The following is a 57,671-nucleotide window of genomic DNA, read 5'->3' on the forward strand; positions in this document are numbered from 1 at the left end:
CAGGCAGCTGAATGTCGGTGGCGTGAACGTGCTCGCCAACCTCACGGCCCTCAACGTTGATGGTCAGCGCCTCCGGCAGAGCGGTCGCATCGGCCTCGACCAGAACGGTGAACTCTTCCAGATCCAAGATGGCGCCCGGGGCAACTTCGCCTTCGACGTGGATGTTGACGTCGACGTGAACCTTCTCGCCCTTGCGCACGGTGAGCAGGTCAACGTGCTCGATGATCTGGGCGATCGGATCGCGCTGGATGTCCTTGGCCAGGGCCAGGTGCTCGTCCCCGTCAATGTCCAGGGTCAGCAGCGCGTTGGAGGTACGCAGCGCCAGCGTCGTGGCCTTCTGCGGAAGCAGCACGTGCAGCGGCTCTGCCCCGTGACCGTAAATAACGGCGGGGATCTGGGCGTTGCGGCGGGCCCGGCGCGCGGCGCCCTTGCCGAATTCGCTGCGGACTTCAGCTGCAAGCTTCTGGTCGGACATAATGTTCTCCTTGTGCTGGGTGGTTTTGAGGCGGGTGCCTAGAGACCGACCCGCCGCACCGATACCAGTGCAGAGAACGAAGCTGCTAGCCACCGTCGATAACGGAGAACCGGTTCCGGCTCTCCCTCGCCTAGGCAATGCCAGAAGTTTATCAGGGTCGAGGCGCTGGCCCGAATCCTGCACCCGCTTACTCCAGCGCGCTGCTGTCTTCAGCCAGGCTGGTGGCGGCATGGGTGATCGCGTCGGTCATAATGCCCAGCGCCTCCAGATCGACGTTGCCAATGTCATCGCCCGATTTGTGGTAGTTCGGGTCTCGTGGCTGCCCTGGTGCGCCACCGAAAAGGATGCTCTCCCGGGCGGTTTTTCTCTCGTCGCTGCCGGTGAAGAGGCCGCCCACAGCAATATCTTCCTCGATGAACGCCACTTGATCGGAATAGAAGTTCCATTCCGTTGGCACCCAGGGCTGGGCACGGGAGTCGAAGTAGTCGGTGAAGAACTGCATGATCTCCTCCGACCCGTCGGGCACCTCCCACTCGGAGTCGTCGTCGGATTTCTGTGGGTCGTAGACCGCGATGACGTAGTTGGGCGAGGCTACCATGTCGATGTTCAGATAGGCGGCGATGTGGTCGAGTTCGCCGCTGTCGTGCTCTGCCAGATCTTCGACATAATGCTTGGAGCCGAACGCCTCCGGAAACTCTTCCGCCCCCCACCACGCGAAGCGCACCTTATTATTTGGTTCACCCCGTTCACTGAGTTCTTGCGCGGCCTCCAGCAGGGCCGCCGCACCGGAGGCGTTGTCATTGATCGCCGGACTGTTCCGCACCCCGTCGAGGTGGGCGCCCAGCATTATCACGTTGTCGTCACTGCCGCCGGCCGTCTCGGCAATGATGTTGAAAGACTCGTAGCTTTCGCCACGTGTTTCGAACGTAAAGTACTGGCGCGTGCTTTGATAACCCGCACTCTCGAGTTCCCGTTCTACGTACTGAGCCGCTGCCTCATATCCGTCGGTGCCAATAGCTCGATCGCCGTGATCATCGGCGAGTGCTTGAAACTCTTTTAGGTGCTCGTACGCTGTGGAAGCCTGCGCCTGCGGCCCGGGTCGCTCCGCCCGCACAGAAGTTAGGACAAGCGCGGCCAGGAGAGCAACCAGCCCGAGCGCCGCGACGAGGACAAGGGATCTCCGGCGCCTGGGCCAGTGGAGTTTCATGTCGTCCTCATGAGTGCAACATCACCACAGCATTCTAGCTGCCGGCTCCGGGGGCCGGGCAATGTCCGACGGCAGGTTTAGAGTCGGCAGAATGAGCGGGGATGAAGGGGCCCCAGAGTGAACCGGGGCCCGAAAAGCAATCGGCTACCTAATTAATGGTCGGTGCAGCCCAAAGCATTCCCCCCGGGGGCCAGGAGGTCCCGAATCAGCGGGAAGCCGTTCCTGAAGCAGCCGTGGGGGACGACGATCCGTCGTCCACGATTTGCCGGAAGTTCTTGGCGCCCGCGGCGACCGGTCTCTCCAATGGGCCTTGTCCCATCCACCGTCTCCAGATCAGGGCGAAGGCGAGGGCGACCGTCAAATGCACGATGAACCACAGGAAGGGTGCCTCGTAGTGCAGCTCAGGGCTCAGCGCGAGCAGGTGTGCGGAGTAAAGGGTCAGGGTCATCGAGCCCATTGCGGCAAGCGGCGTCAGCAAGCGTGCGGCCGCCCCTTCGATCAGGAGGAACACACCGACCGCCAACAGACCGAGCCCCAGACTGCTGGCGATGGCCAGGGGCATGTTCGAGTGCGGCGTCGCGATCGCCAGCCACCACGCGGAGGTGTCCGGAATGATCCCGGGCCCGAAGATAAGGCCGTTGTCCAACTCTTCCCCCGTCATCCCGCTGGTGGCCACCAATTGCTCGAAGCCTCCCATGGCGTAGAGCAGGATGGCGGAGGCCGCGTTGGACAAGATCGCCAGGCCTGCACCGATACCGGCGATATATCCCTGCACCCTGGGCCTTCGCAGGTCCAGCCGTCCGATGCCAAGGCCGGTCAGGATGTAACACATGTAGGCCAGCGCCGGATATGAGCCGGTCAGCAGTAAATCCGAGACCACGCCGGCGGGTTCGAAGAAGAAATGCCCGACGGCGGGGTTGAACGTCGACGATGTCGGGAGGAATGGATCCAGCTTCTGCAGGAGGATCGGCGAGACGATGCCGAAGACGGCCGCGCTGATGAACAAGGTTCTGGGCCGCAGATGCAAGAAAGGAATGGCGAGCAAGAAGAACATCGAATAGTAGATCAAGATGCCGTTGGCAGGAGGATCCTCCTGCTGCAAGAAGGGCGCGATCGCCAGGGCTATGGCTCCGATCAGGACGGCCCGAACGGCCAGTCCCAGTCGGTCCCCGGCCATCCTCGGCCCCGTGTGCGGTCTGTTCCCCCCGGAGGACAGGGCCAAACCCACTCCGGCAAGGAGGGCGAACAGCGCAGCGGAGTCACCGGCGAACAAGATCCACGCCAAAGTGGGCTCGCCGGTGTCCTGGTTCGCGTCCGGCAAGATGTGAATGGCGATCATCCCGATGAGGGCGAGGCCACGGGCCGCGTCGATGCCGACCAATCGGCTCCGCTTCTGCATCGATTTAGCGTCTGCGGGGCCGGGGTCGCGTCCCTGCCTGTCCGGAATACGGCTCATGTTCGTCCTTCTCTTTCGCTGTCTAAACGATCTCTCGTGCGGGGTTGCCGCCGTACCGCGCGCCCTCCGGCACTTGGCTACCCTTCATCAGGAGGGAATCGGCCTCCAAAACCGAGCCGTCGCCCATGACGACGTCGTAGAGCAGGTAGGACCCGACGCCCAAGGTGACTCCCCGGCCGAGGGCGATCGCGTCGAGTTTGAAGACGCCGTCCTCCATGGAGTGGCACTGGACGACGCTGGAGTTATTGAGAGTCGCGTCGTCACCGATGGTCACCAGCGTCTTCTCCGGGATGACGCAGCCGTCGTCAAAGACACGCTTACCCATCCGCACGCCCTGCAGGCGCCAGAACAGGGGCTTGAACGGGGTGCCGTCAAAGAAATACAGCGGATACGTGATGAACTTCCAGAACCGTTCGTGCCGCCAGAATCTGACGTCGTAGATGGAGCAAACGGTCGGGACCATGGCTTTGAATCCCTGGGCGGCACGCTCGAGCACGATGAAGAAGGCGATCATGAAGGCGCCGAAGCTGACGGTGCCCAGGTACAGCCCGAGTCCCGGAACGCCCGGGAAGAGTATGAGGGCGAGTGAAAAGGCCAGCATGCCGGCGAGGATGAGGACCCACCGGCTCGCCAGGTACAGCCCAAGGGAGACGGCATTGTGCCGGTTCTTGGACGGCAGCCGGCGGATCATTTCTTCCCGCCGGTCCGTTTTGAGGTCGCGATTGACCGACCGGGGAATCTCGAACGCCGGTGATCCGAGCAGGCCGACGTTTTCCCGAACCTCGCCATGGATGGGAATCATGACTTTACTGCCGAAGAGAACGTTGTCGCCGACACGGGCGCGGGACGGATACGGAATGTCGTTGCCGAAGAAGTTCTTCGCCCCGATTTTCACCTCGGAGACGCTGAAGGACGTACCTGAGTAGTTGGCGTTACTGATCGACACGCCGTCGGAGATCATCGTTCCGGATCCGACGGTAGTCAGGTAAGGGTTGTCATGGTCGAGTTCCGTCCCGAAATTCGATCCTGTCTGCTCAACATTTGGCTGCTTGTAACCCAGCAGACGAAGGTAGTGCACAGCCAGGGAGCTGTCCCCGGTGATGTGCATGAACTGGAAGACGTTGGTCAGCCGGAAGATGAGCCGGTGGGCGGCGTAGCGCAGCCCGTACATCGGATAAACCTGCCCCGGTTTAATCAGGAGGTTGAGCAGCCGGGGAACCGTGAACATTGCGGCCAGACCGAGGAACATGCCACCAAACAGCACGACGAATGAAGCGAATACCAGATCCGCGTAGAAGCCCGGGTTCGTGTGGTCCATATGGCCGGTTTCCCCGTAGGCCGGCAGGAGCAGCGCAATGGCCAGTAGAAGCAACGGGCCGAACAGGACAGTGTTGTTGAGCAGGAGGAGCACGCTGAAGGTGACCCGCCGCCGCCGGCTGCACGGCAGCGGCTCGACGAACCGGTAGTTCACGTCGGTCGGCACCGCAGGGGACCCGTGCCAGCTTTCGCCGGCGGGTACGGATTGCAGCCGCTGCAAGGACGACGAGTGACCCAATTGAGCTCCGTCGCCCATCGTGGAGTTGATGTCCAGCACGCACCTCTCGCTCACCAGGACGTCCTGGCCAAGCGTGACCCGGCCGGTCTGGATCCACCCGTCGTGGGCCCGGTAGCACAGGTAAAACGCATCCCTGTTGATCACCGTCCCGCTGCCGATCGTCAAGAGGTCGGTGCATACCGGAGTGATGGGGGTGAGGATGGTGACGTTGGAGCCGATCTTGGCTCCCAGCAACCGCAGGTAGAAGGGAAGGATGGGGGTCCCGACGAAGAAGGCCAACGGGTTGAGTCTGACCAGCGCCCGGACAAACCAGAACTTGACGTAGGCCAGGGACCAGATGCGGATGTTCTGCTCTTCCCATCGTCCGAGGAGCAGCCATTTCAGCAGGATCGGCACGATGCTGAGGGCCAAAAAGAAGCTGAATCCGACGACGACCGATCGCCCCCAGGTCTCCAGGACGCCCTCCCCTGCAATGACCCAGGTGAAGCCGGCCGTGATCGCCGTGAGGAAGGTGTAGGAGTAGCCGATGGCGAGTGCGGCTTGCAGGGCACCGCAGAGCACGACGTCGAAAGTGCCGGCCCGCCCTCGTTTGGGCCTGGGGTGCGGTTCCTGTGCTGCCCAAGCGTGGGGGGCTGTCGGGGAAGTAAGAGCAGCGGCGAGCTCTCGGATCGTCGGATGCTCGTAGATGACCTGCAGATCAACCGGCGGCAGGTCGGTGTTCGTGCGCAGCGCGGCGGAGAATCGCGCAACTATCAGGGAGTTGGCCCCGAGATTCTCGAACATGTGAGCCTCGACGGAGACGCGCTCCAATCCCAACACGGCAGCAAGCTGCTCGGCGAGAGCCGCCTCGGCGTCCGTCGCCGGTTCGCAGTACTCGCCCTCGGCTGAAGCGCTCACCCGGTTGCTGGGTGTCGGCAGGTTTTTCCGGTCGGCCTTGTCGCTGGGCAGCATCGGCATGGTCTCAAGCTGCTCATAGAAGGCCGGGATCATGTAGCCCGGCAGCCGGTCGCGGAGCTCCTCCCTGATCTCCTCGGGCGCGAGTTCGGAGACCCCTTGGCGCAACGTATAGAACGCGGCAAGCTCTGTCATCCCCGGTGCCGACTCATGGGTCTCGACGACTGCCTGCGCGATCCCGGGGATTTGCAGAAGCACCGATTCAATTTCTGACAGCTCGATCCGGTACCCGCGGATTTTGACCTGGGTATCGATTCGGCCGTAGTACTCGATCAACCCGTCGTCGTTGATCCGCCCAAGGTCGCCGCTGCGGTAGATGCGTCCCGATGGGTTATTCGAAATGCCCATCAAGTCGGGGATAAAGACCGCATTAGTCTTCTCGGGATGATTCACATAACCCACCGCCAGCCCGATCCCGGCGATGCCGATCTCGCCTGTCTCTCCCCGTGGCAGGGCACGCGGCTCGTCGGGATCCAGGATCATGATCGTGTAGGTCGGCAGCGGCTGGCCGAGGGTGATCGGCTTGTCGGGATGCAGAACGTCCCACGTGGCGGTCACGGTCGCTTCGGTGGGCCCGTAGACATTGAGGAATCTCCGGCCGGGCCGGTACCAACGCTCGGCCAGATCGCGCGGGCACGCCTCACCCGAGACCAGCAGAAAACGCAGGTCAGGGAGTTCGTGCTCCAGTGTGGCCAACAGGGTGGGTACACAACACATCGCGGTAATACGGTTGTCGAGCAGAAACCGTTCCAGGTCAACCCCGAGCAGGCTCTTCGAACTCGGCTTGGGCACCAACGTCGCCCCGACCATCCACGGCACCCACATCTCCTCGACAGAAAAGTCGAAGGCGATCGTCAGTCCCTGATAGACGCGGTCGTTGCCCTGATATCCGTAGACCTCGGCGGCGACCCTGACGAAGTTGCAAATGCTGGAGTGTTCGATGGCCACCCCTTTGGGACGGCCCGTGGAGCCCGACGTGTAGATGACGTAGGCCAGGTTCTCGACAGGGGCGGGCTTCTCGCTGTCTGCGAGCCGGGAGCCGGACATGGCTGCAATGTCCGCGGCGGCCGTGTCCAAACTCAGGGCGCGCGGGCAGTCCTCCGGCAACAGACTGGCCAGGTGGCTCAAAGTCAGCACGCGGCTGGCCCCGGAGTCCTCCATGATGTAACCCATCCGGTCCGGCGGAAATCCCGCGTCCAGCGGCACATACGCCGCCCGGATCTTCAGCACCGCCAGTATTGAGACATAGGCCCACACGGCGTGGTCGAACAACAGCGCAATGCGATCGCCGGCCTGGGCTCCGTCGTCGAGCAAGTGCCGGGCCAGCTGATTGGCCCGCGCGTCGAGCTCATCGTAGGTCAACCTCGAGTCCGCGGAGTCGACCGCCAACTGATCTGCCCGGCCATCGCGGCGCAACGAGTCGCATCGGCTCTCGAAGAGCTCCTCCAGGCGCTCGCCCGGAGACCACCGCACCTCTTGGCGATGCGGGGACTGCAGCAGCGGGTCCATCGTGGTCGTCATCGGCTCGTGAACTACGTCGGTCGCGGTTGCCGGACCGCCCGAGCCCACCTCGTACGGTGCTGCGCTGAGCTCCGTCTCGCTGAATTCGACTCTTCGCCCTGCGGGTTCTGCCTGCTCGCCGGCCCGACCGACAAACACCGGGCCTTCAGGCTCGGCGCGGACAAAATCCCCAGTGCGGTAGGCCCGGGGCCAGCCGAGGACGTCCAGGGGAGCATATTTCTCGACATCTCCGCCTGGATCGAGGCAGCGGCCTAAGCCAACCCCGCCGATGACCAGTTCTCCTTCTTCGCCCCAGGCGACAGGCTGGTCGTTCCCGTCCACTACGGCCAGTTGCCAGCCGGGCAGCGGCCGGCCAATGCCCGCCGGAGTCGACCCACGGGCCGGAGCACAGGCGACGGTGGCCTCGATGGGACGGTACGTGTTCCATACTTCCCTGCCGGGGGCGGTCAGCCGCGCCGCAAGATGCGGTGGGCATTCCTCGCCGAAGATCAGCAACCGGACGTCTTGCAGCGATTCCGCCTGCCAAAGTGCAGCCAGGGCAGGCGCCGTTGAAACCACGGTGATGCCCCGTTGTACCAGCCAAGGGCCCAGGTTTTCGCCTGAGCGGATGACCTCGGGAGGTGCCGGCACCAAGCAGGCGCCGTGCCGCCACGCCAGCCACATTTCGTGACACAGGCCGGACCTGCCGAAGAGACCGGCCAGCACACGATCGCGGGGCCCGAGCGGGTCATCGGCGCAGAAGACCGACGCTTCAGCGTCCACAAAGGCGGCCGCCGACCGGTGCGACACTGCGATTGACTTGTATTGGCCGGTCGAGCCTGAGCTGACGATGATCCATGCATCGTCATCCGCGGTGGGCGGGCGAGCCTCCCCGTGGGCGGGCGCTCCGATGACGGGACGGACCCGAAGCCCGGGTCCGACTACCGCGCATACTTCGGCCGCTTCCCATACCAACGCGGCCCGGTCACCGAGCTCGTCGGGATCGACAGGGACGCATGCCGCTCCGCGAACGAGCACGGCCAGCACTGCGATGTAGAGGTCGACCGTACCAAGGGCCATCAGGATGCCGACCCGGTCTCCGGCACCGATCCCGCGTTCGCGCAGGTTCAGGGCCAGGGACTCGATCCGCTCCAGCAGCGCCAGGTAATTCAAGGAGGTTGTCCCGTCATCCAACGCCAGCGCGTCCGGGTACTCGTCCACGGAGCGAAAGAGGATGTCCAGCAACGTGCGAGGAATCGGTGCAGGCCCCCCTGAGTACACGCCGGGGGCGGGAGTGATTGTGCTGCCGGTCCGTTCGCTGGCTCCTGCCAGGGTGGAATCCGTTGGCGCCGCCAGTGCGACTAATTCTTTGGGCGCCCCTTTATGAGCGCCGGCCGGCGTCCGCGCGTGGGACTGCCTGACCAGCATGGTCGTGTCCTCTGATTTAAGGTACGAGTTCTCGGCTGACGCCATTGGTACCTCCCGTTTCTGCACTGCATCTGGGTGTATGGGTCACTGGGGTCAGTCCCTGCTCGCGTGGCGCAGAAAGCTGATGTCCTCGTGCCGGCTCGGCACATTGCCTAAGCTGCACCTTCCTCCCCAGTCAGACGTCATGCGGAAGATCCCGGCCGGGTAGCGGCGAGCGCCTGAACCTCGAACTGCGGAAGCGTGTCCGGCGAACGGTCGCCCGCCGCTTCCTTGTCCTGCGGCGTGAGACCAAAGGCGTCCTGCAGAGCGCGGACAGCATCGGCAAGCTCATCGGCCCGTGCCACGGCCGCGATGCACAGCTCGGAAATCGAGATCATCTCCGGACTGATCCCGGCGTCCGAAAGTGCTCTGAAGAAAGTGCTGAGGGTAGTGGGCGAAGAGCGCATCCCGAGTCCGGTGAGCAAGACCTTGCCCACTTCTCCCTTGTGGTACAGGGCTTCAAATCCGATGCGGCTCCGGGCCGCGTCCAGGGCCGCTATGGCTGCCGACGCCTCCGTAGATGGGAGGGTGAAGGTGATGTCGGCGATTCCGGTCCCCGCGTCCCGCGAATTCTGGGCGATCATTTCGATGTTCAGCCCCGATGCGGCGAGCTCCTGAAGGAGTCGCGCGGCAGTCCTCGAGCAGGCCGGGATTCCGGCGATGGTGACTTGTGCGGCGGAGTTGATGCTTGCCACGCCCGAAACCAGAGTCTTTTCGCCTGCGTGCGCATCCGAACGGGGTTGATCGAGACTGGGCAGGATCATGGTGCCCCGCTTTTGCACGAACGAAGAACGGACATGGATCGGAATACCGAAGCGGCGAGCGTATTCGATGCATCGGAGGTGGAGAACTTTTGCCCCCGCGGCTGCGAACTCGAGCATTTCCTCGCTGGCGAGTACATCGATCTTGCGCGCGTTGGGAACGATCCGCGGATCTGCCGTATAAATACCGTCGACATCCGTATAGATCTCGCAGACGCCTGCGCCGAGTGCTGCGGCGAGTGCGACGGCGGTCAAGTCCGAACCACCCCTCCCCAGAGTGGTGACCGTCTTCCCTTTAAGGCTTTTGCCCTGAAACCCTGCCACGACGGCGACCTGACCGTTCTTCAAGCAGGCACGGACTTGGCGCGGATCGACATCGATAATGTGAGCTTTGCCGTGGCAGTCGTCGGTGATGAGGCCCGCCTCGCTGCCTGTGAAGGTCCGGACATCGACGCCCAGATCGGCCAAGGCGATCGCCAGCAAGGCCGCCGAAACGAGTTCGCCGGTCGTCAGCAGGGTGTCGAGTTCGCGGGCAGGGGGATGCGGCGAAACACTGGCCGCGAGATCCAACAACTCGTCGGTGGTGTCGCCCATGGCGGAAACCACCGCAACGACTTGATATCCAGACGCCTGTGTCTCAGCCACTCGGTGAGCGGCGCGACGAATGCCGTCGGCATTCGCCACCGACGAGCCACCGAACTTCTGCACGATGATGTTCGTTGAGCGTCCAGCCGTGCCCGCCGCCTCCGCTCGTTCGCCCCACGGCAGTGGCTCGCCGAGCCTCGAGGCGCTGCGCGGCAGCTCGAATGAGTCCTGTGCCATGCGGACAGCAGCCTCATCCATGGCCTCATCTATGCGCTTAAAGTTTTTCACCCTGACCCCCAAACTTGCTGGGCTGCCGCTGCACCTCGGGTGCGGTCGCTGCCCCGCCAACACTCCGGATTGCCCTGCTGCGCCCGTCCAGAGCTAACCGCCTATTTGCCAATGTGTGCTCGGCTCGGCGTGCTCACTGCGCGCAGCAGCGCCGAACTGGACGCCCGCGGCCTGAGGACGTCCCCACCGCGGCTGCCCGGCGTTTCGTCAAGCCATTCACCGGCAACCGATCGGACAGCCTCTGCAAGCAGGTCAAGCCCGCGGGTCATGTTTTCCGCGCTGATAGTCAATGCAGGCATGGCTTTGAGTACTTCTCCCTCCGGCCCGGAGGTTTCTACCAGCAAGCCACGGGCGTAGGATTCGGCGGCAACTTTTCGTGCCATTGTCCGGTCCGGGAAATACACGCCGGCCAAGAGCCCCCGACCGCGGACAAGGGCGCCTTCAATGCCGGCCGCCATCGTTGCCAGAGCTGCATGCAGCTGTGCGGACCGTGCCGCGATGTCTCGTTCGAATCCCCGACCGTTCCAGAAGTGTTCCAGGGCCGCGGTCCCGGTCACGAAGGCCGGGTTATGGCCGCGGAAGGTACCGTTGTGCTCCCCCGGCTTCCAGATGTCCAGTTCGGGTTTTAACAACATGACGGCAAGCGGCAGTCCGAAACCGGACAGTGATTTCGACAGGCAGACAATATCGGGTTGGACACCTGCTTCCTCAAAGCTGAAGAACGTGCCCGTACGTCCACACCCGGCCTGGACATCATCGACGATAAGAAGCATGCCGTGCTGGTGACAGATATCGGAGAGTCGCCGCAGCCAACTTCCACTGGCCGCTCTGAGCCCTCCCTCGCCCTGAACCGTCTCCACTATGACCGCGGCGGGTTTGTCCAGTCCGGACCCGCTGTCCTCCAACGCATGCTGCAGCCACAGGAAATCTTCCGCCGGCTGGTCGAAGTAGCCGTCATAAGGGAAGCTGGAGGCGTTATTGAGCGGAACTCCTGCGCCTTGGCGTTTTAGTGAATTGCCCGTTACCGCCAGTGCGCCAAGGGTCATCCCGTGAAACGCATTGGTGAAGCTCAGCACTTGGTGCCGGCCGGTAACCTTGCGCGCCAGCTTCAGCGCCGCTTCGACGCTGTTCGTCCCGGTGGGGCCGGTGAACATGACCTTATAGTCGAGACCGCGAGGGATCAGGATTAGTTCCAGGAACGTCTCCAGGAATCGCCGCTTCGCCGTCGTCTTCATATCGAGTGAATGGATGACCGACCCGGAGCGCAAGTAAGCAATCAGCGGCTCCAGGAGAAGCGGATTATTGTGCCCGTAATTGAGTGCTCCTGCGCCCGAAAAGAAATCCAGATACTCCCTGCCGTCCTCGCTATGCAGCGTGTCCCCGGCGGCGTAGTCGAAAACGGTATCCCAGGTCCGGCAGTAACTGCGGACCTCCGACTCGAGAGATGTAAAGATATCCATCATGCACCTGCCTTAGCTGTCGCTGGCTGCCGCCCCGGGCACGTTTCCTCCGGGCGGGGGGAGCGTCCGAGTCCCGGGCTGCAGGCCTGGACAACTCCGGTGCCCCGTCCTGCTGCGCCGGACCGTGCAGGACCGCCGCATGTGTGAACATGCGTGTGGCAGGCCCTCGAGACCTTGTCGAGTTCTGCGATCATGTCGATTCCCCAATCTGTTCAACCGGGTCCCCAATCCGTTCCACCAGACGGATTCTGCGATCGACCAGCGCGCGCAGTGCTCCTAAGGGGATGCGCGATGCTGCCCGTGTCCCAGGCGAGGCCCGTGCCCCAAATTCGGTTGCCGGGATGGATGTCACAGCCCGCCGACGCATGCCCGCGGACTGTCCCGGAACCGATAGTCGTCGAGAGCCTCACGCCCCCTTGGTTTCTACCGAAGCTTTCGACAGTTTCAGCCTAGGAAGCGGCTACGATGTATGCCCAAGTAGCCGACACTCGACTTGGACCGACAATTCGGCTGTTTCCTGCCGCGGCATGACCGATGGTCTACTTGCTGCTTCGCGGCGGGTACTTGGATCTGCACGTCAGCTACTTGCTGTTGGCCCTCACTGATCCAGTACTTCGGCGTACCGGATCAGCTGCTGGCGGTTCTCGACCCCGAGTTTTCGGTATATCCGGTACAGATGGCCCTCAGCGGTCCGGGGAGAGAGCGTCAGGGACTCCGCGATCTGCTTGTTGCTGGCGCCCCGGCGCACCAAGTGGACAATTTGTTGCTCCCGAGCGGTCAGTGCCGGTGCACTCCCCCGGGCACGTTCGGTTGCAGGAGTCGTGACACCGTCGAGTCGGCGCAGGGTTACCCGCAATTGGTGCAGTGCACCGTTGTGCTGGCGTTGAAGCCCCTGCCGCTGGTAGATGTCCGATGCCCAGGACGTTGCCGTGGCCGCGAGCAGATCTTTGCCCGCACGCGTTGCCATCTCGGCTGCTGTCATCAAACCCCCCGGATCCGATGAGGCCCTGCTGGACGCGACAGCCGCCAAAGCCTGGGTTTCGGGCCCATCCAACGGGGCGCACAGTTCCGCGAGACGTGCCGCCCCGCTATCGTCCCCGAGCAGGAGCTGATGCTCCAGGATCTCTTTCTCTGCGCTGACCCATCCCGCGGCACGGGCCGTTGCCGCGAAGGCTTCAAGTTCGTCCAGTAGAAGAACCGGATTTGCGCGTGCTGTTCCCGGCGGGCCCGCACGGCTTGATGCAGCTGCCGCAGCGTAGGCAGAGGCTACAAGCAGGCGCGGGCGGCTCCCGGTGCCCGCTTCTTTCTGCAAGCCAACCCGGAAGTCTTTGGCTTGCCCGCCGTTGCCCAACAGAGCCGCTCCGGCTGCTGCGGCTCCGAGCACGGATGGAAGCAGCATCCCTTGATCCTCGTGGCGCAGCGGGCCGATACCTTCCGCCAACGACTGGACCGCGGGCTTCATCCGGCCCCTTCGAAAGAGAAGCAGTCCTCGCAGAGCGGATTCGTTACCTGAAAACCAACGGTGCCGGCACGGCGCGGTCCTGCTGTATTCATCCAGGGCGCGTTCTGCCTCCTGGTAGCGGCCGACGATCAACAAGGACTCCACGTTCCGGGAAAAGACAAAGGGATAGAAGGACCGTAGCGAGGGAGTTGCCGCGACCAGCTTCAGGGCCTCTGTCCCGGCTTCCGCCGCCTGCCTGAAACGGCCGGTTTCCGCCAGGCAAAGCGCCTTGACGGTACCGGCAAGCAGTCGGGTAACTCCAGCATCCTCAGATCCAGGGGCAGGGGCGTTCTCCAGCCGATCGAGGGCCGTTCCGAAGTTTCCTTCCAACATGTCGCCATAAGCCTGCAGCAACCAAGCACCGGTTGCTGCATCCAGGCACGCCGCTGCGACCGGAGCGTCGCCCGGGACCGTCGAGGGTTGCGCCGCCGCTGCTTCCATCCAACCGGAGGAAATCTTTTCAAGCTGGGCCCGGTACCCGGCTTCCGGCTCCACCACGGACGCCCGGAGCAGCGCGGCGGCCGCGATTGTCCGACGGTCCACGTTCTCATGGATCAGGTCCAGTGCCGCTTTGGCCTCCGACCTGTCGCCCAGCCCCCAATGGGCGCGGGCTCGTTCCACCAGAGCTGCAGGCTGGCCGTTTGCGCCGGCATCGGCAAGCCTCAAAGCCAACGGATGGTCACACTCGTCATTGGCGGCACACGCGGCACGTAGTGATTCTTTGGGTGACGGCGGCCGGCCGGCGTCAACTTGCCAGCGCACCAGTTCCACCCTGGCTCTCTCAGGTGCAGGTTTCAGGCGGTTCATGACGTGCAGGAATTGGTTGAGAAGTTCCGCGCTGCATCCTGCGGGCACCATGGATCGGATAATGTCCGCGTACGGCGGGAACCGAAGCCGCACGGCGAGGTTTCCGCTGCGCATGTCCGCCAACAGCCCCATCTCCTCCAAGGATCGGACCGCCATACTGTCGAAGAGGGCACCGGCCGCTGCAGCCGGCACGGAGCCGGCCAGGGCGGCGATGTCCACCACACGCCGCTGAGGTGCCTCCAGCCCAGTGACCAGTCCCTTGAACAGATCAGCGGCGGCCGGATCCAGGCCAGTGGGTTCCTGGATCATCCGCCACACTCCGTGGTGCTGCACCACATTGCCCGCTGCAGCAGCGTGGGCGGCCAGGGCCTTCAGGAGGTGCGGATTTCCCAAAGACTTGTGCTGCAGCATCTGCACCGTCCCGCCGGCTACCGTCCCTCCGAACATCTGTTCAAGGGTGTTGCGGACTTCCGCCGTCGTGAGCGGCCGCACTTCGAAGGCTTCCAGGATCCCGTCCTGGCACAATTCCAGGAGCTCCCGCGGCTGCGCGCTCCAGCTTCTACAGAGCGCAAGGATCTTGAGCGAGCGCGCCATGACCAGTTGCGCCAGCAGATGGCTGCTCGCGTCGTCCAGATCATGGACATCGTCGACGATCAGCAACAGGGGACGGGCCTCGCCCGCGGGGCCCTTGGCAAGGGAGGAGCGCACCGTCCGCAGGACCGCCAGCGGAGATTCCAACTCCGCGGGGGTCACTCCCCTCAGATAAGGAAAGAGCGCACCGTAGGGCACGTGTGCCAGGGTTGGTTCGGCTCGTACCCGCTGCACCCGCACCGTGTCCCCAAGGTTCCGGACAACCTCATCCGCGACGGTGGACTTCCCTATGCCGGCGTCCCCGTAAAGCACCGCTCCGCCGGTTGCCTGGCCGGCGAGGCAAGCGGTCACCGCATCGACGAGGTCCCGGCGCCCGCCCCCGGAGCCGGAAACGTTCATGCGGTTGGGCCAGGGGACTCCGGAGCCAGCATCTCGGCCAACTCTTGACGGCTGCGAATGAGCAGTTTGGAAAACACCTGGTACAAGTGGCCTTCGACCGTTCTGGTCGAGACACCAAGTTCCCGGGCAACAGCGTGATTGCTGCGGCCCTCGGCAACAGACCTGGCAACAGCCTGTTCACGCGCCGTGAGGCGCCCGCGCCAGGCGGCCTCGTAGCCTGATTCCGTCCCGGCCTCAAGGAGTGTGCGAACCTTGCGCCTGACCCTGCGGAGTACATCGGCCCGTCCCGATCTGTCTGCGGCCGCCTCGGCCTGGCCGGCTACGTCGCGGGCAAAGGTCAGTTGACCGGCTCTAGCCGCTTGCTCGGCCGCTTGGAGAAGCAGGTTGGCGTTTCCGGAAGCGAGGCCCCTCGCGTACGTTTCGCAGACATCGGCGAAAGGTCCTTGGCACCGGGTGGCAAGTTCCAGCAGTCGGCCATCCTCGTCCACCCCGGACAGACGCACCATGGCCGCCAGCGCCATCATCTCCATGGCGCCGACCGCCGCCGACCGGTCCGCAGCCGCCTGCTGCCGCAGCAGTCGCAGCGCACCATCGACGTCGCCGCTGGCCGCCCGTGCCATGGCACGAAAGTGCCGTTCCAGGCGGGTGATGAGCCAGGGGCTTGCCCCGCCGCGGGGGGGTTCTGTTCCTGCCTCTCCGCCGGCTTCATTGAGCATGGCCCGGCAGTAAGCCGAGGCCGCTTCGGCCAATGGTGCCAATCCGTCGGGATCCGCTTCCGACGACTGGGCGCGGGCAGAGCGCAGCAGGCCCGCTGCACGGTGCAGATCACCGGTTGAGGCCAGTACGATGCCGTCAACGAGTTCCTCCCACGTACCGCCGGGATCACCACGGCGGCCGCACTGGCGGAGACGCCCGGCGCCGTCCAACCAGGAGCCGGACAGCAAGTAGGCTGCGGCCCGGTGCTGTTGGATCTCCCGGCGGCGTTCTTCAGGCAGCGTTGCAAGGTCGGGCCACGGCTCGTCGGCAACCGCCAGCGCATCATCACTGCGGCCGGTGACTGCCAAGGACTCGCAGAGCAGGGCCCGGCTGAGCAGTCTCTGCCACGTCGGGACAAAGGGATCCTCTGCACAGCGCCGAAGCAGGTCTAGCGAGCCAGCGTACTCACCCTGAAAGACCATGGACCGGGCCGTGTCCAGCGGCGGCACCAAGCCGTTCCGGACCGGTTCCGGGTGGCTGCGGAGGGTCGTCCGGGGCACGGCCGGTGGCCGGGACCGATAGTGGCCGTCGGGCGAGGTTGCGCGGAGGGCCTCTGCCATGAGCCGGTCAGCGATTTTGACCACTGGGGCCGGATGGTAGCCGATGCCGGCTATCCCGCGATACTGAAGCTGGTCCAAGGCACCACCGCGCCCGGTCGCCTGCAGATCGGACAGGGGAAGACCGCCGGACTCCGCGAGTTGGCGGGCGAGCTCCAGAACGTCGTCGTCCAAACCGCTCAGGGTCGCGCACACAGTGCTCACCGTGGGCGGCCCCAGCCGGACCGGTTTTCCGGTGTGGACCCATACGCCGTTCCGTTCCCGGAGAGTACCTGAGGATACGTAGTCCCTGACCAGCAACGGAACCAACCTTGGATTCCCGCCGGAATGTGCCTGCAGCACCCGCGCCGCTTCGCGTGAAAGCCGTCCGTCCAGCCCGGTCGCAGCCAGCTCGCCAACTTCCGACTGGTTCAGGGGAGGCAGGTCGATCCGCCGCATTCGCGGGTCGTGGCCCAGGCTCAGGAACGCCGGCGGAACCGCCGAAAAATCCCGGGCGAGAATAATGCTTCGTACATCTCCCCTCGTGACCAGTTGGCCGAGCAGTGTCGCGGAGTCGCCGTCGATATGCTCCGCGTTGTCGATCAGCAGGACGATGTCTCTGCCGCCGGCTGCCTGGCTCAGTTGTTGTGACAATCCGTCCAGAACCAGCATCGGGTGCGCCAGCTGCGAGTCATCCAACTCGGCCAGCAAGTATGTCAGCGCCCCGTAGGAGCGGCTGCGCGCGTACGCGGTGCCGCGCAGTTGGACGACCAGGACGCGTTCCCCAAGATGTTTAACCACATGCCGTGCCAGCAGCGTCTTCCCGTATCCAGAGGGCGCGACGACGACCGCGCCCGCGGATCCCCTGTCCGTCAGCGCTTTAAGAACCGCTCCTGCGACCTCCACCCGGCCGATCAGAACCGTGTCCGGGCCGGGCACAAGCGCATGACTGAATAAAGCGTCAGCCTTCATGGCGAGACCGTCTTTCTTCCCCTGCCCCCAACGCCCGACCCCCATCGGACGTGGGATTAACCATAGCCAGCGAGTCCGGCCTTGTACACGAGTAGCAGGCGGGTGGGCCTGGAACGGCTGCGGCAGATGATCCACGCCGGCCAAGGTACAGTCCCGGTCCGAGACGGGAAGCCTCCGGAGACGGAAACGGAGCCGGCGAGGGGGCGGCCACATCGTCAGGCCGTCACCCGTCGCCGGCTCCGCTCAGGAACCGCTGGAGACTGGTTGAAACTGTGTCAGGCCCCGCTGTCAGGCCTTGCCGTCGAAGAGGCTCGTGACCGAGCCGTCTTCGAAGACTTCACGGACCGCGCGGGCGACCAGCGGAGCAATCGACAGGACGGTCAATTCCTTGAAGTTTTTCTCCGGCGGGATCGGCAGCGTGTTGGTGACCACCACTTCCCGGGCACCGCTCTCGGAAAGCCGGCGGGCGGCGGGATCCGAGAACACGGCGTGCGTTGCTGCGATGATGACGTCCTTGGCGCCGGCGTTCTTCAGGACCTGAACGGCACCGGAGATCGTTCCGCCGGTGTCGATCATGTCGTCGATCAGCACGCAGGTGCGGCCCTCAACCAAGCCGACGACCTGCTTCGACACGGCCTGGTTCGGCGCGTTCACGTCGCGGGACTTGTGTACGAAGGCCAGCGGAGCCCCGCCCAGCCGCTCGGCCCACTGTTCGGCAACGCGGACGCGGCCGGTATCCGGAGACACCACGGTCACGTTGTCCAGGTCGACCCGTGTACGGACGTACTCGGCCAGGAGCGGGATGGCCATGAGGTGGTCGACAGGACCGTCGAAGAAGCCCTGGATCTGCGCCGTGTGCAGGTCGACGGACATCAGCCGGTCGGCGCCGGCCGTCTTGTACATGTCGGCCACCAGGCGGGCCGAAATCGGTTCCCGGCCGCGGTGCTTCTTGTCCTGCCGGGCATACGGGTAGAACGGAGCGACCACGGTGATGCGCTTGGCCGAGGCCCGCTTCAACGTGTCCACCATGATCAGGTGCTCCATCAGCCATTCGTTGATGGGAGCCGGGTGCGCCTGGATCACGAAGGCGTCGGTACCGCGCACGCTTTCCTCGAACCGGACGTAGATCTCGCCGTTTGCGAAGTCGTAGGCGGACGTCGGCAGGAGGTCGATCTCCAACTCTTTGGCGATCTCCCGCGCCAGTTCCGGATGGGCGCGTCCGGAGGCCAGCACCAGCCTCTTTTCGCCCTGTGCCTTGATTCCGCTCATGAAGGATCACTTTCTGCAGTTGGGGATTGCGTGGAGGAAGTTCGGGTGGCAGCTTCTGCAGATGAGCTGCCGGGGCGGTTCTTCTGCACCCAGCCGTCAAGGTTCCGCTGCGGCGCGACGCTGACCGCGAGCGCTCCGGGCGGCACATCCTTGCGGATCACCGCGCCTGCGCCGGAGTAGGCACCGTCGCCCACGTGCACGGGAGCCACAAAGACGGTGTTCGAGCCGGTGCGCACATTCGAGCCGATGACGGTACGGTGCTTCTTTTCGCCGTCGTAATTGGCGGTGATGTTGCCACAGCCAATGTTGGCATACTCACCGATCTCCGCATCCCCGGCATAGCCCAGATGGGACAGCTTGGCGCCCGTGCCGATGGTCACGTTCTTGGTTTCGTAGAACGCGCCGATCTTCCCCTTCTCGCCCAGCACCGTGCCGGGGCGAAGGTAGGTGAACGGGCCAACGGTGGCGCCGGGCCCGATCTCGGAATCGGTGCCGTGCGTCCTGATGACCGAGGCGCCCTCGCCCACGGTCACGTTCGTCAGGGTCGTCTCCGGCCCCACCACGGCATCGGAGGCGACATGCGTGGCGCCGTGCAGCTGGGTGCCGGGCAGCAGCGTCACGTCGGTGCCGAACGTCACCGTCGAGTCGATCCAGGTGGATGACGGGTCCACGATGCTGACGCCGGCCCGCATGGCAGCGTCCAAGACCCGCCGGTTGTGCTCCGCCCCCAGGGCAGCCAACTGGACCCGGTCGTTGGCCCCCTCCACCTGCCAGCGGTCGGTGGTGACGACGGCGGCCACCCGGCCGCCGTCGGCCCGGGCCAGCGACAGCACATCGGTCAGGTACTTCTCGCCCTGGGCGTTGTCCGTGGTGATCCTGGACAGGGCGGCGCGAAGGACTCCGGCATCGAAGGCGTAGATTCCGGAGTTGACCTCACGGATCGCGCGCTGTTCGTCGGTGGCGTCCTTGTGCTCGACGATGCCCTGGACACTGCCGTCCTCGGCGCGGATGATCCGCCCGTATCCGCCGGCGTCATCGAGGACTGCGGTCAGTACGGTAACGGCATTCCCGCTGGAAGCATGCTCGGCCACGAGTTCTTTCAGCAGCGCCGTGGTCAGCAGCGGAACGTCGCCGTAGGTAACCACCACGGGGCCGTCCGGCTGGGCGGGAAGGGCATCCAGCGCCACCTCCACTGCGCGCCCGGTACCGGGGATCTCGTCCTGGTCGACGATCAGTACGTCCGGATCCAGCGAAGAGATATGCTCCGCCACCCGGTCACGCTCATGGCGTACGACGGCGGCAAGCACCGTGGGTGCCAGGCCGCGTGCCGCGGCGAGCGCGTGGCCCACCATGGAGACGCCGCCGATCTCATGCAGGATCTTGGGCTTTTTGGACTTCATCCGGGTGCCCGCCCCCGCGGCCAGGACGATGACCGCTGCCGGTGTTGAAGCGTTTTTGACGTTTTGTTCAGGGACGTCCTGGGGGCTCACTAAGTGGCACTCCTCGCTGCGCTGATTCCGGTGTGGCCGGTGCATTTGGGTTAACGGCATCCTACCTGCCGCAGCACCTCCGGTTTACCGGCCGGTGGTCGTTCCGCCCATAGGATTCGAACCTATACTCCACGGCTCCAAAGGCCGGGGTGCTGCCATTACACCAGGGCGGACCGTGCCGCCAAGAACACTGACCCGGTGGCACAAGTGTCCATTTTGCCACGTTTGCCAACCCCGATGCGACTCGGCGGCACCGGCCGCCGACACATGGCATCCGTGCCGGTCACTCCACCGCGGTCGCGAGGCTGGGTGCGTCCTCAAAGGATGGCTCGACGGCCGCCGGCAGGCTGGCACCGCTGCGCAACAGCCGGGCCATGACTGCTGCCGACACCGGCTTGCTGAAATAGAACCCCTGGCCACCGCTACAGCCAAGATCGCGCAATTGTTCGGCCTGTTCCCGCGTCTCGATGCCCTCGAAGATCGCGTCCAGCCCCGCAGCACGAATGAGCTGAAGGACGGCACCGATGAAGTCCTGCTGGGAACCGTCGGCCGAATGCGTAGCAATGATTGACCGGTCCACTTTGACCATGTCGACCGGCAACCGGCGCAGGTAACTGATCGATGAGTAGCCGGTTCCGAAGTCATCGATTTCGATGCCGATCCCGAGCTTGCGCAGGGCCAGCAAGGAGTAGGTCTCCACTTCTCCCCCGGTAACCAGACCGGTCTCCGTGATCTCCAGCACCAGCGACTCGGCCGGCATTCCGGAATCCCTCAAAACGCCCCGAACGTGCTCTACCAGGTCGATGCGTTGGAGCTCGGCTACTGAGAGATTAACGCGGATCTGGAATCCCGGGTCCAGGTTCAGTTCGGCGGACCACTGGGCGAACTGGTGCGCGGCCGCCGACAAGGTCCACCGCCCCAGGTCAACAATCAGGCCGGTCTGTTCCGCCATGGGGATGAAGTCGGCCGGCATGACACGTCCCCGCACCGGGTGATTCCACCGGATCAACGCTTCCACCCCGATCGGCAGGCCCGTGCACAAATCCACCACCGGTTGGTACTCGAGCTCGAAGCCGCCGGTCGCGATGGCGCCGCGGAGTTCGGTCGCCATCTGGTTGTGCAGTTGGCGCGTTTGGAGCATATGGGACTGGAAGACCTTGGTGCGGTTCTGAGGGTCTTTTTTCGCCTCGTACATGGCCGTGTCCGCGTCCAGCAGCAGGCCCTGCGCGGTCTGTCCCGCATCTGCCACCCGGACGCCAATGCTGGCCTGGGGCCAGACAGTAACTTCATCCAGTTGGATTTCGTCATTGAGCACGCCCAGAATCCGCTGGGCCACCTGGAGCGCGAGATCCGTCGTCGCGCGCGGAAGCAGGACCGCAAATTCGTCGCCGCCCAGCCGTGCCACCGTGTCGCCGTCGCGCACGACGGACCTCAGCCTGTTTGCCACGACCGTGAGTACGCGGTCGCCGGCGTCGTGGCCAAAGCTGTCGTTGACCTGCTTGAAGGAGTCCATGTCCAGCAGGAGCAATGCCGGGGCCCGCTGGCCGGACCGCGCGTCGTCGAGCGCGGCGTCCATGTCCTTGGCCAAGGCCGTGCGGTTCGCCAGCCCGGTCAAGGCATCGGTAAGGGCCATCCGGCTCATGTCCCGATGTGCCTGGCGCAGTTCAGCCGTCCGTTGCTCGACGCGCTGTTCCAGTTCCATGTAGCTAAGCTGCAGTTCCTCGGCCAAGAGGTTGACGCCCGTGATGACGGCGTCGATATCGTCGCGTGCCGGCGAGGGGTCGATCCTGGTGGTCAGATCGCCTCCGGCCAGGCGGACCATCCCGTCGACCAACTGCTGGAGCCGAGGATCGGGATTATGCGGCATTGTCCCGTTCCAGCCACGCGAGGGCCTGTGGTTCGGAGTCAAAGTAGCGGACAGGGCATTCGGACGGTTCGGCTCCCAGTACGAAGTTGGCGATCACCCGGTCCACCGGGGACTCACCCACGAGGGCAATGGCGGACGCATTCGTCTGCCGACCCAGCATCGACCGGGCCAGGCGGGAAATTGATGTGACGCCCGTCATCCGCATCAAGACACGGCACGGGTGGCCGCCGGAAAGAACGCGAAGCTGTGTTGACGTGCGGGCCGCGACTTCGTCGGTGAAGGCTGCTCCGCGCGGAAGATCGACGCTGATGATGCCGTCGCCGGCACTGATCACGTCGGCTGCAACGGCATCGGCCGCGTCAACCATGCGCCTCATGCGGCCGCGTCGATATTGGATACCGCTCCTGCAACCCTCTCGGGCCAGCCATGACCTAGCACGTGCATCCGCTCCCCAACGATTCGGTGGAAGCTTTCGCTCCCGTCCAACAAATCCAGAACTTACTGCTTTAGAACTGCCAATCGTTCACAGCGTAAACGAACGGAGTTCACGACACGCTCAATGACACGATGAAGAATGCATATTACGAAGCCCGCGGAAACTCGGCGATTGTAGCCGCGACCTGCGCCGCCCGATCTTTGGCGCCCGCCTGGCTAAAATAGGCTTGGCTGTCCTTAAGGCAACGCAACGCATTCATGAAGTCGCCCTGCTCCCGCAGGGCCCTGCCCAGGAGAAGATTCGCTTCTCCCGCGGTCTGGTGGCCCATTGCCTCCGACTCGCTGCAAATAGCGACGAGTATCGCCACGGCTTGATCCAATTCCTGGTTTAGGACGTGCCAGTTGGCGCGGTTCAAGCGGTTCTTAAACCGGTCGCTGCCATCCTCACCGATAATCGACGCGGCCAACTCAGCGCGCTCCATGCAATGTTCTGTTTCTGCGTCTGCCACACCTGCCGACAATCGCATTGAGGCAGAAGCGCGATTGAACCAAGCCCACAGAGCCAGATCATTCAAGGGTGACAGGTACTCAGCTGCGAGCTTGTGGTATTTAATCCCGTCCTCGGCCTCATGCCGCAGGAAGGCCACATTACCGATGACCCAGTAGCCCTTACCTGTAGCCTGTGAATCGATGCCTGACCCCAAGATTCCGACAAGCTTCAGGCACTCCTGCCAAGCCTGCTCCAATTCGTCGCTCTCCGCGAGGGAAGCGATCAAGGCAAGAAAAGAACCTATTCTCAGGTTCTCGCCTACGTCTATGTCCGAGGAAATGTGAACCGCTTTGGCCCCGAACTGAACAGCTCGGTCTAGCTCGCCCGCTGCTTGACAAACATCCGACAGCAGGGTGAGCACACGGCATTCGAGCTCTCGCGACCCAAGCGTGATGGGGTGATTCCGGAGAACTTCTGCCGTATTAATGCAAGATCGTATGTCACCCATGCCCCGCTGGCATTCGGCTTGAAACAAGGTCATCTGCCACCATGCCGTTTCATCGCCTGCCTGTTTCGCACGACACGCGGCCTGGAGGGCAAGCTCCAGCCCGTGCAGAAAGTCCCTTCGGCCGAAAGCCTCCCGCGCGCGCAGCTCAATTAGGAAACTATCTCCGGACGGATCAGGAGCCATGGTGCCTATCCTCCATGCATCGAAGTTTATTCAGACAGGCAAGTGGTCCCATCTGCATCATCCTATTAGGCCCGCCGCGCTAACTGGGGAACCCGTGAAATGTGTCGTTTAACCGGTAGTTGGAACGCCCTCCTGTCTGTACACTAAACAGTGTCATCACCACTGCATCGATTTGCGAGTCTATGCATAAAAAACGAGGGAGCACCCGATGAAAAAGTTCTCGGCATCAGTACTCATTGCTGCAGTTCTGGCCATTACCGGCGCGACGGCTGCATCAGCAGCAGAAACGGCGATTGCGACGGACACCACAGTCAAGTCGGCACCGGTTTCTGGTGGCTTTTCGATTCAGACCGGCAACTGGCCGCACTAGTAAGTAAATAGAGCGGGAATCCCGCTCGCCGGCTGAGGCCGTGGCATGCATCTTCGGACGCGTGCCACGGCCTTGGTGGTTTAAGAGACAGCCACTGCGTCCGAGGCGTCGGCGGGTTGTTGTTTCGGTCCGGAATCCAGCGGCAGTGTAATCGTGAAGGTCGTGCCGATGCCGACCCTCGACTCCACGGAGATATCGCCGCGGTGCTGGTCGACCATCCCCTTGACGATGGCCAGGCCCAGGCCGGTGCCCTGGATGGCATGGGCGTTGGATGCCCGGTAGAAACGCGAGAAGAGCTGGGGCAGGTCTTCTTCCGGGATGCCGATCCCGCTGTCGGCGACCTTGACCACGGCGCAGGGAACGCCGTCGTCGTTCTTGCCGCCGAGGCCGACCGTGACCCGCACCTCCCCGTCCTGCGGCGTAAACTTGACGGCATTGGACAGGATGTTGGTGAAGACTTGCTCCAACATCTTTGTATCGCCGTCGGCGGCGAGCCGGGTGTCCAGCCCCTCACTGACCAGCTTTACGTTCTTGGCCTGCGCCACCGGTTCCAGCGCGGTGGAAACCGTGCGCAGGAGGCGTGGCAGGTCCACCGGTTCCGTCTTCAACCCGCTGCTCTGGAAATCCATCCTGGACAGGGTGAGCATGTCTTCGATCAACTCGCGGAGCCGCGCGGCATTGCGACCCACGATCTTCAGCATCCGCGCCACTGATTCCGGGACCTCACCGGCGTCTCCGTCCAGCACCAGCTCCAGGTACCCGGCGATAGAGGTCAACGGAGTCCGGAGCTCATGGTTGACCGTTGCCACGAAGTTCGACTTGGCTTGGTCCAGCTCGCGAAGCTTTTCCACGACCTGTTGTTGAACTGTAATCAGGTGCCCCTGAATCAGACCGTGGGCCAGGTTGCCGGCTACGTGCTGAAGCAGTGAAATCTCGGCAGGCGACCATGGCCGCGGCTGCCCCGTGCGGATCAGGCACAGCAAGCCGAAAGCCTGCGGGCCCTGCCCCAAGGGCGCGAGCAGGGACAATTTGCCCCGGGGGGTGGCGAGCCATTCGGCCACATGGGGATATGCGGCGATATCGATGCCGCCGTCGTCGGCCGACGTGAGCACGCTGTGCTTGGCCCAGAGCGCCGAGGACAGCTCCAGCACCTGTTCGTCGCTGCGGTAGGGCATGGAGCCCTGGGTGGATTCGCTGATCCATTGAGCGGTGGTATGCGGCACTCGTTCGTCCGCCAGGGTACGCACCCAGACGTGGTCGGCTTCGAAGGCCTCGCCGATGCCACTCAACGCGAGGTTGATCATTTCGTCCGGGTCATTCGTACTGCGAATGCCGTCGGACACATTCCGGATCCGCTCCCGCAGGACGGCCACCCCGTTGCGTTCCCGTCGCCGGTGTTCCGATCTCGCGAGGGTCACGCGGACACGGTTCACCACACTGGCGGCCGTCAGCGGCTTGATCAGGTAGTCGGAGACGCCCAGCTCGTAGCCGCGTTCCACCAAGTGCAGCTCGTCCTCGGTGGCCATGAGCATCACCCGCCACTGCGCGCCCGGCTGGCTGTCCGACAGCCGTCGCACGGCTTCCATCCCGGCCAGGGACATATCGGCGGCGTCCACCAAAAGGATGTCGGGCGGGTTGCGCTGCACCTCGGCCAACACCTCGGCCGCGGAAGTCAACGCAGCGACCGATATGCCGGCATCGCTCAGGACGCTGCGCAGGAACCCGCGGGTCGCAGGGTCCACGGCGCCGACCAGGACGGTTGGGCGCGCTGCCGCCCCGGGCTCACCTGCAACGGTCCGCACTGCATTCCTCCTGCATTGAACGCGGCCCGGTGTCGTCCCGGCCCCCCGACGTTATGAATGAAGAGTAGCAGTGCTCTCACCGGTACGACGGGAGGTTCCGTCCTGCCTCCGGCGCGCACCCGTCCCCCGATCAGGACCGGTGCAGGCCCGGCACCAGACGCGGGAAGCAGACATTCCGGTCCGGCCCCGGCCGGTGCACTGCCGCTTGGGTTAGCGTTGCCACCATGACACACGTCCCGCGGATCGCCGCCGTCCCGCTTTCGGTCCTTGCGGCCATCATCGTGACGGTGTTGGCGTGGGCGAGTGCCTTCGTCGTGATCCGCGGCGTGCTGCCGCATTTCGGGCCCGGTCCGCTCAGCCTGATGCGGCTCGCCATCGGCTCGGCCGCACTGGCACTGCTGTTGGTCGGGCGGCCGTGGGTCAGGCCGGGCCGCCGGGCGTGGTTGCTGATCGCCGGCTGCGGCCTGTCGTGGTTCGGCGTCTACAACTTCGCCCTCAACACCGCGGAGCAATCGCTCGACGGCGGCACCACCGCCATGATCGTCAATCTCGCACCCGTGCTCACGGCCTTGGGCGCCGGGCTGTTCCTGGGCGAAGGCATCCCCAGGTGGCTGGCCATCGGCGCCGGAGTCGCTTTCTCGGGAGTCGTCATGATCGGCTTCGGCACCGGTGACGGCGCGGCCGGCGGCGTCGGGCTGCTCTGGGCGCTGGCAGCGGCGTTGACGTACTCCGCCGGGGTGCTGCTCCAGAAGCCGGCCCTGGGCAGCGTGCCGGCCGGGCAGGTCACCTGGTTGGCCTGCAGCATCGGTGCACTCTCATCGCTGCCGTTTGCCGGTGACCTTTTGGCGGAACTGCGCACCGCCCCGGCCGCGGCGACCTTGGGCGTGGTGTATCTGGGGTTGGTGCCCACGGCCCTGGCTTTCAGCACCTGGGCCTATGCCCTGGCCCGGATGCCGGCCGGGCAACTGAGCGTTTCGTCCTACCTTGTTCCTCCGGTCACCATCGTGTTGGGGTGGCTGTTCCTGAGCGAGACGCCCACCTTGCTGGCCGTCATCGGCGGCGGGGTGTGCCTGCTGGGCGTTGCGCTGTCCCGCCGGCGCGACCGGCGGGAACGGCAGTCAGGGCGCGGCACCCACCCGGCCGAGGGTGCCCAACCGGCTGGCAATGCGGGAGATGTCGACGGCGGACGGGCTGGCTGACGAGGCCAGGTCAAGCGGCTCCGCGCTGATGACCGTCAACGGCACGTCGGTGTCATAGAGGATGTCCACAATATTGCTGAAGCGCTGCCAGCCGTTCATGCTGATCGCTTCCCGGGGCGGCACACCGGAGATGATCCAGTGGGCGGCGTGCGCCAGCAGGCCCAAATAGTCGGAGGCGGCGGTGGGCCCTTCGCACAGGTCGCGGAAATCGAACCACAATTCGGCCGGCGTGCTCCGAAGGACCGGCAGCGGCCAGCTCCCCGGCCGCAGTTCGCGCGCCTCTGCCGCGGACGGCCAGTCTAGGCCCGCCTCGGCAACCCGCGGGTCGCCGGGACCGTCCGGGGCAACGACCATGGCGCCGTCGCCGAACCGGCCGGGGCGGGCACCGCCGTCGTCCGACCGGCCGTCGGCGCAATCGGCGGGCTGCGTGCGGTAGTCGACCGGGCCGGCGACGGGGGCAACGTGCATGGTGCGGCGGATCAGGGCGATGGTGGGCTCGAACAGCTCATGGAAAGCCTCGCCGGGCATCAACTGCTCGGGCGGATAGTTCGAGGTGGTGACCAGCACTATGCCGCGGCGGTGGATGTCGCGCAGCAGCCGGGCCAGCAACTGGCCGTCCCCCGGATCGTGGACGTGGAATTCATCCAGGACCAGCAGGGCGCAGCCGCGCAGCAAGCCGTCGATGGCCACCTCAATGGCGCTGGTGCCCGGCGGCCGGGCCTCCGGGTCCTGCGCGTCGCGGCGGAGGGCGTGCAGTTGTCGGAACAGGTCGTGGAAGTGCCAGCGCTGCTTGCCCGGCACGTCGACGGCCTCGAAGAACGCCCGGGCCAACCAGCTCTTGCCCCGTCCGACGGGACCCCAGAGGTACAGCCCGCGGCGCGTGCCCGAAAAAGCGGGCAGTCCGGCGCGGAGCCGCGCGGCGGCGTCGGCGAGCAGGCGGGCGGCCTTTTGCTGGTCTTCATCGAGGCGGAAGCCGGCTGCCGAGGCGGCCTGCTCAAGATGGTCGAGCATCCCGCGGCGGCTGGGGGTCCGCCCCCGCAGGCCGGCCGCAGCGTTTCCTGCGTCCAGGACGCGTCCCTCCTTCTCCCGGTACCAACGAAACCCGACCCGCCGGTGCCATCGTTCCGGCCGTCCCCGCCTTAACGGCGCGGGGCGCCCCGGCTTCCCTGACGGGAGGTACGGAGCGCCCTGCGATGCGGAGCGTTAAGCGGCGCGAAGCCGCCGGGGGCCGCAGGTTAGTTGGCGGCGACAGCTGCGGCGCGGACGGACTCCATGGCCTTGGTCCACGGGATGAGCTGGTCGATCATCGGAGCCAGGGTGCCGGCGTTCTGCTCGGTCGGCTTGAAGTCGGCGAAGTTCTCGAAATCGGTGAACAGCGAGAACATGACCTGGTTGCGCACGTGGGCGATCTGCAGTTCGGACAGGATGTTGCGCAGGTGCTCAGCGGCACGGGCGCCACCCATGGAACCGTAGGAAACGATGCCGGCGGCCTTGTTGTTGAACTCGACGTTCAGGTAGGACAGGGCGTTGGTCAGGGCCGGCGTGACGGTGTGGTTGTACTCGCCGGTGACGAAGATGAAGCCGTCGAACTCGCTGATCTTGGCCGAGAACGCCTTGGTGTGGTCGTTCTGGTAGTTCTGGTACATGGCCGGGTAAGCTTCGTCCAGCAGGGGCAGGTTGAAGTCGGCGATGTCGACGACCTCGAACTCGGCGTCGGTGCGGCCGGCGGCCTGGGCGAGAACCCAATCGGCAACCTGCTTGTTGACACGACCCGGACGGGTGCTGCCGGTAACGATAGCGATCTTGGTCATAAATAACCCCTTCGAGGTCTGGTCCCGACGTGCCAACATTGTCGACGCGTCATGGTTTTGTTGACACGTCAATTATGCAGGGCGGAAACTTGAATTGTCAACCAAAGGCGAGGAAGTGACAGTCGTGAACTCCGACACCCGCTGGCTGGACGATCACGAGCAAGAGATCTGGCGCGCCTTCCGGGAATTGCTGTGGGGCTTCGAGTCCGCCATGGACCGCCAGCTGCTGCGCGACTCCGACCTGTCCGGCGTGGAGTATTCGGTCCTGGCGTCCCTGTCGGAGGCGGACGAGGGCGTCATGCGGGCCCGGGACATCGCGCAGCAGCTGGACTGGGAGCGCAGCCGACTGTCCCACCTGCTCAAGCGGATGGAAGCCCGCGGGCTGGTGGAGCGGGTGGCTTGTGCCACGGATGCGCGGGGTTTCAACATCTCGATGACCGCAGCCGGCTGGGAGGCCATCCGGCAGGCCGCCCCCGGGCATGTCAGCTTCGTGCGCGAGAACGTCTTCGATCCACTCTCGGCCGCGGAGCGCGAGGCGCTGCTCTCGGCAACCGCCAAGATCCAGCGGTCCATCCGCGACGCGGGCCTCTGGGGGAACAGCGGCAGGTCGTCCTGAGCCGAGGGATCACTCCAGGATTTCGGAGACCTCCAGCCACTCCAGCTCCAGGCCTTCCTTCTCCTCGGCGATTTCCTGCAGCTTGCGGTTCATCTCCGCCAGCCCGGCGAAGTCGACGTCGGACTTGGCGCCTGCCGCGTGCATCTGCTCCTTGAGCTTGTCCTCCTGCTGGCCCAGTTTGCCCAGTTGGCGCTCGATCCGGTTGAGGTCCTTCTTGGCCTGGCGCTTGTCCGCTTCGCTGTGCACGGCGCCGGAGGATGGTGCGGCGGTGGCGCTTGCGCCGGCCGGGGACGGCGCGGGCCGGCCGGCGAGCGCCGCTTCGCGGAGCTCAAGGTACTGGTCCACTCCCCCGGGCAGCCCGCGGAGCTTGCCGTCGCCCAGCAGCGCCACCTGATGGTCGGTCACCCGTTCCAACAGGTAGCGGTCGTGCGAGACGACCACGAGCGTGCCCGGCCAGCCGTCGAGCACATCCTCCACGGCCGCCAGCGTGTCCGTATCCAGGTCGTTGGTGGGCTCGTCCAGCATCAGCACGTTCGGTTCCCCGACCAGCAGCCGCAGCAGCTGCAGCCGCCGCCGCTCCCCGCCGGACAGGTCGCGCACCGGCGTCCACTGCTTCTCCTTGGAAAAGCCGAGCTGTTCCACCAGCTGGCTGGCGGAAACCTCGCGTCCGCCGATGTTGAAGACCTGGCGTTCGCGCTGGATCACCTCCACCACTCGGAGGTCCATGACATCGTCGAGTTCGCGGACTTCCTGCGTGAGCATGGCCGTCTGCACCGTCTTGCCGCGCTTGACCTTGCCGGCCGTGGGCTGGATCTCGCCGTTCAGCAACCGCAGCAGGGTGGTCTTGCCCGCCCCGTTGACGCCGACCAGGCCGAGCCGTTCCCCCGGTGCCAGCCGCAGCGTGATGTTGTCGAACAGCGCGGCGGGCCCGCCGTCGCCGTCCGTGGGCCGGGCCGGCGGGGTGTAGGAAACCTGCTCCAAGTCCAGCACGTCCTTGCCGAGCCGGGCGGTGGCCATCTTGTTCAGGGCCACCGCGTCCCGGGGCTCGGGCACGTCGGCGATCAGCTCGTTGGCCGCTTCAATCCGGAACTTCGGCTTCGCGGTCCTGGCGGGAGCACCGCGGCGCAGCCAGGCGAGCTCCTTTTTCACCAGCTGCTGCCGCTTGCCTTCGACGACGGCCGCCGTCCGGTCGCGTTCCGCACGGGCCAGCACGTAGGCGGCGTACCCGCCGTCGAACGGGTCGACGGTGCCGTCGTGGACCTCCCAGGTCCGGGTACACACTTCGTCCAGAAACCACCGGTCGTGGGTGACCACCAGGAAGGCCCCCTCGGTGGGGCGCCACCGCGTCTGCAGGTGCCGGGCCAGCCAGGCGACCCCCTCGACGTCGAGGTGGTTGGTCGGCTCGTCGAGCATGATCACGTCATGGGGCTCGATCAGCAGCTTGGCGAGGGCGACCCGGCGGCGCTGCCCGCCGGACAAGGACGACACCGTCGCGTGCCAGTCGACGTCGCCGACGAGGCCGTTCATGATTTCGCGGATCTGCGGGTTGGAGGCCCACTCGTGCTCGGCCGCTTCGCCGACGATCGCCACGCCGACCGGCAGGTCTCCGTCCAGCACGTCCTGCTGGTCCAGGTAGCCCACGTTGACGTCGCCGCGCTTGGTGACCCGGCCGTCGTCGGGCGTGGCGCGGTGCGCCAGCAGCCGCATCAGGGTGGACTTGCCGTCGCCATTGCGCCCCACCATGCCGATCCGGTCCCCTTCGTTCAGGCCGAGGGACACCGAGTCCAGGATGGTGCGGGTGGCAAAGGAGACGCTGACGTTTTCTGCGCCGAGCAGGTGGACCAAGGATGCTGCTTTCTGTTGCGTTGGTGGAGGCGGACGCGCCGCTGTCGTTCCAGGGGCGGGGCGGGGCGGTCAGGCCATGATGCGGGCGCCGTGCACCGGTCCGCGGACCGGCAGGGCAACCACGCCGGCGACATCCGCGAGCCGCTGCCCCAGCTCGGCCGCCTCGCGCCGTCCGGCGGTCAGGAAGGCTACCGTCGGCCCGGACCCGGAAACCAAGCCCGCCAGCGCGCCTTCGGCCTCGCCCAGTTCAAGGATATCGGCCAGTTCGGGGGCCAGCTCGATGGCGGCCTCCTGCAGGTCGTTATGCAGGCAGCCGGCCAGCTGGTGGACGTCGCCGGACTGCATTGCCTGCAGGATCGCCGGGTCCACCTGCTCGGGCTCGTCCGGGACGTGGCCGCGGCGGGCGCGCAGGTCGTCGGCCACGGCGTAGACCTTGGGCGTGGACAAACCGAACGAGGCGGGCACCAGGACCCAGTGCATTTCGCTGCGTGCCAGCGCCGGCGTCAGCCGGTCGCCGACGCCCAGGCCGACGGCCACTCCGCCGTGCAGCGCAAACGGCACGTCTGCGCCGAGCCCGGCGGCCAGGCCGATCAGCTCGTCGCGGGAGTAGCCTGTGTTCCAGAGCGCACTGCACGCAACCAGGGCGGCGGCCGCGTCGGCGGAGCCGCCGCCCATGCCGCCGGCAATCGGCACCCGCTTGGTGATGTCCAGGTGCACGCCCTGGGCGTGTCCGGAGGTTTCGCGGATCAGGTCGGCGGCCTGCACCGCCAGGTTGGAAGCGTCCAGCGGGATGCCGTCCAGATCGAAGTCCAGCCCGGGCCCGTTGCGCACGCTGACCGTGATGGCATCGTCCTCACGCGCGGTGGCGGTGACCTCCTCATACAACGAGAGCGCCAGATAGACGCTGGCCACCGAGTGGTAGCCATCCGGTCGCGGGCCGCCGACGCGGAAGGAGACGTTGATCTTTCCGGGCGCCATGACGCGGACGGGACGTGTTCTGGTCATATCGATGCCGCCACCTTCCTAGCCGACAAGCCGATGGTTGAACTCGGCGATGCGGGCGAAGGCGGCAATGTCCAGCACCTCTCCGCGGGCGCCGGGGTCCACATTTGCCAGCCGCAGCGCTTCCTCGGCCCGGGCGGCGCTGCCGGCCCAGCCGGCCAGCGCGGCGCGCAGCGTCTTGCGGCGTTGCGCGAACGCCGCGTCGATGACGGCAAACACTTCATGGCGCGGGGCGCGGGTCACGGGCGGCTGCCCGCGGGTGAACTCCACCAGCCCGGAAGCGATCTTGGGTGCGGGCCAGAACACGTTCATGCCGATCACCCCTGCCTTGCGCATGGTGCCGTACCACGCGGCCTTGACGCTGGGCACACCGTAGATCTTGGAGCCGGGCTTGGCCGCGAGCCGGTCGGCCACCTCATCCTGAACCATGACCAGTCCGTGCCGCAGCGACGGGAAGTGCTCCAGCAGGTGCAGTACCACCGGCACGGCCACGTTATAGGGCAGGTTAGCGACCAGCGCATCCGGGGCCTTGGGCAGTTCCCTGACCCGCAGCGCGTCCGCCAGCACCACGTCCAGGCGCCCGGCGGCATCGGGACGCCATTCGGCCGCTGTGCGTTCCAAGCGGACGGCGAGTTTGGGATCGATTTCGACGGCGACCACGTGCCCGGCCGCGTCCAGCAGCCCGAGCGTGAGCGACCCCAGGCCGGGCCCGACCTCCAGGACTGTCTCGCCGGGGACAACATGGGCGGCAGCCACGATCCGACGGATGGTGTTGCCGTCGATCACGAAGTTTTGCCCGAGGGTCTTGGTGGGACGCACGTCCAGTTCGGCCGCGAGCCGGCGGACGTCGGCCGCTCCGAGCAAGGGCCGGGTGGGGGCGGGCGCGGCTCCCCCGGCGTCGTGCCGTGAGTCGGTACCGGAGGCGGATTGGGGTTCTGTCACTGTGCCATCGTATCGGGCCGCCGGCAGCGGCCGTGGCGGCGCCGCCCGGTTAACGCACACCGGGCCCGGGCAGCGAAGCCCGGGCCCGGTGGATAGCAGGCGGATGCCTTACAGCAGTCCCAGCTTGGCGGCACAGGCCGGCCAGTGGCCCCAGCCGCCGTTGCTGCGCAGCACTTCGGCGGTAGCGATCTGCTCGGAGGGCGTGGCCATGTAGGCGTAGGGCGCGTACTTGCCGCCGCCGGCGCCGAGCCAGGAGCTAGCGCTGAACTGCAGTCCGCCGGAGTAGCCGTTGCCGGTGTTGATGGACCAGTTGCCGCCGGACTCGCATTCGGCGAGCGCCTGCCAGGTCCCGCCGACGTTGGCGTTGTTGACCTTGGCCGGACGCTTCTTGGTGCCCACCGTGATCTTCTGGCTGACCGGTTCGCGGGTGACCTTATCGCTGACGAGTTTCCGGTCGGTTTCCTTGCCGTCGGTGAGGACGACCTCGTAGACCTTGACGCGTTCGCCGGGCTCCCCGGCCCGGGTGACCTTCTCTTCGCCTTCGTACATGGCGGAGTTGGTCGTGGTGGCCGTCTCGAACGGGACGGACTCGGCCTCCTCCACGCGTTCGCGGTCGATCCGGGTCACTTTGACCTTGGTGCCTTCGGTCACCGGCTCGGCCTCGGCAACGGAGAGCTTGTCTTCCTTGCCCAGCTTGATCTTCTGTTCCTGGAGCAGGTCGCCGATGGTGGTCGCGGTGGTGACTTCCTTGCGGGTCTTGCCGTCGACAGCGATGGTGACGTTCTTCGGCGTCGAGATCGTCACCGCGCCGCCCACCGAGGCCAGCTCGGCAGTCAACGGGGCGGACAGGGCCGACTTTTCGTTGACTTCCAGTTCGTCCAGCAGTTCCTCGACGGTGGCGGCGGTGGTGTGCACGGTGGAGGCCTTGCCGTCCACGTTCACGTCTACGGGTTTGGCGGTGACCACTTCGATGCTGGCACCGTCAGCGATCTCTTCGCCCACCGCAGGGGTGACGTCGTCGAGCTCGCCGACCTGCACCTCGGATTCGGCCAAGACGTCTGCAACGGTGGAACCGAACGTGGTGACGGTGCTGGCCTGCCCGTCCACGGTCAGCGTGACCGACTTGTTGTTGCCCACAAAAGCCACCAGCCCGAGGACCAAGGCGGTCATGACGACGACCTGGCCGGCGATCTTCACCCAGCGGTTCTTCAGTGCGTTTGTCACGGTTCCCGAATCTGTTGCAGTTTCCGGGCACGGGGACATTAAGACACGCGCGTGGGACGTGCCGGTTTTCACGGCACGGTGCGAGTGCAGGCTGCACCCGCGGCGGCTGTTTGGGCGTACGAACGGAACGTCCAACGGCTACCGCCACAGGTGTCACAATGTCCGGTTGCCTTCCCCGACCCCGGCCATTAGCTACCTACCGTAATCGAAACGTGACATGCCGACAAGCGGCGCCTGCTGCGGGCGGCACCGGGCACTGCGCGTCGCTTCCCCGTTCGGGCAGCCCTGCATGCTCGTTTTCGGTCCGGCCGGGGGAAGTTACGCGCGTGTTATTCCTGCTGCCAGGAGCCGTAAACGCGCTCCGTGTTTTCCGCCACCTCCGTGCATAACCCCGCCAGGTCCTTCCCGAGGACCTCGGCCATCGCGCGCATGGTGTAGGGCACCAGGTAGCTGGCGTTCGGCCGGCCCCGGTAGGGATGCGGGGTCAGGAAGGGCGCGTCGGTCTCGGCCAGCACCAGGGCCGGTTCCGCAACCGCCAGGGCCTCACGCAGGCCGTCGGCGTTCCTGAAGGTGACGGTTCCGGCGAAGGACATGTGCCAGCCGTTGTCGTTGCAGGTCCCGGCCAGCGCCGCGTCCCCGGAAAAGCAGTGGAAGACAACTTTTTCGGGGGCTCCCTCCTCGAGCAGGACGCGGACCACGTCGTCGTGCGCGTCCCGGTCATGGATCTGCAGGGCGAGGCCCAACCGCTTGGCGATGTCGATGTGGCGGCGGAACGATTCCTGCTGGGCGCCCCGGCCTCCGCCGCCGGTCCGGTAGTAGTCCAGTCCGGTCTCCCCGATCGCCCGGATCCTCGGGTGCGCGGCTATCGCCTCAATCTCCGCCAGGGCCTCCTCCAGCGTCCCCGCGTCCGCCAGCGGGGGTGCGTCGTTGGGGTGGATGGCCACCGCTCCCAGCAGCCTCGGCTCGGCCTCGACGGCCTGCAGCGTGAAGCGGGCGGATTCCAGGTCGCAGCCCACCTGGACGGCACCGGCAACGCCGACCGCCTCGGCGGCGTCCATCGCCTGCCGGACCGTGACCGCCACCGGTCCGTCGCGGAAGTCCAGGTGCGTGTGGTTGTCCATCACCGGCACGGGCAGCGGCTCGGGTGCCGGCGGATAGCTGAGATTACGACGCCGGCCGTCCCCCTCGGTGGGGCTCCGCACCGCCGTCGTCCGGGCTGCGGTGCTGTCAGCGGTGTAGGCGGGAGGAGTTTCGCCGGCAACGGCGGCTACAGGATGGGACATGTTTCCAGCCTACTGAAGCGCCGGGTCCGGTTCCGCCGTGAAGGGAGGCGGGCCCGCCAGGCGGGGTCCGCGTGTCTACCGCATCACACAGCCAGCAAGTAGGGTTGGATCAACCGGCCCTCGGGGAAGGCACACCGGAAGGTACTTCATGGACACGCAGCAGCACATGGCAGAGGCCGGGACCGTCCACTCCGATCCAACGGGTTCGGGGCCGGGTGAGGGCCTCGCGCTGACCGAGTTCCACGACGCCTGCGGCCGGATCAGGGCCGTGATCGAGACCGTCATCGACGGCAAGTCGGAGGCGGCACGGCTGGCGCTGACGGTGCTGTTGGCCCAGGGGCACCTGCTGCTGGAGGATGTGCCCGGCGTCGGCAAGACCATGCTGGCGAAGACGCTGGCCAAGACCATCGACTGCAGCGTGCACCGGATCCAATTCACGCCGGACCTGTTGCCCTCCGACGTCACCGGTGTTTCGATCTACAACCAGGACATGCACCGGTTCGAATTCCGCCCCGGACCGGTGTTCGCGAACATCGTCATCGGCGACGAGATCAACCGTGCCTCGGCCAAGACCCAGTCGGCGTTGCTCGAGTGCATGGAGGAACACCAGGTCACGGTGGACGGGAACACCTATCCGCTGGATACGCCTTTCATGGTGATCGCCACCCAGAATCCGATCGAGATGGAGGGCACCTACCCGCTGCCGGAGGCCCAGCGCGACCGTTTCATGGCCCGGATCTCGATGGGCTACCCGGATCCCCGCGCCGAGATGGAAATGCTGGAGACCCACCAGTCCGTCTCGCCGCTGGAGGGCGTCCGCCCGGTCGTCACGGTGGGCGAGGTACGCAGCATGATGGCCATGGTCCGTGATGTCTACGTTTCGCCGGCGGTGAAGGAATACACGGTCAACATCGGGCGGGGCACCCGCGAACACCCGCACCTGCGGCTGGGAGCCAGCCCGCGGGCCATGCTCCAGCTGCTGCGCGCGGCGAAGGCGACGGCGGCCCTGGACGGCCGCGACTTCGTCCTGCCCGACGATGTGGCCTCCGTTGCCGAGGCCGTGCTGGCGCATCGTTTGATCCTTGACCGCAAGGCGATGACGGCCGGCGAAGACGCCTCCAGCGTGGTGGCGTCCGTGCTGGCCAAGGTTCCCGTGGGCGGCGAATCCCGCCGCGCCTCTTCCTGACGGCCATGGACGCGTTCGGCTGGCTCCCCACCAGGTATGTCACCCTGCGCGGGTGGGGCGTGCTGGCGGCCGGCGTGCTGGCGCTGCTGCTGGCGCAGATCCTGGGCCGCCGGGACCTGCTGACCCTGGCAGTGTTCCTGATTGGCCTGCCGCTGCTGGCCGCGGCGGCGATGGTGCTCCTCAAGCCGCAATTCACGGTGGAGCGGAAGTTTCGGCCCGCGGCCGTCGAAACCGGCCTCGTGGTCCAGGTCCGGTTGTCGGTGCGCCGCAACGGGGGCCTGACGGGGCTGGTGTACATGGAAGAGCAGCTGCCGCTGCGCTTCGGCAAGGCCCCGTCCTTCCGCTTCCCGGCGCGGCACCCGTCCCGCTCCGGGGCGAGCGTGTATGAGTACAAGCTCCGATCCAGCAAGCGCGGGATGTTCGCCATCGGGCCGGTGACGGCGGATTTTTCCGACCCGTTTGGGCTGGCCAACCACCGGCATCAGCTGGGCGAAACCAGCGCGTTGGTGGTGACCCCGTCCCCCGTGGAACTGCCGGCCACCTCGCTGACCGGCGCCCGGGGTTCGGACGGCACGGCGAGCACCCGGCGGCAGGCCAATCCCAGCGACGACGACGTGATGACCCGCGAATACCGCTACGGCGATCCGATGCGCCGGGTCCACTGGGCGGCGACGGCCCGTCACGGCGAGCTCATGGTCCGCCAGGAGGAATCGGTGACCACGCCGCAGGCGACCATCGTGCTGGACCGCCGGGCCGCGGCCTACGGCACGGGACTGCTGCCCTCCTTCGGCGATGGCACCGACCCGCACGGGGACCTGCTGCACACCTCGCCCTCCTTCGAGTGGGCCGTGACTGCCGTGGCCTCGGCCGCCAACGACTTCCTGCAGCGCAACTACACCGTCCGGTTCCTGGACGTCCATGCCCGGGCGGCAGTCCTGGAGTCCCCCTCGGCCCCGTCGCCCGGCCAAGAGCAATTCGACGGGCCCGCGGGCTACCAGGACCTCGCCGAGGGGCTGGCCGCGCTGGGGCTGGCCGAAGACCACCGGAAGTCCGACCGGCATCCGGGAGAACCGGCGTTCGGGGACCGGCTGATGGACAAACTTGCGGCACATAAGTACAAGGGGCCGTTGGTCGCGGTCCTGGGCCAGATCAGCGCCGGCGAAGCGCGCCTGCTGGCCCCGGCCGCCGAATTCGGCTCCCACGCCTTCGCCCTGATCATCACCGACCGGCCGCAACAGGCCCGGGCGACGATGGACGTGCTGCGTGCGGGCGGCTGGCGGACCGTGGCGGTCAGCCCCAAGGCCTCGCTGCCGGCGGCCTGGGCGCACTTCGACCTGGTCGGCCGGATCGATCCGGTGGGAACAGGAGCGGTCACGTGACCCTCACGGTCGACAAGCAGGCGGAACTCCGCGGCCCGGACGCACCCGGCCGGAGCGGCGGGCGGCCGCCCTCCCCCGGCGTCGCGCCATGGTTAATGAGCGCCGCCGTCGCACTCGCCGTCCTGCTCACGGCCGCCAGCCTGCACGGGGTCCTGGAGGGCTGGAGTTGGCTGTTCCAAGCCGCCGTGACTGTCTGTTGCACCGAGGCGGGCACGGGGCTGGCCCGCCGGCTGGACTGGTCGCCGCTGGCCGGGGCGCTGCTGGGACTGGCAGGCCTGGTCATGTCGGTCACGGCGATGTTCCTGGCGCCGACCGGTCTCCTGGGCGTGATCCCCGGGCCCGGCACGTTCGCTGCCCTTGATCCCATGTTGGAGGAAGCCCGGGACACCGTTGTGTCGCAGGTCGCTCCGGTGCTGGTCAACGACGGCATCGCGCTGGCGGCCTGCGTTGGTGTGGGGCTGATCGCCCTGCTCGTGGATACGCTGGCCGTTCCGCTGCAGATGCCGGCCATCAGCGGCCTGGGCCTGCTTGGCCTGGCCATCGTTCCAGCCATCATCAAGCCGAACAGTATCGGAGCGGCGGGTTTCCTGGCCGCCGCGGCGGGTTACCTGCTGGTGCTGGGCTGCGCGCAGTGGCTTGCCGCCGGCGGCAGCGGCAGGGGTCGACTGGCCTCCGTTGAGCAGATCCGCCGCGCCGTGAGCATAGCGGCGGCCGGTCTCGCGGTTTCGCTGGTGCTCCCGCTGGCCATCCCGGGCTTCACGTCCGGATTGTTCCCGGAGGGCTCGAGGCTCAATTGGGGCGCGCCGACGGGCCTCAACCCGGTGGTGAGCCTGGGCGACAACCTCCGGCGGCCCGGGGCCTTCGGGAGGATGACCTACGCCACGGATGCCGGGGAACCGCTTTATCTGCGCTCGGTCACGCTGGAAAACCTGACCGGCGCGCGCTGGAGCCCGAGCGACTTCGACGGCCACCGCCGCACCGGCATCGATGAACTCGAGGTGCCCAGCGTGCGGAACCTGCTGGCAGACGGCGAGGTGACCACCACGAGGATCAGTACGGCATCCTTCACCAGCCCCTGGCTGCTGGCCCCCTACGCTCCGGCGCGGGTCACGGGCGTCCGCGGCACGTGGAGCTGGGATCCCCGCACCCTCAACATCCGCGGCGAGTCCGGCACCACCACCGCCAACCAGGAGTACGAGGTGCGCAGCGTCAGGCCGGCGCTGACCAGGGAAGCGCTGCGGGCATCGGAACCGTCGAACAACCCCGTCGTCGATCCTGTCTTCTCCGAGCTACCGGAGGACATGCCGGACATCATTGCAGACACCACGGCGACCGTGCTGGCGGGTTTGGAGAATCCGTACGAACAGGCCATGGCCATCCAGACGTATCTGCGGACGTCCGGATTCGTGTACTCGGAACAGGCTCCGGTCGACGGCGGCTACGACCAGAGCGGTTTCGAGGTCGTGGCCTCATTCCTGGAGGAAAAGTCCGGCTACTGCATCCACTACGCCGCCACGATGGCGATCATGGCCCGGATAGCGGGCATTCCCAGCCGGATGGCGGTCGGCTATGCGCCCGGGCGTCCCACCGGTGCGGTCCTTGAAGACGATACCGGCAGGGAGCTGGAGGAGTTCGAGATCGATTCCCGGGACGCGCATTCCTGGCCGGAACTCTTTTTCAATGGAATCGGCTGGGTCGCCTTCGAGCCCACGCCGTCGCGGGGAGTGTTGCCGGCCTACGCCCAGACCGGACCCGCCGGCGGCCCGGTGCTTCCCAACGACGACCCGCTCAGGCCCGCGGGGCCGCCGCCGGCCGCCACCGACACTCCCCGGGATTCCACTGCCTCCGGCTCCTCCGGCCTGGCGGAGGAAGACATGCTCTCGCAACGGCTGTGGTCGGCGGCGGCCGCGGCCCTGGTGCTGGCCGTCCTCCTGTTGCCGCTGGTGCTGCGCCGGCGCCGGACCGGCTGGCGCCGGGCAGCGATGGCCGGGGGCGGCGGGGGTGCCGCCCTGGTCACCTGGGCGGAAGCCGTGGATACCGCGGAAGACCTCGGCTGGCCGGCCGCGGCAACGGAAACACCGCGGGCCTTCCAGCAACGCCTCGACGACGCCGGCGTGGTCACCGGGAAGTCTTCCGTTGCCCTGGCGCGGCTGCGGGCTGGCTATGAGCGGGCCGCGTATGCGGCTCCGGAGGCGCCGCCACCGGGCGGCGCCGGCGCCGCACGGTGGTCCGATGTGGAAACCGTCAGGGACAGGCTCCTGGAGCGGGCCGGATGGCGGCGCCGCCTGGCCGGGCTGTTGTGGCCGGCGTCGCTGTTCCGCCGCCGGCCGCCCCTGGGGGACGGCCGGCCGACGGATCGGAACTACCGGGCGTAGGGATCCGCGATGCCGATGTACTGGACCGTGGTGTACTCGTCCAGGCCCTCCGCGCCGCCTTCGCGGCCCATGCCGGACTGCTTCACTCCGCCGAACGGGGCGGCGGCGTTGGAGATCACGCCGGCGTTGTAGCCGACCAGGCCGAACTCGATCTGCTCGGAGACGCGGAACATGCGGTTCACATCGCGCGAGTAGATGTAGGAGGCAAGGCCGTACTCGGTGGCATTGGCCAGGGCGATGGCCTGCTCTTCGGTTTCGAACGTGGTCACCGGGGCAACCGGGCCGAAGATCTCGCTCTGCAGGATATCGGCGTCGTTCGGAACGTTGGACAGCACGGTCGGCTGGTAGAAGTAGCCGTCGCCTTCCACGGGCCCGCCGCCGGTGCTGACGGACGCTCCGGCTTCCACTGCCGCGGTCACCAGGGCATGCACGTCGTCGCGGGCGCCGCCGTCGATCAGCGGGCCCACCGTGGTGTCCGCTTCGGTGCCGCGGCCCGGCTTGAGGGTCTTCATGGCGTTCGCAAACTTGGTGGTGAATTCCTCGGCCACGGAGGCCTGGACCAGGAAGCGGTTGGCGGCCGTGCAGGCCTCGCCCATGTTGCGCATCTTGGCCGCCATGGCACCTTCGACGGCCTTATCCAGGTCGGCGTCTTCGAAGACGATGAACGGGGCGTTCCCGCCGAGCTCCATCGAGGTCCGCAGGACGTTGTCCGCCGCATCCTTGAGCAGCTGCTTGCCCACCGGCGTGGAGCCGGTGAAGGAAACCTTGCGCAGGCGGGAGTCCTGCATCAGCGGCCCGGAGATGCCGGAAGCGCTCTTGGAGGAGACCACGTTCAGCACGCCTGCCGGGAGGCCGGCCTCGATCATGGTCTGGGCGAAGAGCTGGCTGGTCAGCGGGGTGAGCTTGGCAGGCTTGAGCACCATGGTGCAGCCGGCCGCTACCGCGGGACCGACCTTGCGGGTGGCCATGGCGAGCGGGAAGTTCCACGGGGTGATCAACAGGCAGGGGCCGACCGGCTTGCGCTGGACCAGGATCTTGTTCTTGCCCTCCGGCGTGGTCAGGTAGCGGCCGTAGTCGCGGACGGCCTCCTCCGAGAACCAGCGCAGGAATTCGGCACCGTAGGCCACTTCGCCGCGGGATTCGGCCAGCGGCTTGCCCATCTCCATGGTCATCAGGAGGGCGAAATCCTCCGAGCGCTCGGTCACCAGCTCGAAGGCGCGGCGCAGGATCTCGGCGCGCTGGCGCGGAGCCGTGCGGGCCCAGGCGGCCTGCGCGCTGTCGGCGGCGTCGAGGGCGGCGAGCGCGTCCTCGCTGGTGGCCGAGGCCAGGGTGGCCAGCACCTTGCCGGTGGCGGGGTCATGGACGTCAAAGGTCCCGCCGTCGGATGCGTCGCGCCATTCGCCGTTGATCAGCAGGCCGGTGGGTACTTTGGCGAGCAGTTCTGCTTCGCGGGCTGCGGTTTCAGCCATGGCGGTGCCTCCAAGTGTTCGGGATTGTGTCCGTGGGCGCAGTTGCCCGTTTTCCTTCACGGTAGGTGCTCCGCTTCACGGGTGTAAATGCGAGGGTGCACTACGTTCCACGGCACCTACTGTGCAGATCGACAATACCAATCCGGCGGCCGGGTGAGGGTCACAGAGCGTGCAGATGACGACATCCAGGACATCCGGCGGCACCCGCTTCGCTGAGAGTCAGCGCCCGCCGGGAGCACGGGCGGCCAGGACCGCGGCGTAGAGCTCGCGTTTGCTCACCCGGGCATCGGCCGCGACGGCGGCGACGGCGTCCTTGAGCCGGGCACCCTGCGTCACCAGCGCGTTGACGCCGTCCACGTGGTCTTCGGGCTGTTCGGGCGCTGTTTCCGTCGCGCCGGCAACCACCACGGCGATTTCGCCCCGGACCTCATGGCTTTCGGCCCACTCCAGCAGTTCCCGGACCGTACCGCGCAGCACTTCTTCATGCAGCTTGGTCAGCTCCCGGCAGACCGACGCCCGCCGGCCCGGGCCGAATCCGGCGTCGAGGGCCCGCAGCATGGCCGCCAGCCGATGCGGCGCCTCGAAGAAGACCATGGTCCGGCGCTCGGCGGCGAGCTCCGCCAGCCGCCCGGCGCGCTCCCCCTGCTTGCGGGGCAGGAAGCCCTCGAAGGTGAAGCGGTCGGTGGGCAAGCCGGACAGCGCCAGCGCCGTGAGCACGGCCGACGGCCCGGGCACGGCAGTGACCAGCAGGCCCTCCGCCACGGCCGCCTCCACCAGCCGGAAACCGGGATCCGAGACGGCCGGCATGCCGGCGTCGGTCACCATCACCAGGGTGCTGCCGGCACGGACCAGCTCCAGCAGGTCTGCGGTACGGGTCGCCTCGTTGTGTTCGTGGTAGCTGATGATCCGGCCGGCGGCCGTGATACCCAGCCGCTGCAGGAGTTTGTGCAGGCGGCGGGTGTCTTCGGCAGCGACTACATCGGCCGTTTGGAGCAGCTCGACCAGCCGCGGGGAGGCGTCCCCGACGTTGCCGATCGGCGTTCCGGCCAACACGATCTGTCCTGGCTGCCCCCCTGCCGGGACGCCCCGTTCCTGCTCATTCACATGGACAACCCTACCTGCGGCGTTGCCCTCTTTCACCGGCGCCTTATATAGAGTCGGTATGTGCCCCACTGCAGCGAGGACCGCCGTCCGGCAGCCGACGTCCCGGCCTGTGGCGCCGCACACCCCTGCACCTACCGGCCGGTAACATGATGGCCGTGACCCGAACCACACCTCCGCCGGCGGCGGTTGTCCCCCGCCACGGCTGGCTGGAATCGCCGGGACGGGCCTTCAGCGAGGCAGTGCTGCGCCGCCGACTGCTCGGTCTTCCGGCCCGGTTCGGGCCCTGGGCGTGGCTGCTCCCCGTGCTCACGGCCGTCCTCGGCGGGGTTTTGCGTTTCTACCGCCTGGGTGAACCGGGTTCGCTGGTGTTCGACGAAACCTACTACGTCAAGGACGCCTACTCCTACCTGCAATCCGGCTACGAACGCGAATGGCCCAAGGACGCCAACGACTCCTTCAACGCGGGCAATCCGGACGTCCTCCTCGATACCCCCGAATATGTGGTGCACCCGCCGGTGGGCAAGTGGATGATCGCCGCCGGCATGTGGCTTTTTGGTTCCGACAACGGTTTTGGCTGGCGTTTCGGCGCCGCACTTACCGGCACGCTGTCCATCCTGATGATCGCCCTGGTCGCACAGGCGTTGTTCAAGTCGCCGGCGCTGGGCGGGGTCGCCGGTTTGCTGACGGCCATCGACGGGCACCATCTGGTCCACTCCCGGACGGCTTTGCTGGACGTCTTCCTCATGTTCTGGGTGGTCGCCGCCTTCGGCGCGCTGCTGCTGGACCGCTTCGACGGGCGACGGCGGCTGGCCGCGAAAATCGCCCGGCAGGCTGGTCCCTCCGGGGTGCCGCCCCCTTCGCGGCTGCTGTACGGTCCCTGGGTGCTCTGGCGGCCGTGGCGGCTGGCTGCGGGGGTCTGCCTCGGGCTGGCCGTGGGCACCAAGTGGTCGGCGCTGGCGTTCGTCGCGGTGTTTGGCCTGATGTGCGTGTTTTGGGACCTTGGCGCCCGGCGTGCCGCGGGGATCAGGGAGTGGTTTTCCGCCGGCGTGATCAGGGACGGGGTGCCGGCGTTCTTCACCATGATTCCGGCCGCGGCGGTGACCTATCTGGCGGCCTGGACCGGCTGGCTGCGCTCCGACGATGCCTACGACCGCAACTGGGCGGCGTCGAACCCGTCCGCGGCCTGGGGGTGGCTGCCGGACTGGCTGCGCTCGCTGGCCGAGTATCACCGCAGCGCCTACACCTTCCACAACGGCCTGGATTCCGAGCACCCGTACGAATCCAATGCCTGGACCTGGTTGTTCATGGGCCGCCCGACGTCGTTCTACTACCATGCCGAAGAAGCCGGCCAGGGCGGGTGCGAGGCGGCCACCCGCTGTTCCGAGGCGGTCACGGTGGTCGGCAACCCGCTCATCTGGTGGGCCGCGGCCGCCTCGCTGCTGGTGCTGCTCTTCTATTGGGCCGGGCGGCGGGACTGGCGGGCAGGGGCGATTCTGGCGGGAGTCGCGGCCGGTTACCTGCCCTGGTTCCTCTACCCCGACCGGACCACGTTCTTCTTCTACGCGATCGCCTTCCAGCCGTTCCTGGTCCTGGCCCTGACCTACGTGCTCGGGCTGGCGCTGGGCCGGGCGACGGATCCGCCGTGGCGCCGGCGCCAAGGCGTGCTGGTGGTCGGGCTCTTCGTGGCGGCCGCACTCGCGGTGTCGGCATTCTTCCTGCCGGTGTGGACCGCAGAGATGATCGGCTACGACCAGTGGCGCTGGCGGATGTGGATGCCAAGTTGGATTTGATGCAGGCCGGACAACACGACTTTTACCGGATTCAGAAAGTGGGCACGACGTGCGCGAAGCAGTAACCGAAGTGCTGGCAGCGATGCCGGCCGGCTCCAACCTGACGGACATCCTGGTGGCCCAGCATCAGCGCGACCCGCAGCGGGCGCTCTATGCGGTCAAGCGCAACGGCGCCTGGTCCGATGTTCCGGCCGCCGAACTCCTGGCCCAGGTCAGCGCCGTGGCGAAGGGCCTGATGGCCTCCGGCATCGAAACCGGAGACACCATTGCCGTGATGTCCAAGACCCGGTTCGAGTGGACGGTGGTGGACCTGGCCGGCTGGTTCGCCGGCGCGGTGGTGGTTCCTATCTACGAAACCTCGTCCCCGCACCAGGTGCAGTGGATCCTGCAGGACTCGGCGGCGAAGCTGGTGTTCGCCGAGGACGCCGCCAAGGCCGCCGTGGTGCGCCAGGCCATGTCCGGGCTGCCGGCCGCGCTTCCGGTCTGGCAGCTGGACGGGGAGGCCGAGGGGCTGGCCGAGCTGGAGGCCCGCGGAACCGCGGTCACCGACGAGGAACTTGAACTGCGCCGGACCTCCCGGGGCATGCAGGACGCGGCCTCGCTGGTCTACACCTCGGGCACCACCGGCCGGCCGCGCGGCTGCATCATCACGCATGGCAACTTCGCGGAACTGGCGGTCAACACCGTGGAGTTCCTGGCGGACATCCTCAAGCGCCCGGACGCGAAGTCGCTGATGTTCCTGCCGCTGGCCCACGTGCTGGCCCGGGCCGTGCAGGTGATCTGCCTGACCGCCGGAGTGAAGATGGGCCACACGTCCAGCATGGCGGAGTTGATTGAGGACCTGCGCACCTACCAGCCCACCTTCCTGCTGGTGGTTCCGCGCGTGTTCGAAAAGGTCTACGCCTCCGCCCGGCAGAAAGCGCACGACGGCGGCAAGGGCAGGATCTTCGACGCCGCGGCGCAGACAGCGGTCGCCTACTCCCGGGCACGGGATGCGCAGGCACGCGGCACCGGCGCCGGGCCCGGGCTGGCCCTCAAGGCCCGGCATGCCGTGTTCGACAGGCTCGTCTACGGAAAGCTGCGCGCGGCGTTCGGCGGGCACGTGGAGTACACCGTCTCCGGCGCTTCCGCATTGAATCCAAAGCTCGCGCACTTCTTCACCGGCATCGGCGTGCCGGTCCTGGAAGGCTACGGGCTCACCGAATCCACTGCCCCTGCGGCGGTAAACCTGCCCGGCGCCAACCGGATCGGCACCGTGGGACTGCCGTTGCCCGGCACCACCATCAGAATCGCCGACGACGGCGAGGTCCTGATCAAGGGCATCGGCATCACCCGCGGCTACCACAATAACGACGACGCCAATGCCGAGTACTTTCGGGACGGCTTCTTGTGCACGGGGGACGTCGGGACGTTGGACGACGACGGCTACCTGACCATCACCGGCAGGAAAAAGGAGCTGCTGGTAACGGCGGGCGGCAAGAATGTCGCTCCGGGTCCGCTGGAGGACGCGCTGCGCGAACACCGGCTGGTGTCCCAGGCGGTGGTGGTCGGCGAGGGACGCCCGTTCGTCGGGGCGTTGGTGTCCCTGGACGAAGAGGGCCTGGCCGGCTGGCTTTCGTCGGCCGGCCGCCGGCCGGTCGGCCTGGCCGAGGCCGCCGAAGACCCGGCGGTCCTGGCCGAGCTGCAGCAGGCCGTGGACCAGGCCAACCAGCTGGTTTCGCGGGCGGAGCAGATCCGGAAGTTCGCGGTCCTGGGGCAGGACCTCACCGAGGCCTCCGGGCACCTGACGCCGTCACTGAAGCTCAAGCGCGTCACCGTGCTGGAAGACTTCGCCGGCGAGATCGATTCCCTGTACCGCTAGGCCCTGGCCGGCAGCCGCCGCCTAGTCCTGCTCGCGGGCGAGCAGCAGTTCGTGCCGGCGGCGCTGTTCTTCGGCGGCGGCGGCGCTCCGGTTCCGCCGGGCGCGGGTCGGCCAGGTCAGCGCCAGCACCAGCGAGGAGACCATCAGCACCAGCAGGGCAATGACGATTCCGGCGTCCATCCAGAACTGGGCCGGGAACAGGCGGATCAGGGTGTCGTCCACGAAGAAGGTCCAGGTGCCGTCGGCGAAGAAGATCCGGTGGAACTCGGTGAAGAACTGCTGCCAGTTGAGCGCCCCCAGGACGCCCAGCAGCAGGACCAGGATCAGTGTCGCGGCGGAACCGGCGAACAGGCCGCGCCGGATCCCCCCGTGGTAGCGGCGGGCCAGGTAGACCACTGCGACGACGGCCAGCAGCAGCATGACCGCCCCGGCCAGCATGGTCGCGAGGAACACGCCCTTCACGTCGGCCATGTGGCTGACCTCGGAGTCCAAAAACAGGCTGCCGCCGTGGGGGCCGGAGAGGTCTCCCAGGTATCGCGGGCCGGCGAAATTCAGCAGGTAGTCCACCGCATAGGAGCCGTAGGTCATCCGTTCCTCCGTGCTGAAGCCGAAGCTGTCGGCCGGGAACCCGGGGCGGTGGTATTCCGCCCAGAGGAACAACGGCGTGGCCACCAGCCGGATGGCACCGATGATCAGCAGCGGCGGGAACAGCACCGCCAGGACAACCTGCAGGATCCGTCCGGCCAGCGGCTTGGCGTTCATTGCCTCGTCGCGCTCGGTCGTGCGCCGGACAACCTCGGAGCGCGGCGGGCGTACCGAGAGCGCACCGGTCGCCGGGTTGGCGTCGCTGCCGGCCGCGGCTGCGGTCGTCCCACCGGGCGGCATGGGCGGGCGCGCCGGCAGCGGCTTCGGGGCAGCCGGGCCCTGGTCGGCAGCGGCGGCCGTGCCGGTCCCCCGGCGGCCGTCGCCCGGTGCGGCGTCTGCTGCTCCGGCCGGATCCGGCCGTCCGGCCGCGGGGGCACCGGCGGCTCGGCCGGCAGGCACGGGGGCTCCGACCCGGGCGGCTTCGGCGGCGGCGCCCGCTCCTCCGGCGGCCCGCGCCCCGGCGTCGGGCTGCGTGGACCCGTCGCTCCGGGGCCGCGTTCCGGCGCTGTCCGGGGCACCGCCGTCGCGCTCGGTGCCGAGGCCGGTCGCCACGGCGCTCAAATCCGGCAGCCGGCTGGGCCGGCGCATGGGCAGCGGGTTGGCGCCGTCCCGGAACCGGCCGTTGACGGCAGGGACCGGAGGCGCGGGGGCGCGCTCCGGTTCAGCGCCAGGGGCTTCTCCCGGCGCTGTCCGTGCCCTGCGTTCGTCTCCGCCGGATTTCACGTCTTCGACTGCCACGTCCGTCGCCTCTTTCTGTGCCGCTGGCCTATCTGCCTATGAGACTACCGCCGGCCGGCGGCGCTTCACGGTTGCCACCCCGGGGGCGGCCCGCCCGGCCGTCGCCTGCCTGCCCCGTCGGCTGTCTGCCCCGTCGCCTGCCCGGACGGCAGCTACCCGGTGGCGGCCGCCTCGCCGGCGTCGAACCGGCCCAGGTCGCCGCGCTCCCCCGCCAGGTAGGCCCGCCGGCCCACCACGAGGGTGTACATCCAGTAGGCGGCCAGCACAAGCACACCGATGCCCAGGCGCAGCCAGTCCGGCAGTTGGCTGGGGGTCACGAAGCCCTCGACCAGGCCGGAGATCAGGAGGACGAGGACCAGTCCCAGGGCGACGGTAATCAGCGACCTGCCTTCCCGGGCCAGCGAGGCGGTGCGGGTGAGCCGGCCGGGCGAGACCCAGGACCAGAAGATCCGCAGTCCGGCCGCCCCGGCAATGAAGATGGCGGTCATCTCCATCAACCCGTGCGGCAGGATGTAGAGGAAGAAGACGTCCAGCCGGTCGTAGGCGGCCATCATCCCGCCGGCCATGCCCACCCCTTGGGCGTTCATGAACAGGATGTACGGCACCCACAGTCCGGTCACTCCGAAGGCCACCGCCTGCGCGGCAATCCAGGCGTTGTTGGTCCACACCATGCCGGCGAAGGAGGCGTTGGGATTCTCCGAGTAGTAATTGACGAAGTCCTCTTCCACGTACTGCCGGATGTCCTCGTTGGACCCCATCGCTTTGATGACCTCGGGGGTTCCCGCCACCCAGGCGCCGAACAGCCAGGCGACCAGGACGAAGAGGGCACCGATGACCACGGTCAGCCAGCGCAGGCGGTAGAACGCGGCCGGCAGCGACAACACGAAGAACTCCGCCACGTCCCGGGCGAAGTTGGAGCGGGCCCCCGTGAACCGCGTCCTGGCACGCGACAGGCGTGTGGAGAGGGCCGCCGACAGTTGGCCCTCGGCGGCCACCGACCGGATCATCGACAGGTGGGTTGAGGTGCGCCGGTAGAGCACGAGCAGTTCATCCGCCTCGGTGCCGGTGAGCCTGCGTTTGGCGCTCAGTTCGTCCAGCCGCTGCCAATCGTGCTCATGCACCGCGGCGAAGGCATCGATATCCACGCTCCTAGCCTAGCCGCCGCGCGCGGAAGATCCGGGGCGGCCGCCCGGCCCGCCGCCCCGGATCGATAGAGTGGAACCGGGCGGCACAGACCGCCCGGGAAAGGGATCCGATGAGCAACGTCATCACCGGCGAGGCGGTAGTGCTGGAACTGCGGCCGGCGTCGTTCGGCGTCCGGGCGCTGAGCTCGATCATCGACGTGGTGGCCAACGTGATCCTGTTGATCGCCGCCTTCGTGCTGCTGGCGGAGACCCTCGAGGTCGGGTTCGACGCCGCGGCCGCCCGCGCGCTGGTCATCGCCGTGGTGCTGTTCTTCCTGGTCGGGGTGCCCATAGCCGTCGAGACCCTTACCCGCGGCAAGTCGCTGGGCCGCTGGGTCATGGGCCTGCGGATCGTGCGCGACGACGGCGGTGCCATCCGGTTCCGGCATGCGCTCATCCGCGGCCTCGTGGCGGTCTTCGAGCTGTATATCCTGCTCGGTTCGGTGGCCTTCATGGTGGCCCTGTTCAATGACAGGTCCAAGCGGCTCGGCGACCTGCTGGCGGGCACCTACAGCATGCGGGAACGGGTCGCGGTCGCGCCGAAGATCCTGCCGGAAATTCCCCCGCAGCTGGCCCCCTGGGTAAAGCTCGCCGACATGGGGCGGCTGCCGGAGCCGCTGGCCCGGCGGATTATCCAGTTCCTCTCCCAGGCGCCCAAGATGATTCCGGCCTCCCGGGCCCGGTTGGCCACGACCCTGGCCAACGAGGCGTCCGGCTATGTCTCTCCCCCGCCGCCGGCCGGGACACCGCCGGAAATGTACCTGCTGGCCGTGATGGCCGAACGGCGCGAACGCGACTTCGTCCGGCTGTCACGGCAGCAGGAGCGCGCCGCCCGGCGTGGCGCCCGGCTGCATTCCCTGCCCTTCCGGGACTAGGCGCGGCCGCGCGGTCCGCCCGGTGGCCGCCGAGCCGCCGGGCGCGGGACGGCTACCCCTTGTCCTGCGACGTCCAGGTCTTCCAGTCCACGTTCCAGTCCCCGAAACCGTCCGTCGGGTCCAGGAACCCGCCGTCGGTATTGCGGATATCCACGATGTCCCCGGTCCGCATGGTCTCGTAGAAGTACCGGGCGCCGGCTTCGGACATGCCCACGCAACCGTGGGAAATGTTGCGCACGCCCAGGGCGGAGGGGTCCAGGGTGGTGTGGACGAACTCGCCGCTGTTGCTCAACCGGCTGGCGTACTTGGCGTCGAACGGCTCGTACCAGTCCGGGTCTCCCGGTTTCAGCCCGATGCTGCGCGGGTTGAACGGCAGCGATTTATGCATGTCCATGATCGGGTGGATGCCCTTGCTGGACGGCCAGTTCGGGTCGCCCAGCGTCACCGGGAAGGTCTTGGCCAGATCGCCGCCCACGTAGATCTTCATGGTCTTGGTCTTGTTGTCCACGATCGCCCGGCGGTCATCGAGGATGTTGACGGTGATCTTCTCGTCGTTCATGCCGATCATGTTGTTGCCGAACTCCACGCCGAACAGTTCCATGTCCACGGTCACGGTGCTGTTCGGCTCCCAGTATCTTTCCGCGCGGAAGCGGGCCTTGGTGTCGGAGTACCAGTAAAACTCGCCCTTCTGCCCGGCGGAGGTGGTGATGGAGATGGCCTCCTCCACCGCTTCCTTGTTGAGCACGGGTTCGCTGAAGTTGAACTCCAGCGGCTGGGCGATGCCCACGCTTTGCCCGTCCAGCGGGTACATCCAGCCGTCGGCCTGGTTGGGAGCGAGCACGGTGGTGAAGCTTTGCTGCTTCACGGTCTCGGTGCCGGCGCGGTCCACCAGGGTGTAGCTGAACTCGTATTCGGTCAGGAAGTCCAGGCGTTCCGTTGCCTTCCAGACGCTGCCGTCTGCGGACAGCTCCCCGGCGATCGGTTCGCCGCCCTGTGCCGGCGCCAACGCCACGTCCTTGATGGAGGCGTTCTTGGCGGTAATGGTGGCCACGGTGGCGGGGTTAACCTCCACGGCTTTGTCTGCCGGGGTGACACCGACCGACATCGCCTTGACGACCGGCGCGGAGAAGCCCTGCCGCTCGGCCGGGGCGGCGGCGAACACCCGTCCCATTTGGCCTGCGAACGTGGGCGACGCCATGGTTGCCGCAGTGACGGCCGCGGCGGCTGCCACCAGCACTCCGACGATGCACAGCAGGGCGATCTTAAGGCCCTTGCGCTTCTTTTTTTCCTCAGTCATCCCAACCCAACTCACGAGACCCCCGCGGCGGGTAACCGCCGCTGCAGGGCACAACAGCACCCTGCCTCCATCGTAGGGCGGGCGGCGCCGAAGGGACGGGTTATTGCGGGCGAGCCCGCCCAACAATCCGGTAACCATTCAACCGGACGGCTAACGGCGGGACGTACGCCCGCCGTCGGCCCTCCCGGTCTGGATCAGTAGCGGTAGTGGTCCGGCTTGTACGGGCCGGCGGCGTCCACGCCCAGGTACTCGGCCTGTTCCTTGGTCAGTTCGGTGAGTTCGACGCCGAGCGCGTCCAGGTGCAGCCGGGCGACCTTCTCGTCGAGCACCTTCGGCAGCACGTAGACCTGGTTGGCGTACTCGGGCTCGCCGGTGGCCGAACCCTCGGCCGGCTTGCCGTGCTTGGTGAACAGCTCGATCTGCGCGATGGTCTGGTTGGCGAACGAGTTGCTCATGACGAACGAAGGGTGCCCGGTGGCGTTGCCCAGGTTCAGCAGCCGTCCCTCGGAGAGCACGATGATGGAGCGCTCGGTCGCCAGCCCGGCATCGAAGACCCATTCGTGCACCTGCGGCTTGATCTCCACCTTCTGTACGCCCTCGACGCCGGCCAGGCCCGCCATGTCGATTTCGTTGTCGAAGTGGCCGATGTTGCCCACGATGGCCTTGTCGCGCATCTTCACCATGTCGGACGCCATGATGACGTCCTTGTTGCCGGTGGTGGTGATGAAGATGTGGCCCTCGCCCACCACTTTGTCCAGGGTGGTGACCTGGTAGCCGTCCATCGCGGCCTGCAGGGCGCAGATCGGGTCGATCTCGGTGACGACGACGCGGGCGCCCTGGCCGCGCAGCGCCTCGGCCGCGCCCTTGCCGACGTCGCCGTAGCCGCACACAACCGCCGTCTTGCCGCCCATCAGAACGTCGGTGGCCCGGTTGATGCCGTCGGGCAGCGAATGGCGGATGCCGTACTTGTTGTCGAACTTGGACTTGGTCACTGCGTCGTTGACGTTGATCGCCGGGAACAGCAACTGGCCCTGCTCCGCCAGCTGGTAGAGCCGGTGCACGCCGGTGGTGGTTTCCTCAGTGACGCCGCGGATGCCGGCGGCGACCCGGGTGAACTTCTGCGGGTCCTTGGCCAGCGAGGCGCGCAGCACGTCCAGGATGATCGTGTACTCGTGCGGGTCCTCCGCGGTGGCCGAGGGGACGGCGCCGGCGGCCTCGAATTCCACGCCCTTGTGCAGCAGCAGCGTGGCGTCGCCGCCGTCGTCCAGGATCATGTTCGGTCCCAGCTCGGGGTTTTCGTCGGCGCCGGGCCAGGTCAGGATCTGCTCGGCCGTCCACCAGTACTCTTCGAGCGTTTCCCCCTTCCAGGCGAAGACCGGAACGCCCTGCGGTTCCTCCGGCGTGCCGTTGCCCACCACGACGGCTGCGGCGGCCTCGTCCTGGGTGGAGAAGATGTTGCAGGAGGCCCAGCGAACCTCCGCTCCGAGCGCGGTCAGCGTTTCGATCAGGACCGCGGTCTGCACCGTCATGTGCAGGGAACCGGCAATCCTGGCGCCGGCCAGGGGCTGGGCCTCGCCGAATTCTGCGCGCAGGGCCATCAGGCCCGGCATCTCGTGCTCCGCCAGGCGGATCTGGTGGCGGCCGGCGGCTGCCAGCGAGAGGTCCTTGACCTTGTAATCGAACGTCACAGTAATGCTCCTAAGCGTGGTCAGCGGGGCCGTCGTTGGGGGAGGCAGCGGCGCCGTCGTTGGTTGAATCAAGGGCGCCGCCGGCGGGGGCGGTCTGCGGCAGCAGCACCGGGATGCCGTCTTCGATCCGGTAGTGCAGCCGGTCTCCGGCGGCGGTGCGGCCGGTCGAGAGCAGTTCGTCGCCCTCCTGGACCAGTGATGAACCGGTAGCCGGGCAGCGCAAAACCGCCAGCAGTTCGGGGGTCAGATGTGCCATGCGATGGTGTCCTTTGATCTCCAGCAGCTTCGGCTGCGTCCGCTTCCGGCGGCCGGCGGCGCGGGGCTTCGCCGCGGACGGCAGGTTGCCGGCACGGCGCGCTGCCCGTCTCCCAGCGTATCGCCCTAGGGTTGTCCGCGCAGAATGCGCAGGTGCCCGCGCCGGGTGCCCGCCGCGCCCGCGGGCGGTTCCAACGGCTCGCGCTGGCCGCGCGGCTGGGGCGCCTCGTCGGGCACCTCGGGAGTGCGGGCCGCCTCCCGCACGGCGTCGGCCAGGGCCAACAGGTCGTCGGGGTTGGGGACCGGCGCCTGCTCGGGCAGGGCCAGCCGCATGACTTCCCAGCCGCGGGGCACGGTCAGCCGTTCGGCGTGCTCGGCACACAGGTCGTAGCAGTGGGGCTCGGCATAGGTTGCCAGCGGGCCCAGCACGGCGGTGGAATCGGCATACACGTACGTCAAAGTAGCGATGGCCGACCGCTGACAGGCCGAGCGTGAACATTGACGAATGGATCCCACGAGAATGCATCCTACTCCGGGCCTCCCTCCTTCCCGACCACCGGCGCGGGCCGGTGGTCGAAGATTAGGTCACAATCGGGTCGCGCGGACGCGGCCCGCCGGACGCCGCCCGCCGGACGTCGCACCGCTGCCGGGTGCTCCGGAGCGACGCTGCCGGGGCCGGGTCGCGTTGACGCCGCGGGACGCTTCGGCGCACCGCCGCGGGGCCCGGGTGCCTTATTCCGGTCCCCGGGCTTAAAGTCGGTATATGGAAAACGGACCATCACTGACCCTCTCGCTGGACAGCGACGGCGGTGGCTGGCGCCGTCCGTTTGCCGCACGACGCCGGAACCGCCGCGGCCGCGGGCTGCGCGGCGACCTGCTGCCCGCCAATTTGCCCGGGCATCTGACCAGGTCCGAACAGTTCGAGGCGTGGGTCGCGGAGTCCGCCGAGCGGCTGGCGTACTTCTGGGGGGAGCGGGTCGAAGCAGCCCAATTCGTGGTCGAGGACATTCCGCCCCGACTCGAAGAGTTGCTCGCCCGCGGTCAGGCCGCGCCCCTGGGCAGCTTCACGCCGGCCGCGCCGGGCCGCCCGGCCGTGGTGACCGTCTTCCGGCAGCCGGTCCAGGCGGCCGCCCGGCTGCGGGCCGAACTGCCGGAGCTCATCCACGATGTGGTAGTGGAGCAGACCGCGCAACTGCTGAACATGGCCCCGGAAGCGGTTGACCCCGGCTACGGCCGGACCCGCCCCTGACCGGCGTTCCGGTCCCGACGCCGCTTCTTCCCTAGTACCCGATATCGACCGGCACCGCGGTCTGCGCCTGGGTGCCGGCGGGCACCGGCAGGACCGCAACGTCGGGAGCACCGCCGTCGGTCAGGACCTGGGCGCCGTAGACGGCTTCGCCGGACGCGCTGATCAACAGGGCCGCAGCGTCGGCGCCGTCTGCCCGGGGATCAAGGGTCACGGTGGTTCCGGCGGGCACGGTCACCGCCTGCTTCTCCCCCAGTCTGCCCTTCGGATCCACCGGCGTGATTTCCACCCGGGCGTCCCCCGACGGCGCGCTGAAGGCCATGCGGGAGCTGACACCGCCCGGCACGACCGCCAGATGATTGCTTCCGAGGCGGCCGGTCGCGGGGGACCATCCGAAGTCCACCGGTTCGCCCGCCTCGGTTCCCCTGCTGACCCGCGCGGCGGCAGCGATGGACACGTCGGCGCTGATTTCGACGGAATACGTGCCGGCCGGCAACGACTCCAGCGGCACCCTGGTGACGCTCCCGGCCGCCGCGGTGACGACGCCGCCGCCCGGGAGGCTGACCGGGCCGTCGGAACCGAAGACGCGCACTTCCAAGACCGCGTCGGTCACGCCGGGCACCGCCACGTCCAGCGCCGGCGCCGCGTCCTCATAACCGTCCTGGTCCCGGATGGCCCGTGCCGGTTTCTGGTCCTGGACGGTAATTCCCGTGACCACCTGCCGCGTGCCGGCCGGGGCCGACGCCTGCAGCAACTCGACGCCGCCGGGGGTCAGCTGGCGCAGGACGCTTTGCTGGATGAAGCCGGTCACCGGGCCGCCGGAGGACTGTACGCGCACGGCCAGGGATTCCTGGTTTGCGGCCACTCCCGCCAGCACGATGGAGCGTGACTCCCCGGGAGCGACCAGCAGCCCGCGGGTGCCGGCAGCCTGGACCTGCCCCTCGGACGAGACCAGTTCGAGGTCTACCGAGGAGGGTGTCTGGGAACTGTTGTGCAGTTTCAGCACGGACGTGGTTCCCACGGTGGTGGACGCGCCGAGCAGCCAGAAGTCATTGGCCGGTGCCATGCAGTTGGCAGCGGCCAGTCCGCGCAGGTCGCCGTCGGAGGCCCGGTAAGTCATCGCCGCGCCGGCCAGCGCGGTGGTCTCCCCCATCGGGGCGGCCCGCAGCACGGTGGGAGCGGACAGGTCCTGGCCGGACACCACGGACGCCACCATCTTGGTCTCGCCGGATGACTTTTCCGTCGGTTCCGCGATGCGCGCGAGCGGAGTGCCCGCGCCCAGTTCCGTCAGCTCGCTGCCGGGGACATTGCCGCCGAGGTCGCTGAACACCAGGGCCCGCGCCCTGGTCTGCGCCGTAGTGGAGACCGGGCTGAACTGCGGATCGGTGTCTTCGGCCGCGCTGTCCAGCAGCCGCAGGGGCTCCGGGCAGACCGCGGTGTAGTCTCCGGCCGGAACGGCAGCGGACACGGGCGGTCGCTCGGCGGCCGCGCCCGGCACGTCCGCCAGGCTGCCGGCGGCTACCGCGGCTCCGGTCAGCAGCAGGAGGCCCGCCCCGGAGACGGCGCCCAGCGTCCGCCGGCCGCCGCGCTTCGGCGTGCCGCCGGCGGTGGAACTGCCGGAGCGTGCGGCAGGCTTGCCCGCGGCGGCATCGCGTGCCCGGTCCCGCCGCGCAGCCCGCTTGGCGGCCTTGCGGTCGATCGGCTGCACGGGCCCGGCCGCGCTGTCCCGCTCCGGCTGCACGGGCTCGGCCGCGCTGTCCCGCTCCGGCTGCACGGGCTCGGCCGCGCTGTCCCGGTCCGGCTGCACGGGCTCGGCCGCGCTGTCCCGGTCCGGCTGCACGCCATCAGGTGCGGATGCGGCAGCGGCCGTTGGCCCAATCGCCGCCTCTCTCGCCCGCGGCTCCTCGCCGCGGCCACCCGTCTCGGTCATAGTTGCTGTCCTTTTCCGGCCAGGGCAACTGCGCCGCCGTCGGCCGGGTCTTCGAATGCCGCCCTGCGCAGTTCCGCGGGGCCGGCATCCGCCCCGGTGGTCTTGATGTGGTCGATGCGGCGCGGCGCGAACCGCCGCCGGGCCGGGATCGGTATGGCGAGCAGGACGGTCAGTCCGATGGCGAGCACCTGGAGGATGCCGATCCACGGCGACCACGGGCTCGAATAGCCGATCTTCACGGTACCCGCTGCTGCCGGCACTTCAAACGCCTGGGCCCAGCCGTCCTGCGAGGATTCCAGCGGCCGGCCGTTCAGGGTGGCGGTCCAGCCCGGGTCCGTCCGCTCGGCCAGGATCAGCCGACGTCCGGGCTCGCCGGCGGGAATCTCCCCGGCCGCCGCGGTCCAGCCGGACGGCACGGTTTGCAGCAGGTCGCCGTTGGCATCGACCAGGCGCACCCGGGCGGTCAGTTGGCCTGCCGCGGTGCCGTCCTTACCGGTCGCTCCGACCACCCGCCAGAGCCATCCGGAGTCGGTGCGTCCCACGGAGGTCAGTCCGGGCACGGCGTCGATCCGGCCGGCAAGCAGTTCGGCCGCCGTATCGGACTCCTGCAGCACCACGAAGTCCACGCCGAGCCTCACCAGGGACGGCCGCGGATCCACGCCGGTGCCGGCAACGATGACCGCCACGGTGTTCCGCAATTCTGCGTCGGCGTCGTCGTCGGAGCGCATCTGGGCTTCGGTGAGCGGACCGGCCAGGGCCCGCGCCGAGTAAATGGCCGAGAGTTGGTCCAGGGTGGTGCCGCTGCCATGCATCACGGCAGCGGTCACCGCGCCGCCGGTTCCCGCCGTCAACACGAGCGCACGGGCCTGTTCCGGCCCGGTCCCGCTGTCCGCAGAGGTGGCCGGCAGCGTGCGGCCGGCCCCGGGCGTTACCTTCAGCTGCGTACCGAAGTCCGTCAGGGTCCGCGCCTCGCTGGACGGTGTGTAGCCGGTGAACTGGGGCACCAGCCAGTGCGCCAGGCTCGCTGCCGGGCCCAGCGCCAT

41 protein-coding genes and 1 tRNA gene (2 of these 42 cut by a window edge) are annotated in these 57,671 nt (G+C 67.2%); 10 read left to right on the forward strand and 32 right to left on the reverse strand.

The features are described from left to right. The 14 genes from AC5RVG_RS14185 to AC5RVG_RS14250 all read right to left on the reverse strand — a co-directional run. On the reverse strand, window positions 1-475 hold the 5' portion of the coding sequence (locus tag AC5RVG_RS14185; protein ID WP_494001406.1) for a 50S ribosomal protein L25/general stress protein Ctc. 125 nt of this gene lie to the left of the window's left edge; 475 of the gene's 600 nt are visible here — the first part of the coding sequence; the start codon lies at window positions 473-475; its stop codon lies beyond the left edge, outside the window. Between the two features lie 187 nt (window positions 476-662). Continuing rightward, the gene (locus AC5RVG_RS14190; protein ID WP_494014327.1) at window positions 663-1,682 is read right to left on the reverse strand and encodes a M28 family peptidase; all 1,020 of its coding nucleotides are present in this window, start codon (window positions 1,680-1,682) and stop codon (window positions 663-665) included. Window positions 1,683-1,887: 205 nt separating this feature from the next. Further along, window positions 1,888-3,063, reverse strand: coding sequence for a heparan-alpha-glucosaminide N-acetyltransferase domain-containing protein (locus tag AC5RVG_RS14195; RefSeq protein WP_494014328.1), 1,176 nt, complete (start codon window positions 3,061-3,063; stop codon window positions 1,888-1,890). 97 nt (window positions 3,064-3,160) lie between these two features. Next, window positions 3,161-8,368 carry a Pls/PosA family non-ribosomal peptide synthetase gene (locus AC5RVG_RS14200; protein WP_494014329.1) on the reverse strand — a complete coding sequence of 1,736 codons (5,208 nt, stop codon included), beginning with the start codon at window positions 8,366-8,368 and terminating at the stop codon, window positions 3,161-3,163. Window positions 8,369-8,757: 389 nt separating this feature from the next. Beyond that, window positions 8,758-10,197, reverse strand: a complete 1,440-nt coding sequence (locus tag AC5RVG_RS14205) for an aspartate kinase (protein ID WP_494014390.1) — start codon at window positions 10,195-10,197, stop codon at window positions 8,758-8,760. Between the two features lie 152 nt (window positions 10,198-10,349). Continuing rightward, a complete protein-coding gene (gene ectB / locus AC5RVG_RS14210; protein ID WP_494014391.1) occupies window positions 10,350-11,708 on the reverse strand; it encodes a diaminobutyrate--2-oxoglutarate transaminase in 1,359 nt (452 codons plus the stop codon). Between the two features lie 598 nt (window positions 11,709-12,306). Next, complete coding sequence (locus AC5RVG_RS14215) at window positions 12,307-15,006, reverse strand: helix-turn-helix transcriptional regulator (protein WP_494014330.1); 2,700 nt, start codon at window positions 15,004-15,006, stop codon at window positions 12,307-12,309. Then, window positions 15,003-17,405 carry a helix-turn-helix transcriptional regulator gene (locus tag AC5RVG_RS14220; protein ID WP_494014331.1) on the reverse strand — a complete coding sequence of 801 codons (2,403 nt, stop codon included), beginning with the start codon at window positions 17,403-17,405 and terminating at the stop codon, window positions 15,003-15,005. Before AC5RVG_RS14220 ends, AC5RVG_RS14215 begins: the two co-directional genes overlap by 4 nt. Window positions 17,406-17,558: 153 nt before the next feature. Continuing rightward, window positions 17,559-18,539, reverse strand: a complete 981-nt coding sequence (locus tag AC5RVG_RS14225) for a ribose-phosphate diphosphokinase (RefSeq protein ID WP_494001412.1) — start codon at window positions 18,537-18,539, stop codon at window positions 17,559-17,561. After that, on the reverse strand, window positions 18,536-20,074 hold the full coding sequence (gene glmU, locus AC5RVG_RS14230) for a bifunctional UDP-N-acetylglucosamine diphosphorylase/glucosamine-1-phosphate N-acetyltransferase GlmU (RefSeq protein ID WP_494014332.1): 1,539 nt from the start codon (window positions 20,072-20,074) through the stop codon (window positions 18,536-18,538). Before glmU ends, AC5RVG_RS14225 begins: the two co-directional genes overlap by 4 nt. Before the next feature lie 56 nt (window positions 20,075-20,130). Then, window positions 20,131-20,202: transfer RNA gene (locus AC5RVG_RS14235), tRNA-Gln, on the reverse strand. A gap of 110 nt (window positions 20,203-20,312) precedes the next feature. Next, window positions 20,313-21,896 (reverse strand): putative bifunctional diguanylate cyclase/phosphodiesterase, encoded by a 1,584-nt coding sequence (locus AC5RVG_RS14240; protein WP_494014333.1) that lies wholly within the window; start codon window positions 21,894-21,896, stop codon window positions 20,313-20,315. Continuing rightward, complete coding sequence (locus AC5RVG_RS14245; protein WP_494014334.1) at window positions 21,886-22,272, reverse strand: SpoIIAA family protein; 387 nt, start codon at window positions 22,270-22,272, stop codon at window positions 21,886-21,888. The genes AC5RVG_RS14240 and AC5RVG_RS14245 overlap by 11 nt, the downstream gene beginning before the upstream one ends. A gap of 205 nt (window positions 22,273-22,477) precedes the next feature. Then, on the reverse strand, window positions 22,478-23,512 hold the full coding sequence (locus AC5RVG_RS14250) for a hypothetical protein (protein ID WP_494014335.1): 1,035 nt from the start codon (window positions 23,510-23,512) through the stop codon (window positions 22,478-22,480). A gap of 208 nt (window positions 23,513-23,720) precedes the next feature. On the opposite strand from AC5RVG_RS14250, the gene AC5RVG_RS14255 reads away from it, so the two are divergent. Then, complete coding sequence (locus AC5RVG_RS14255) at window positions 23,721-23,882, forward strand: hypothetical protein (protein ID WP_494014336.1); 162 nt, start codon at window positions 23,721-23,723, stop codon at window positions 23,880-23,882. Between the two features lie 80 nt (window positions 23,883-23,962). On the opposite strand, the gene AC5RVG_RS14260 is transcribed toward AC5RVG_RS14255, so the two are convergent. After that, window positions 23,963-25,684: an ATP-binding response regulator gene (locus tag AC5RVG_RS14260; protein ID WP_494014337.1), complete on the reverse strand. Its 1,722-nt coding sequence runs from the start codon at window positions 25,682-25,684 to the stop codon at window positions 23,963-23,965. A gap of 224 nt (window positions 25,685-25,908) precedes the next feature. Here AC5RVG_RS14260 and AC5RVG_RS14265 point away from each other — a divergent pair, with 224 nt between their 5' ends. Further along, a complete protein-coding gene (locus AC5RVG_RS14265) occupies window positions 25,909-26,883 on the forward strand; it encodes a DMT family transporter (protein ID WP_494014338.1) in 975 nt (324 codons plus the stop codon). Here AC5RVG_RS14265 and zapE read toward each other — a convergent pair. Both zapE and AC5RVG_RS14275 read right to left on the reverse strand, forming a co-directional pair. Further along, window positions 26,803-27,894, reverse strand: coding sequence for a cell division protein ZapE (gene zapE, locus AC5RVG_RS14270; protein ID WP_494014339.1), 1,092 nt, complete (start codon window positions 27,892-27,894; stop codon window positions 26,803-26,805). The genes AC5RVG_RS14265 and zapE overlap by 81 nt on opposite strands. A gap of 224 nt (window positions 27,895-28,118) precedes the next feature. Further along, on the reverse strand, window positions 28,119-28,694 hold the full coding sequence (locus AC5RVG_RS14275; protein ID WP_494001421.1) for an NADPH-dependent FMN reductase: 576 nt from the start codon (window positions 28,692-28,694) through the stop codon (window positions 28,119-28,121). 115 nt (window positions 28,695-28,809) lie between these two features. Between AC5RVG_RS14275 and AC5RVG_RS14280 the strand changes: the two genes are divergently transcribed. Next, window positions 28,810-29,310, forward strand: a complete 501-nt coding sequence (locus AC5RVG_RS14280; RefSeq protein WP_494014340.1) for a MarR family winged helix-turn-helix transcriptional regulator — start codon at window positions 28,810-28,812, stop codon at window positions 29,308-29,310. 9 nt (window positions 29,311-29,319) lie between these two features. On the opposite strand, the gene AC5RVG_RS14285 is transcribed toward AC5RVG_RS14280, so the two are convergent. The 5 genes from AC5RVG_RS14285 to AC5RVG_RS14305 all read right to left on the reverse strand — a co-directional run bounded on the left by AC5RVG_RS14285 (window position 29,320) and on the right by AC5RVG_RS14305 (window position 35,606). Next, window positions 29,320-31,155, reverse strand: coding sequence for an ABC-F family ATP-binding cassette domain-containing protein (locus tag AC5RVG_RS14285; RefSeq protein ID WP_494014341.1), 1,836 nt, complete (start codon window positions 31,153-31,155; stop codon window positions 29,320-29,322). Window positions 31,156-31,224: 69 nt separating this feature from the next. Further along, window positions 31,225-32,160, reverse strand: a complete 936-nt coding sequence (locus AC5RVG_RS14290; RefSeq protein WP_494001424.1) for a 4-(cytidine 5'-diphospho)-2-C-methyl-D-erythritol kinase — start codon at window positions 32,158-32,160, stop codon at window positions 31,225-31,227. A gap of 18 nt (window positions 32,161-32,178) precedes the next feature. Then, window positions 32,179-33,099 carry a 16S rRNA (adenine(1518)-N(6)/adenine(1519)-N(6))-dimethyltransferase RsmA gene (gene rsmA, locus AC5RVG_RS14295; protein ID WP_494014342.1) on the reverse strand — a complete coding sequence of 307 codons (921 nt, stop codon included), beginning with the start codon at window positions 33,097-33,099 and terminating at the stop codon, window positions 32,179-32,181. A 108-nt stretch (window positions 33,100-33,207) separates the two neighbouring features. Continuing rightward, window positions 33,208-34,323: a resuscitation-promoting factor gene (locus tag AC5RVG_RS14300; RefSeq protein WP_494014343.1), complete on the reverse strand. Its 1,116-nt coding sequence runs from the start codon at window positions 34,321-34,323 to the stop codon at window positions 33,208-33,210. A 329-nt stretch (window positions 34,324-34,652) separates the two neighbouring features. Beyond that, on the reverse strand, window positions 34,653-35,606 hold the full coding sequence (locus AC5RVG_RS14305; protein ID WP_494014344.1) for a TatD family hydrolase: 954 nt from the start codon (window positions 35,604-35,606) through the stop codon (window positions 34,653-34,655). 148 nt (window positions 35,607-35,754) lie between these two features. Here AC5RVG_RS14305 and AC5RVG_RS14310 point away from each other — a divergent pair, with 148 nt between their 5' ends. The 3 genes from AC5RVG_RS14310 to AC5RVG_RS14320 are packed head-to-tail and all read left to right on the forward strand — an operon-like array spanning window position 35,755 to window position 40,546. Next, on the forward strand, window positions 35,755-36,792 hold the full coding sequence (locus tag AC5RVG_RS14310) for an AAA family ATPase (protein WP_494014345.1): 1,038 nt from the start codon (window positions 35,755-35,757) through the stop codon (window positions 36,790-36,792). Between the two features lie 5 nt (window positions 36,793-36,797). Next, window positions 36,798-38,171: a DUF58 domain-containing protein gene (locus AC5RVG_RS14315; protein WP_494014346.1), complete on the forward strand. Its 1,374-nt coding sequence runs from the start codon at window positions 36,798-36,800 to the stop codon at window positions 38,169-38,171. After that, window positions 38,168-40,546 (forward strand): transglutaminase TgpA family protein, encoded by a 2,379-nt coding sequence (locus AC5RVG_RS14320; protein ID WP_494014347.1) that lies wholly within the window; start codon window positions 38,168-38,170, stop codon window positions 40,544-40,546. The genes AC5RVG_RS14315 and AC5RVG_RS14320 overlap by 4 nt, the downstream gene beginning before the upstream one ends. On the opposite strand, the gene AC5RVG_RS14325 is transcribed toward AC5RVG_RS14320, so the two are convergent. Both AC5RVG_RS14325 and rsmI read right to left on the reverse strand, forming a co-directional pair. After that, window positions 40,534-42,015, reverse strand: a complete 1,482-nt coding sequence (locus AC5RVG_RS14325; RefSeq protein WP_494014348.1) for an NAD-dependent succinate-semialdehyde dehydrogenase — start codon at window positions 42,013-42,015, stop codon at window positions 40,534-40,536. The genes AC5RVG_RS14320 and AC5RVG_RS14325 overlap by 13 nt on opposite strands. 219 nt (window positions 42,016-42,234) lie before the next feature. Further along, window positions 42,235-43,119 (reverse strand): 16S rRNA (cytidine(1402)-2'-O)-methyltransferase, encoded by an 885-nt coding sequence (gene rsmI / locus AC5RVG_RS14330; protein WP_494014349.1) that lies wholly within the window; start codon window positions 43,117-43,119, stop codon window positions 42,235-42,237. Window positions 43,120-43,268: 149 nt separating this feature from the next. Between rsmI and AC5RVG_RS14335 the strand changes: the two genes are divergently transcribed. Together AC5RVG_RS14335 and AC5RVG_RS14340 are read left to right on the forward strand one after the other, a co-directional pair. Further along, window positions 43,269-44,909 carry a dolichyl-phosphate-mannose--protein mannosyltransferase gene (locus AC5RVG_RS14335; protein ID WP_494014392.1) on the forward strand — a complete coding sequence of 547 codons (1,641 nt, stop codon included), beginning with the start codon at window positions 43,269-43,271 and terminating at the stop codon, window positions 44,907-44,909. Between the two features lie 49 nt (window positions 44,910-44,958). Then, window positions 44,959-46,770, forward strand: coding sequence for an AMP-dependent synthetase/ligase (locus AC5RVG_RS14340; protein ID WP_494014350.1), 1,812 nt, complete (start codon window positions 44,959-44,961; stop codon window positions 46,768-46,770). A 21-nt stretch (window positions 46,771-46,791) separates the two neighbouring features. Here the strand turns inward: AC5RVG_RS14340 and AC5RVG_RS14345 are convergent, their stop codons facing one another. Together AC5RVG_RS14345 and AC5RVG_RS14350 are read right to left on the reverse strand one after the other, a co-directional pair. Next, window positions 46,792-48,153 (reverse strand): TIGR01906 family membrane protein, encoded by a 1,362-nt coding sequence (locus tag AC5RVG_RS14345; RefSeq protein WP_494014351.1) that lies wholly within the window; start codon window positions 48,151-48,153, stop codon window positions 46,792-46,794. A gap of 152 nt (window positions 48,154-48,305) precedes the next feature. Then, window positions 48,306-49,298: a stage II sporulation protein M gene (locus AC5RVG_RS14350; RefSeq protein WP_494014352.1), complete on the reverse strand. Its 993-nt coding sequence runs from the start codon at window positions 49,296-49,298 to the stop codon at window positions 48,306-48,308. A 110-nt stretch (window positions 49,299-49,408) separates the two neighbouring features. Here AC5RVG_RS14350 and AC5RVG_RS14355 point away from each other — a divergent pair, with 110 nt between their 5' ends. Further along, window positions 49,409-50,212: an RDD family protein gene (locus AC5RVG_RS14355; protein WP_494014353.1), complete on the forward strand. Its 804-nt coding sequence runs from the start codon at window positions 49,409-49,411 to the stop codon at window positions 50,210-50,212. Window positions 50,213-50,264: 52 nt separating this feature from the next. On the opposite strand, the gene AC5RVG_RS14360 is transcribed toward AC5RVG_RS14355, so the two are convergent. The 4 genes from AC5RVG_RS14360 to AC5RVG_RS14375 all read right to left on the reverse strand — a co-directional run bounded on the left by AC5RVG_RS14360 (window position 50,265) and on the right by AC5RVG_RS14375 (window position 53,968). Beyond that, entirely contained in the window at window positions 50,265-51,509 is a 1,245-nt protein-coding gene (locus AC5RVG_RS14360; RefSeq protein WP_494014354.1) for a L,D-transpeptidase, read from the reverse strand. A 194-nt stretch (window positions 51,510-51,703) separates the two neighbouring features. Continuing rightward, on the reverse strand, window positions 51,704-53,197 hold the full coding sequence (gene ahcY / locus AC5RVG_RS14365; RefSeq protein ID WP_494001439.1) for an adenosylhomocysteinase: 1,494 nt from the start codon (window positions 53,195-53,197) through the stop codon (window positions 51,704-51,706). A 10-nt stretch (window positions 53,198-53,207) separates the two neighbouring features. Continuing rightward, window positions 53,208-53,453 carry a Trm112 family protein gene (locus AC5RVG_RS14370; RefSeq protein WP_494001440.1) on the reverse strand — a complete coding sequence of 82 codons (246 nt, stop codon included), beginning with the start codon at window positions 53,451-53,453 and terminating at the stop codon, window positions 53,208-53,210. A 125-nt stretch (window positions 53,454-53,578) separates the two neighbouring features. Beyond that, on the reverse strand, window positions 53,579-53,968 hold the full coding sequence (locus AC5RVG_RS14375; protein ID WP_494001441.1) for a DUF3499 domain-containing protein: 390 nt from the start codon (window positions 53,966-53,968) through the stop codon (window positions 53,579-53,581). A gap of 247 nt (window positions 53,969-54,215) precedes the next feature. Here AC5RVG_RS14375 and AC5RVG_RS14380 point away from each other — a divergent pair, with 247 nt between their 5' ends. Further along, window positions 54,216-54,701 (forward strand): metallopeptidase family protein, encoded by a 486-nt coding sequence (locus AC5RVG_RS14380; RefSeq protein ID WP_494014355.1) that lies wholly within the window; start codon window positions 54,216-54,218, stop codon window positions 54,699-54,701. A 31-nt stretch (window positions 54,702-54,732) separates the two neighbouring features. On the opposite strand, the gene AC5RVG_RS14385 is transcribed toward AC5RVG_RS14380, so the two are convergent. Continuing rightward, a complete protein-coding gene (locus AC5RVG_RS14385; protein WP_494014356.1) occupies window positions 54,733-56,628 on the reverse strand; it encodes a DUF5719 family protein in 1,896 nt (631 codons plus the stop codon). Further along, window positions 56,625-57,671, reverse strand: partial view of a glycosyltransferase gene (locus AC5RVG_RS14390; protein ID WP_494014357.1) — the end only. It continues 2,337 nt past the right edge of the window; 1,047 of the gene's 3,384 nt are visible here — the last part of the coding sequence; its start codon lies beyond the right edge, outside the window; the stop codon is at window positions 56,625-56,627. The genes AC5RVG_RS14385 and AC5RVG_RS14390 overlap by 4 nt, the downstream gene beginning before the upstream one ends.

Source organism: Arthrobacter senegalensis, from assembly GCF_059091765.1.

Excerpts from the sequence above, each read along its gene's own strand:
- AC5RVG_RS14190 (WP_494014327.1), bottom strand. The coding sequence starts at position 1,682 with ATGAAACTCCACTGGCCCAGGCGCCGGAGATCCCTTGTCCTCGTCGCG.
- AC5RVG_RS14205 (WP_494014390.1), bottom strand. The coding sequence starts at position 10,197 with ATGGCACAGGACTCATTCGAGCTGCCGCGCAGCGCCTCGAGGCTCGGC.
- ectB (WP_494014391.1), bottom strand. The coding sequence starts at position 11,708 with ATGGATATCTTTACATCTCTCGAGTCGGAGGTCCGCAGTTACTGCCGG.
- AC5RVG_RS14215 (WP_494014330.1), bottom strand. The coding sequence starts at position 15,006 with ATGAACGTTTCCGGCTCCGGGGGCGGGCGCCGGGACCTCGTCGATGCG.
- AC5RVG_RS14225 (WP_494001412.1), bottom strand. The coding sequence starts at position 18,539 with ATGAGCGGAATCAAGGCACAGGGCGAAAAGAGGCTGGTGCTGGCCTCC.
- glmU (WP_494014332.1), bottom strand. The coding sequence starts at position 20,074 with ATGCACCGGCCACACCGGAATCAGCGCAGCGAGGAGTGCCACTTAGTG.
- AC5RVG_RS14240 (WP_494014333.1), bottom strand. The coding sequence starts at position 21,896 with ATGCCGCATAATCCCGATCCTCGGCTCCAGCAGTTGGTCGACGGGATG.
- AC5RVG_RS14245 (WP_494014334.1), bottom strand. The coding sequence starts at position 22,272 with ATGAGGCGCATGGTTGACGCGGCCGATGCCGTTGCAGCCGACGTGATC.
- AC5RVG_RS14250 (WP_494014335.1), bottom strand. The coding sequence starts at position 23,512 with ATGGCTCCTGATCCGTCCGGAGATAGTTTCCTAATTGAGCTGCGCGCG.
- AC5RVG_RS14255 (WP_494014336.1), top strand. The coding sequence starts at position 23,721 with ATGAAAAAGTTCTCGGCATCAGTACTCATTGCTGCAGTTCTGGCCATT.
- AC5RVG_RS14265 (WP_494014338.1), top strand. The coding sequence starts at position 25,909 with ATGACACACGTCCCGCGGATCGCCGCCGTCCCGCTTTCGGTCCTTGCG.
- zapE (WP_494014339.1), bottom strand. The coding sequence starts at position 27,894 with ATGCTCGACCATCTTGAGCAGGCCGCCTCGGCAGCCGGCTTCCGCCTC.
- AC5RVG_RS14275 (WP_494001421.1), bottom strand. The coding sequence starts at position 28,694 with ATGACCAAGATCGCTATCGTTACCGGCAGCACCCGTCCGGGTCGTGTC.
- AC5RVG_RS14290 (WP_494001424.1), bottom strand. The coding sequence starts at position 32,160 with ATGACCAGAACACGTCCCGTCCGCGTCATGGCGCCCGGAAAGATCAAC.
- AC5RVG_RS14305 (WP_494014344.1), bottom strand. The coding sequence starts at position 35,606 with ATGTCCCATCCTGTAGCCGCCGTTGCCGGCGAAACTCCTCCCGCCTAC.
- AC5RVG_RS14310 (WP_494014345.1), top strand. The coding sequence starts at position 35,755 with ATGGACACGCAGCAGCACATGGCAGAGGCCGGGACCGTCCACTCCGAT.
- AC5RVG_RS14315 (WP_494014346.1), top strand. The coding sequence starts at position 36,798 with ATGGACGCGTTCGGCTGGCTCCCCACCAGGTATGTCACCCTGCGCGGG.
- AC5RVG_RS14325 (WP_494014348.1), bottom strand. The coding sequence starts at position 42,015 with ATGGCTGAAACCGCAGCCCGCGAAGCAGAACTGCTCGCCAAAGTACCC.
- AC5RVG_RS14335 (WP_494014392.1), top strand. The coding sequence starts at position 43,269 with ATGGCCGTGACCCGAACCACACCTCCGCCGGCGGCGGTTGTCCCCCGC.
- AC5RVG_RS14355 (WP_494014353.1), top strand. The coding sequence starts at position 49,409 with ATGAGCAACGTCATCACCGGCGAGGCGGTAGTGCTGGAACTGCGGCCG.
- AC5RVG_RS14360 (WP_494014354.1), bottom strand. The coding sequence starts at position 51,509 with ATGACTGAGGAAAAAAAGAAGCGCAAGGGCCTTAAGATCGCCCTGCTG.
- AC5RVG_RS14370 (WP_494001440.1), bottom strand. The coding sequence starts at position 53,453 with ATGGCACATCTGACCCCCGAACTGCTGGCGGTTTTGCGCTGCCCGGCT.
- AC5RVG_RS14380 (WP_494014355.1), top strand. The coding sequence starts at position 54,216 with ATGGAAAACGGACCATCACTGACCCTCTCGCTGGACAGCGACGGCGGT.
- AC5RVG_RS14385 (WP_494014356.1), bottom strand. The coding sequence starts at position 56,628 with ATGACCGAGACGGGTGGCCGCGGCGAGGAGCCGCGGGCGAGAGAGGCG.